Below are 57,671 nucleotides of genomic sequence, written 5' to 3' on the forward strand. Positions count from 1 at the left end.
CCAATGACGACTAAACGGCCTAAAGGGTCGATATAACCCATATCGCGTACCGTCGAGCCTAATTCGTCTTGGCTAAAGGCCTTGCCATCGTCGCCCCACAAATAGCCCGAACAGGCCTGCTCGCTGTGCAGATAAATAATGCCGGGAGAACCGTCGGGTAAAAGGTTGCCGTCTTCATCACGTATTGACCAGCTGACTTCGGGAAAGGGCAGGCCGACGGTGGTTAATTGCGACTCGACGTTTTGCGGATTGCTAAGATTTTGTCGATCGAAAGTCGAGACGGCAATAAAGCCAAGTTCCGACGCCCCGTAATATTCCTGAATACCCGCTTGCGGGAAAATAGCGCGCGCCTGACGATAATGGTTTAACTCAAGTTTGGCACCCGCCGAAAGTAGATGCGTTACACTATTCATTGCGTTTGTCGTGGTGGCGGCGGTTAACTTAGCGAAGGCGCTTAGCATGGTTGGCACCAGCACTACACGCTGAATTTTATGCTGGTTGAGCAGCTCGAGCGCGCGCGTCGCGTCCCATTGATGCAGGCAATAAAAGGTCGTGCCGGCATCCAGCGCCTCATTGAGACAGTAGAGGCCAATGCCGTGAAAAAGCGGCCCCGGAAAGAGCGTTGAGTCTATCGCGTCGAGGTCGAAAATTTTCCGGCCGTTTCTAAAACTGACGCGCCAGGAGTGACGCGAGCGGCTGAAAGCCTTGGGCGTACTGGTGGTTCCTGAGGTAAAGTTAATCAGAAACGGCGTTGACGCATCGACGTTTTTAACAAACGCCTGTTGAGTCTCAAGCTTAACGTCGTCGGCTGTTAGCGAAATATCATCGACAATTAGGGGCGGAATGCCTAATTTTTCAGCTAGCGCGATAAGCGATGACTGTGAGCGTTTTACCAGCAGCACGGCAGGCGCTAAACGACCTAAAACATCGAGCAAATGAGCTTGCGGAAGGTTAGGGTCAATAACCGCGCAGGTCAGCGTATTGGCCGTCGCGGCAAGCCACGCGGGGGAAAATTGCAGGTCATTGCCTAGCGCAACGGCAATCACAGTCTGGCCTGATGAATGAGTACGCCGCAAAAAATCTATCAGGGTCTGATATATCGACAGGGCGCGCTGCCAAAGCTGTTGCCAGCTAAGCGTTTGCCCTTCGATACTAATCGCCGTTTTTACACCCTGCGTTTCGGCATGGTTTTTTACTTTATCGTGAACCGGCATTAACTATTTCGCCTCGATAAAGGCAAATTTAGCCGTGAGCAGTTCTCGCGTCTCTTGTGGAATAGGGCGAGGCTTATTATCGTCAATGTTGACGCAGACCCAAACCAATTTACCTTCGGCACAAAATAACGGTTTGTCGTTAATTCCAGATTCACTCTTTAATTCTGATTGTTTATCTATTTCCAGCCGAATGGTAAACGTTAAACTGCTATTTCCGAGCTTTTCGATAAACACGTGGGGAATTACCACATCGTCAACCGTGAGAGGGTGCAGGAATATTGCCTCGCATTTTTTGACATGATAGGATACGCCCGAGGTTGCCGGTCGGAAATAGCCTATCATCTCATTGGCGCGTAATTGATTTACGACGGCATCTTCAAAATAATCCAGATATACCGAATTATGCACGTGACCATTGAGATCAATATCTCGCATTGACACTCGAAACGCGTCGATCCCATGATGATTATTCATCAAAACACATACCCCTTAGCGGTTTTCTCTGAAGAAAATGTTACATGAAAGATAAAGCGCTCACCAGAGCAATAGTCAGAGAGTTCGGCGCCATCAAAGAGGTGGTGCAGCTCGAACAGTTGCCGCTGCCAGAGCTTGCCGCCGGTGACGCTCGGGTAAAAATGGTTTATGCCACGATTAATCCGTCCGACATTATTACCATTTCCGGTGCCTATCGCTCGCGTATTTCGGTGCCTTTTGTGCCCGGATTTGAAGGGGTTGGCGTGATTGAACAAGCTCCCGACGGCGCGAATTTGCCCGTGGGTCAGCGCGTTTTGCCTATCGGCAGCATGGGAAACTGGCAGACGTTTAAAGACACTAAACCTGAGTGGTGCTTTACGCTGCCCGATTTTGTCAGCGATCGGCAGGCGGTGAACAGCTACGTTAACCCGATGACCGCGCTACTAATGTTAAGCGAAGCGCTGGACTCTACACCGGGGCAACGTATTCTGATTAACGCGGCCAACTCGGCTATCGGCAAGATGCTGATTCGTATAGCGAATACGTTGGGATTCACCCCAATCGCCGTGGTGCGCAAGGCCGAAAATCTCGAGCTGTTTAGTGATTATCAAGTTGAAAGCGTGCTGAACTCCAGCGACGCGCACTATCCGCAGGCGTTGGAACGTTTGAAGCGCAGCGGCGGCGTCGACGCGATTTTCGACTGCATCGGCGGTGAGGAATCGCTGATTTATGGCGACCTTTTAGTGCCAAACGGACAGTTTATTCACTACGGATTACTCTCTGGAAAGCCCGTGCCGCCTCTGTTTTGGCGTTCGCGCCCTGACATTCGTTTCATGAATTTCCATTTGCGCCAGTGGATCCACAGTCAGGAAAAGCCGGTAGTGCAGAAGAAAATCGATGAAGTCATGGCGTTAATTCGTGATGGCATTGTGCACACCGATATTGCGACGGCGTTCCGACTGGAAAATATTGCCGACGCGATTGATGCGGCGCTTTCAGGTGAACTGAAAGGCAAAGTGTTGATTGAAATGTAGCGGTCGAAACGCTGTAGCAATATAGCGTGTGAACGATAAAAAAAGCGGCGAAGAATATCTTGCCGCTTTTTTATTATCTTATCCGTGCGTTATTAATATGATCCAAATAAATTATTTTAGAACATTAATGCTTGCGAATTTCGAGCGTTGGATAAGCTTTACGAACGGGCCTGACAATTAATACTGTCAGGATCACTTTAATAATGTCGCCCGGAATAAAGCCCATTGCGCCAATTGCCGCCTGACTCAGGCTTATCTTGGCAAACGCGGCAATCCACGGAATACCGGAAGAGTAAATGATAACGATGCCGCCCAGCGTAATAAATAGCGCCTCTTTCACCACGGAAAGTGAACGGATATTTTTCTGGTAAAGATAACCAATCACCAGAGCTGCGATAGGCCAAGCCAAAATAAAGCCGCCGCTTGGCCCCATAAATATGCCTAAGCCGCCGCGTCCGCCAGCTAATAGCGGCAAACCGACCATCACTAATACGTCAAACAGCACCATCGCCAGCGCGCCACGTTTAGCTCCGGCAATCGCACCCGCCAACATTGGCCCCATCGATTGTGCAGTGATTGGCACGGCAATAATCGGTAAGGTAAAAGCTGGAAACAGCCCCATGGCGGCGGTGATAGCGGCAAATAAGGCAATATAAACAATATCTTTAGTCGACATCTGACATCTCATTTTTAGCGGATTTTTTACGGCGATAAGGCGATTGCGGGTCATAGGCACGCGCTTCAAGCGCGGCGGCAATGCTATCGGCCATTTTTAGCGTCCGTACAATAACCGGAATGGCGACCGCAATCACACTGTTATTTAAGCCCCGCGCCTTTTGCGCTTCGCGAACTTCTTGGGTGATCGCAGCAAGCACAGGAATAAAGCGCAGCGCCAGAGAGAGCGCCAGACTTATTTTGGCCGGATTAATACCGAGGTAATATAACCAGGTCAGCCTTCTTTCAAGCGCGTCAATCATATCTGAGCTTCGCGTGGTGAGCGTTATCAACGACGCCACCAGCATTAAGGCACATAAGCGCAGCACGACCAGTAATCCAGATTGCCATCCCACCATCAGCCACTGCACGGCAAATAACAGAACCAGAATGATAAATATAGGCTTGAGCTGCGCCAGCATCACTTTAAAGGAAATACGGGCGAGCGGATAAAGCACCACCACTACGGCTAAGGTTATGGCGGCAAAAATAGTATTCGGATAGACAAACAGCAGCGTGCCGAGTACGGCCATTATTACCAGCTTGAGTCCCGGGGGCGTTTTATGAATAAATGAGTGGCCCGGAATATATTCGCTCAGGGTCATGACATCATCCGTATATAAGCCGGAAGCGCCACGGATGGCACATCATCAATAGCGATTTTGCCCTGATCGAACACCAATACGCGTTCAAAATCGTGCAGGAATTCGAGGTCGTGAGATATCACAATCGTCTTTTGTTCCATCTCGTCGATGGCCTGCGCGATACGTTTTTTATTGCGTAAATCAAGCAGCGTGGTCGGCTCGTCAAAAACAATATAATCAGGCTGCATCACTAACACGCCCGAAATCGCCATCAGCTGTTTTTGTCCGCCGCTCAACAAATGCGAAGGGTGCTCTCTAAAAGATTCCATGTCATAACGCGCTAAGGTGGCGTCGATTCGTTCGCGAATCACCTCTTTTGGCAGCCGCAGGTTTTTCATGCCGAAAGCCAAATCTTCTTCCACAATCGGAAAGACGATTTGGTTATCGGGATTCTGAAACACGAAGCCGACTTTTCGCCGTACCGCTTTGCCATTATCTCGCGTGTTAAGGCCATCAACGATGACCTCGCCGCTGTCGGGGATCAGTAACCCATTGAGCAGGCGTGCAAAAGTACTTTTTCCGCAGCCGTTACTGCCTACAACACCGATGCGTTTCTCGTTGAGTTGCAGGCTTATATCTTTAAGAACCTGTCGCTCGCCAAAGGCATGCGAGACGTTTTTTAATTCCAACATTTACTCATTCTCATTAATTACATGCCAAACGGAAAGGCCGCTCAAAGCGTGCGAATAATATCGATATCGCCCGCGTTATAGCGCGTCACTTTGCCATTCTGGTCGGCGAGGCAAAGATGCCCCTCTGGCGTCACGGCCTTGCAAATACCCGTCGCCCACTGTTGGCGGTCGCGGTCGAGTGAAATTCGCAGCGGCTCGCCACGGCCAAACAGATGCTGATTATAACTGTCGCAAAGCGGCAAGAAACCGGCTTCTAACCAATGGTGCAGATAGCGACTCCAGCATTCCGTAATGGCTTGTGCCAAGGCTTCGAGCGAAATATCAACCTCATGGGCCAGCGAAAACGTTTCGTAGGGCACGTTTTCTGGACGGCTGACCAGATTAACACCAATGCCGATATAAAGAACTTTTCCGACCAGCTCGATAAGCGTTCCAGAAACTTTGTGACCATTAATCAGCAGGTCGTTGGGCCATTTAATTTTGGCGGTAGCGCGAGTTGCCAATAACGGCTGGATAACATCGTGCAGCGCGAGGCCGGTCATTAACGCGAGGGTAGGCAAATCGGGACGAGAGAGCGGGGCGGTAATGGCAAACGTCAGCGCCAAATTCCCCGTTGGCGTTTGCCAAACCCTATCGAATCGGCCGCGCCCGGCAGTTTGCCTTTCGGCCACCACGGCAAAACCCGGGGCTTTTCCGCCATCGACTAAACGTTTTGCTTCGCTATTGGTACTGTCGACTTCTTTGTAGAAACTGATTTCCATTTATTTTCTTACTCGTCCAATAGTGAGCTGTTCAACCATTGCTGCGGGTGATAATGAGGTGATGAATTCTATTGCGCGACATATATCTTCGGTAGCGATCATCTCGTGAGGAGCCAAGCCTGAGCCTTGGGCCATGTCGGTATCGACAACGTCGGGGCAGAGCACGGTGACGCGAATATTTTGCTTCGCCAGTTCGCGGCTTAACGACAGGCTGTAACCCACCAGCGCATGTTTGCTGGCAGCATATCCCGCAATGCCGCCAAACGGCTGTAAACCACTCACGGAGGAGAGGTTAAAAATACGGCCCGGCGCCGCGCGAGAAAGGGCCGGAATGCACAGTTGGCAAAGATGATGGATAGCCGTGACGTTGGTATCGAGCATGGCGGAAAAATCACTCAGCGTGGCGCGGCTGGAGCCAGGGCGAAAGATGCCGGCGGCGTTGACCAGCACGTCAAGCTGCGGGAGTGTGGCAAGTAGTGCGCTGACTTCGCTTTCAACCGCTTGCGCGTCGCAGAGGTCCACGGCGAGGGTTCTTACCTGCTGGTTATGCTTAACTATCAATGAATTAGCTAAGTCGTCCAGTTTGGTGGCGTCGCGCCCCAACAGGATTAAATCATAACCTTTTTGCGCAAAATGCTGCGCGAGCTGGCGGCCAATACCGCCGGTAGCGCCTGTAATCAGGGCGACAAAGTTGGTCAAAATAGGCATTTTGGGGATTTTTTGGAAAAATCGGGAAAATGATTTTAACAGAGATCGGGTTTTTAATTTCAAATGGTTTTTTTTAAGGTCTAGGTCAAGGTCTAGTTCAACTGCATGCGCTTCGCTTACTGCGCTTGTTGAGGCTTAACAGAGCCTTGGCGGTTTTTTAAATTCAACTGCATGCGCTTCGCTTACTGCGCGGCGGCGCAGACCGCCCAAAGAGGCGCAGTCGCTCGCCCCTTTGGAATCCCAAGCTTTTTTCCACAGCTGCAACTTGAGGACTAAAAAGGGAGATCGTTTCAGCCACATTGGTGAGTGGCGTTGGTCGCGCGGCTTCGCCATTCCTTCATTACGGATTTGAGCCAAACACGTCTCAAATCACTCCACTCAGCGCCGCCCTGATACCGCCAATCACAGCCTCAAAAGAAAAACGGATACTTTTAGGCGGTCAAAGGCCGATTACTCAAACAATAAATTCTAGGTTGAAGGATCGGCCTTTGACCGCAGCAAAGTATCCGCCCTTGCTTTAAATGCTGTAATTGGCGGTATCAGGGTGGCGCGGCGCGGAGTGAAGAAGACGTTTTTGGCTTCTGAGGGAAGTGACGGGAGCGCGAAGCGCCGCGACCTACGCCACGCGCTGTGGTCACTGGAAAGATCTACGGATTTAGTCCTCATGTTGCACCTATGGAAAAAAAGCGCGGGATTCTCAAGGGTGTTCGCTTAGGAACATCCTTGAGGCGGTCTGCGCCGCCGCGCAGTAAGCGAAGCGCATGCAGTTGAATTTAAAACCGCCCAGGCTCGGTTAAGCCTCAACAAGCGCATGCAGTTGAAGTTGAACTTGAAGTTGAACTTGAAGTTGAACTTGAAGCTGAACTTGAACTTGAAGTTAAAGTTAAAATTGAACTTAAAAATTTGCCTTTAGATTTGAAATCTAAAACCATCTCTGTTATTGATAATGCCAATTATTATCATTTAAAAAAACATACAAGGTTTATGATGAACCTAATCTCCCCTGCGCTTGGCGCCCTAAAAAGTGAGGCCGAAACCCTCGCTCCCCTAATTATGCTGCAAATCCTGCATCGGCTTGAAATCCCTCAGCAGGAAGTCTGGCAAATCGATCACGTCATGCAAACTCTGCGCATCGACAGGCGTTTTGCGCCGCTAATCGCCCGTTGGCACCACATCCTTCACGAAGAGGGACTGTTGGAACTCAATGACGACGACTGGCTGCTCAGCGACTGCGCCCCCAATGAAATGCAGCTCGAACAGCGGATTGATGACGGCAGACACCGTTTTCATCACTTTCTCAACGGCGGATTGGTGGGAGAAGCCTGTGTGGGAGAAGTGTTTGCCGACGGATTGTGGGTCACCAGCGAGGTTGTTAGCCAGGTGATTCAGATGCCGCAACAGGCGGAAACGCTGATTTTCTCAAGACTTACGCCAGCAAGTACATTATTGATTTTTGAGGCTGAACCCGAGCAGAATTTAACGTGGCTCACGGCGACCTGCCTGTTACAGCATGCCGTGAGTGAAGATCATGCAGACACGCCGAATTTGTCGTGGCAGACCCGTTTGCAGCAGGTTGGTTTAGAGATAGTTGAGGGCGGGGCGCAGAAGATGTCGTTAGAGCCGAGTAAAGAACCGCGGATTTACCTCGCTCGTCGACGAGCAATCTAACGTAGTTTGCTGCCAGTCTTGTGCTAAGCCAGTCTTTGGGCTGAACAAGAGCGCGGACAGGTGCAGGATAAAAGCCACAGATTTTTAGGAAGCTAGGTTTAAACGTTGGCAGGTTAAAACTTGAAAGACTGAAAGACTGAAATCTAGAAAACAAAAAGCCCGCGTCAGTTTCCTGATGCGGGCTTCTCTAATTTGGCTCCCCTGACTGGACTTGAACCAGTGACATACGGATTAACAGTCCGCCGTTCTACCGACTGAACTACAGAGGAATTGTCTGAACGGGGCGCATAATATCCAGAGGGGGCGGAGGTGTCAACGCTAAATTACGCACCAGCGTCTGACTGCTCGGTAACTGAACAAAAACGTTGAATTCTGACGTTTTTTAGCCAAAGTTTGCCCGTAAAAGCAAAATATTAACACGCCGGATGTTCACCCCGATGATGGCGCAATAAGGGGTCCTGACGATAAAAGCGGCTGAAATGTCCGTAAACTAAGGGGAAACGTTCCGACAAAAGCTCGGGCGCAGAGAAAAAGTATTCAGAAAGCACGGCGAAACACTCTGCCGGATCGGTGGCGGCATAGGCGTCCATGCTGGCGGCTTCTTCGCCGACCATGTCGATTTCATCTTGCAGATTGTCCATCGCGGCGTGCAAATCATGCTCCCACGCGGCCACTTCGCGCAACGGGATCGGCGGAATTCCGGTGGCTTCGCCGCCATTGCGCACATCTAGCTTGTGCGCAGCTTCATGAATAATCAGATTAAAACCGGAATTATCGAAAGAGTCCTGCACGTCGAGCCAGTTAAGGACGATCGGTCCCTGATCCCAGCTTTGCCCGGACTGCACCTGCGAGCCGGAATGCACCAGACCGTTATCGTCCTGCCACGGCGTATCGACAATAAAAGGCGTCGGATAAAGCAGGATTTCATGGAAACCGTCGAGCCAGTCAACGCCAAGCTCCATCACTGGCAGGGCAAAAATCAGCGCAATCCGCGCCTGCATGGTTTCATCGAGTTCAAGACCTTGAAGCAGCTGTAGGCGTTTGGCCTGCAAAAGTTGTCCGGCGACGTGAATTAAACGCTGCTGTTCGTGATCGTTAAGATTGGAAAAAAGCGGGACGGCCAGCGCCTGTTGCCAGACTGCGCTTTTATCGAAAATAAGTTGGTTGCTTTTCCACGGCCACTTGATCATCTTTTTGCTCGCAAGGTGAGAACATTCATGAAGTTATGAAATTCAGTCGCCTAAAATTCCGAGGTAGGGTATCAGTCTCAAAAGCTTTTGCTACAGATGTTGCCCCCATATCAAACGTAGCTCACGTTAATCTTTTATTCCTGACCTTAGGCAACAGCGTTGCTAAAAAATCTGACGCACTATGCGCCATGACTGCTTCAAGAATATACAAATTGTCACCGTTTTTGATACACAGGATTGAGCAAAGCTTTTACTATGCTTTTTTGCCATGGGCTTAATGCCATAAAGAGCTTTTTTGCCATAAATAGATGCTTTTAGCCGTTGTTAACTTTTCAAGACGTTAGTAACAGCCAGAAAGTCGGCGATTTTTTCGGGGATTATCGATGCGCTTTACAATTAAACAATGGTTTACCTCTTCCGCTTTGGCATTAATGCTAACGTCTGGTGCGGCGATGGCTGCCGATGCGCCTTCTTATGGTCCTCAGCTGCAAGGCTTTGATTATCCTTATCCGCTTCAGCATTTTGCCTTTAATTCTCAGGGCGTGGCGATGCAAATGGGTTACATCGACGTGCAACCACAGGGCAAAAAGAATAGCCAAACCGTGGTGCTGATGCACGGCAAAAACTTCTGCGCCGCGACGTGGGGCGACACCATAAAAGGGCTGTTGGGGCAGGGTTATCGCGTTGTTGCGCCGGATCAGATTGGCTTCTGTACTTCTACAAAACCTGAGCATTATCAATACACTTTCCAGCAGTTAGCCAGCAACACCAACGATTTACTTAAAAATCTTAAAATTGATAAGGCCGTTATTGTAGGGCACTCGACCGGCGGCATGCTGGCGACGCGTTACGCGCTGATGTATCCGCAGCAAGTGTCGAAACTGGTATTGGTTAACCCGATCGGGCTGGAAGACTGGAAGGCCAAAGGCGCGCCGTATCGTACCGTCGACCAATGGTATGACCGCGAGCTTAAACTTTCTGCCAAAAGCATTCACGATTACGAATTAAAAACCTATTACGTCGGGAAATGGAAACCGGAATACGATCGTTGGGTTGATATGCTGGCTGGATTAAACAACGGGCCGGGGCACAAGCTGGTGGCGTGGAACTCGGCGCTGATTTACGACATGATCTTCACTCAGCCGGTGTTTTACGAGTTGAAAGACCTGCGCGTGCCGACCACGCTGATGATTGGCACCTCTGATACTACGGCCATCGGCAGTGATATTGCGCCGCCTGCGGTCAAGGCGAAATTGGGGCATTACAATGTGTTGGGCAAACAGGCGGCGAAGCTTATTCCACACGCTAAGCTGATTGAATTCAAAGGGTTGGGCCATGCGCCACAGATGGAAGAGCCGGAGAAATTCAACCAGGCGCTGTTTAAAACCTTACGCTAAGGTCTGTAAATCTAAGGTCTATAAATCTATGGTTTATAAATATTAGGTCTATAAATGATGTTTAAAACCCCGCCGGTTGATTGCGGCGGGGCAAAATGGTTTTCATATGAAAACCCTGATAAACGAAACAAAAATCTTCTTTCAATGCGTTGGCGCGCAATACGTTAGCGCAAAAGACGTTAGCGTAAATTGTAGGGGAAATTACTCGGTAATTCGCTGGCGGCGCAGTTAATCACTTCTTCATTGTCTGCACCACAATCGCGAACAAAGGTAATGGTCGCGAACTCGTCAATCACTTCGGTAGGATAGGCCGGACCTGCATCGCGGTAGGCTTCCATCTGTGGAATGTGCTCGTTTTGGAAACAGACGGTTCTTTCTGGATGATTAATCACCCAACGCGGGAAGAAAATAGTGCCGTGGAAGACTTTATCGGCCAAATTGACAATCAGGCTGACGTCGGTGCCGGTGGGTTCGGTCCACGAAATTTTGTAGACCTCTTTCGCGACCCGCACAATATAGGCGTGCTGGCCTTTAACCCAGCGATTGCCAACGATGCCGCTATGAATGCGGTAATCGAGCGTGCTGGCATTTTTTACATAAATCTCGTAATTCCAGCCATTATCGTAGGTGTAAACCACGTGTTTACCCACAAAACCGCTTAAATCTTCTTTATCAAAGCTGCTCATAGACTCTCCTTTTGTCCTGAAATCCCGGATGTATTCAAAAATGTCGCGAATTTAAAAGTAGGACATTGAAGGGCAATGTGATGAGGTTATAGTGCGGAGAATCAGGGGCTTAAGTAACAATTTATGTCGAAAGCCCCGTCTGGTCAACTCGCTTTTCTGCAACTTTTAAAGATATCGAGCGTGGGGTCAATGGCCGAGGTTTTCACATCCATGGCATCCAGCACGGTGTGAAAAAGGTTGTCTTGTGAATAGTCATTTTTCGCAGCGGCGGCCTGCAAACAGCTGACGGAAATACCCTGCGCAGCAGCGTATTGCGGTGAAAGCCAGAACATCATCGGCACGTGAGTTTGCTGCGGAGGGGCGACGCGGTAAGGCGTGCCGTGCAAATAGAGCCCATCTTCGCCGAGCGATTCTCCGTGATCCGAGAGATAAATCATCACCACGTTATATTTATCTTCATACTGTTTCGCCTTGTCGACCACCTGACTCAGCACGTAATCGGTATAGCGCACGGTATTGTCATAGGTATTGACCAGCTGTTGATGGCTGCAATTTTCGATATCACTCCGTTCGCAGTCGGGTTTAAAGAAACGGAAACTTTCTGGATAACGACGATAATAGGCCGGCCCGTGACTGCCTATCAAATGAAACGCCAGCAGTTTGTTCTTGCCATCGTCGACTAACTTATCGTCGATATTTTGCAGCAGCGCCTCGTCATAGCAGGTGTCGCCATCGCAAAACTTGCCGTCTTTCTTGGCGCTAATCGTGACATTAGGCACGCGATCGCACACGCCTTTGCAGCCTTCGTCATTGTCTTTCCAATAAACCGATACGCCAGCGCGCTGTAATATATCGAGGAAGCTGTCGCTGCGGTGAGCACGTTCGTTATTAAAATCGACCCGTTTCATGTCCGAGAACATGCAGGGCACGGACACTGCCGTCGCCGTGCCGCACGAGGTCATATGATTAAAGAACACCATGCCCGGAATTTGCTGGGTAAAGCTGTTGGTCGGTTGTTCATAGCCATTAAACGATTGATTCTGAGCACGGCCCGTTTCGCCAATAACCAGCATCATTAACGTCGGTTTTTGGCCCGCTGCCGCGACTAATTTTGCATCGGTACCCACCTTTTCATAGGCCAAAGGCTTGGTGAAATAGGTGTGATTCAGAAACTGGAAACTGCTGTAAAGATAGTTGGTCGGCAAGATCTCGAGATTTAGCGTGCGATTATTACGGCCTACCGAGGCGTAATCCTTGTAATAAAGCGCGGCGACACCGCCAATCAGCGCGAGAGAAAGTATCATCGACAACAGCCGAACCCCCAGGCGTTTCATCGCCGAATGGTGATAAACCACCCGAATTTTCAAGAGCAGCAGCGCGGGTAAAAGACCGGTTATGACACACCACAGAATGACGGAAGCGTTTAAATAAGAGGACGCTTCGCTTTCCTGCGTTTCCGCAATGTTCTGAATCATTCCGCGATCGAAAATCACATGAAAGACCAATTGCGCGTAAGCGGCAATACAGCTCACCAGCAGTAAGATAAAGAACAGCGGTTTGAAAACCGGCTTGAAGGTAAAAGGCGTAAAAACAAAATTCAGCGCAGCGAAAAGCACCAGGGGAATAGAGAGCGCAAAGCCGATTTTAAACGCCGACAGGGCGTGCAGAATCTGATAAAAATGCAGCAAAATCGGCAGGTTAACCACGAAGGTGAAATAGAGACTCAACATTAAAGTGAGTTTGAAATAGCTTACATTGGGCAGGCTGAGTTTTTGAACAAGGGTACGCAAGGCAGGCTCCAGGATCCGGCGGGCAATAGGCCCAAACAACGCGGCCGCGCGCGTTGGCGTGCAGACGAATGCCGCTATCCTGAAGTCTGAAGATTAAAATAAGCTTAAGCCGCCGAAAACCTTTCAATAACAATCTTTAATAACACTCTTCAACAACAACAAGGACCATCCTGTGAGGGAATGGCCCTTGTTAACTGGCTGCATGACTTTATGTTTACGGCATGTTATTGCCGAGGGAAGCTCGCGACATCTTTGACCATGTCATCAATCGCGCCTTTTACATCCGCCGTGGTGATTGGCGCGCTGCTGTTGGCCACTCTTTTACCGGCGCCTTTTCTGACGACTTTAATCACTGGTTTGTTAGTCGCAACATCGATCACTTCTATTTCAAGGTACAGCACGGCGTTTTGGCTACGCTGTCCGGTTGCGGCCATCGCGCCGGCAATAACGGCGGTGACAGGAAGTACTTCATAAAATTGCATATCTTTATTGGCTGCGCTCACGGCGGTGATGGCCGTTTTGACCATTAATCCGTCGCGCTGTGGCTGGTTAGCTAAGCTCATCCGCTGACTTAATGCGGCCTTGAGGCGTTGCTCGGTATAAAGTCTGATTTGCTCAAGCGTGGCAGCACTTACGCGGCTGTCGGGCGTGGCGCGCGGATAGAAAACCACGGGCGCAAGATAGATGTTTTTGTAGCGGCTCTCATGAAAATCGGGCGAAATCCAGCGTAACGTCTGGCCGCCACTTGCCGTTTGCACCGACTGAAGATCGTTGTAGCCGTTTAAAAAACCGGAATACTGACTTTTGTCGGCGACTTTCGACGCGCAGGCAGTCAAAACGCCTACCAATAACACGACACTTAACTTTGAAAACGCATTGCGAGCACCCATGATATTGTTTCCTTAAGGTTATATTTATAATGATTACTCAATCAGTTAACCGTCCTATAAGGCACGCCGTTATTTCAACACCAGCAGGTGATACGCGCCGCCTTCATTTTCGATTCCGTGCGTATCGTGGGTAAAGCCGGGGAACGCGCTATCGAATTTTTCCAGCGCTTTGAGATAAGCCAAAAGTGGGCCATCGGCTTCACCAGTATTTTCGCCGGGCATTAATAAAGGAATGCCGGGCGGATAAGGGACGATACCGGTGGCGACGATGCGTCCGGCGGCTTCTGCCAACGGGATCCGTTCAACCTCGTTTCTCACCAACTTTTCGTACGCTTCAACCGGACTAAAAATGGCCTCGGGCAACATGCCAAACGCCTTGGCCATGATTGATGTCGTTTTATTAATTTTCATCGCATCGAAGATCTGTTCGGTCAGGTCTTTAAGACCCAAATCACCATAGCGCTGCGCGTTGGCCGCCACTAAATCGGGCAGGCACATTTCCAGCTCCAGATTGGCATCGAAATCGCGTTTGAAATCCAGCAATGCGTTGACCAGCGTGCCCCATTTTCCTTTGGTAATACCGATCGAAAACAGGAACAAAATCGTAAAATCGGTGGTTTTCTCTACCACAATGCCCTGCCTCCCGAGATAGGCGCTCAAGACGCAGGCTGGAATGCCGAACTCCAGCAGCTCGCCATCTTCGCCCATGCCCGGGGTTAAGACGGAAACTTTTATCGGATCAAGCATGCAGTAATCGTCTTCAATAGCACCAAAACCGTGCCAAACGGCATCGGGACGCAGCACCCAACAGGCAGGATCCGTTTTAAGTGTGAGCGGGTTAACGTCGTGGAAAGGGATATTGTGCTGATTAATATGAATAACAGGTGGCTGCCAGCAGGAAAAGAACCAGTCCCCTTTGGCTGACATATCGCTGTGCATCCGCGATATTACCTGACGGAAAGAGACGGCTTCTTCAATGGATTCTGTCGTCAGAATCTCGCCGCTGGGCGACTCCATCATCGCCGAACTGACATCGCACGAGGCCATAATCGCGTAGTTGGGCGACGTTGAGGCGTGCATCATAAAGGATTCGTTAAAACGATCGTGCGGAATAGGGTTTCGTCCGTCGCGCACGTGAATCATTGAGGCTTGGGAAAGCGCAGCCAGCAGCTTGTGCGTCGACTGCGTCGCAAAAACGGTCGGGCCGGTCGGATCATGATCTTTTGGATTACCGTGCATGGCAAAGCGGTCACGATAAATTGGATTAAACCGCGCATAGCCGTACCAGGCTTCATCGAAATGTAATCGGTCGACACTTTGGCCCAGCAACTCTTCCACGCGGGTCACATTATAGGTCAGGCCATCATAGGTGGAGTTGGTGATAATGGCGTGAATTGGCGTCGCGTCGATGCCAGCTTTTACCAGTGGATTATTGGCGATGGCGGCTTTTATGCTCTCTGGGCGCAGTGTTTCAGGAAGAATAGGGCCAATAATGCCGAAACGGTTACGCGTTGGCACCAGATAAGTCGGGATAGCACCGGAAAGCGTCATGGCGTGTTCAGCCGACTTGTGGCAGTTACGGTCGCAAAGCGCAATCTGATTTCGGGTTACGCTCGCCATCAAGATGACGCGGTTTGACGTCGACGAACCGTTGGTCACGTAATAGGTGCGATGCGCGCCGAAAACCTTGGCGGCGTAGCGTTCTCCCTGTCCGATAGGCCCGCTGTGATCCAGTAATGAACCGAGTTCGCCCACGGAAATCGAGAGATCTGAACGGAAAAGATTTTCGCCAAAGAAGGCGTAAAACGCTCTGCCCGCCGTGCTTTTTAAGAAAGCGGTTCCACCCGCGTGCCCCGGCGTGTGCCATGAATATTCATAGGAACGCGCAAATTTTAGCAGCGCGCCCAGCATCGGCGGCAGTACGGCCTGACGATAACGCTCGATGGCGGCGAGAATTCGCCCGCTGATAAAACGGCTGGTATCTTCCGGTAACCAGATAAAATCATCGGCATTTTGCATAACAATCAATGGAATAGTCGAAGCCGTGGCGCGATCGCTGATAAGAAAAACAGGCAGGCGCGTATTACGTTTTCTTAAATCGGTGAGCAGTTTGATGCACTCTTCGTGTTCTTCGCTGCTGTCTAACTCCCAGCTCAATAATACGCACTGAATAGCCGGATCGGCATGCAGAATAGACGACGCATCGCCTAACGTTTCGGCGATGGTCACGGTAATAAGGCGAGCTTCGATATCATCAATAAGCTGGGTTAAGCCGCGTCCTAGCACCGTATGTTTATCCGGCGAACTGCTAATAAGTAGCGCCAGCATGCCGAGCGGTTGTCTTGTCGCCGTCATATTAAGACCTCTTATTTTTAGTTGAACTGCTTAGTGGCTGAGAGTTTGTTGGTAAAGGTTTTTTTGGCAAAGGGTTTGGCAGAGAATTCACCGGGATTGGCGCTGCGGATAAGTGCTGGGCACTCATGGTCTGCACGGGCACGCTATTATTGTGTTCTTCGAGGCGAATAAGCCGATTATTCACAAAGCCGAAAAGGGTATAGCCAAATATAGTTGCGACCCCACCAAGCATTAGCGCCTGCTCGCCCGAACTGTACAGCGCCAAATAACTATAGGCTGCCGCAACCCAGGCAATAATATTGCTGATTAAAGCTTTAGTGGGCGGAACATGGGAGATCTTCTGTATCGTCATCAAAGCGGCCATCGACAGAATATAAGGCACCAAATTGGTGACGACGGCGAGATTGACCAAGGTATCGAACTGTTTACTGAGGTCTGGACTTATCGTTAACAGGCCAATAAGCGTTTGTCCGGCCAAAAGAACCAGCATGCCGACAATAGGCGTGCCTGACTTGTTGGTTTTGGCAAAAATAGGAACGAAATAGCCTGTGTCGGCGGAGCTTTTAAAGACTTGGGCGATAGTAAATTGCCAGCCTAATAGCGAGCCGACGCAGGCAATAATCATTAATGCCATAACACCATCGCCGACCAGTGGGGAAAACATCTTGGCGAAAACCAGACCAAAAGGCGCGGTTGAGGCGGCGAGCTCGGGATTAGCAACGATTCCGGCGATCACATTGGTTGAAACAATATAAATTACCGCCGCACCCAACGTGCCTCCGAGCACGGCGATAGGCACGTTTTTTTCTGGATTTTCAACAGCATCGGTATTGGCGCAGGCCGATTCTAACCCTAGAAATGCCCACAGCGTGATTGCGACCGACGCACCAGCGGCTTCCATCCATCCTTTGTTATGAGGATTCCACCCGGCGGCGTAAATGCTGCTGTCGAACCAAAACCAGCCAAGCGTCGAGACGATAACCACGGGCGCAATAACGCCCCAGACGGTTACGGCACCGATTTTTCCCGTGATACTTGCCCCGCCAAAATTGGCGAAGGTGGTTATCCATAATAGGGCAATCGTTGCCAAGCCTATTTGCAGCGAACTCAGGTGAATGTGAAACAGCTCTTCAATATAACCCACGGCGGTGATGCTGATAGCAACGTTGGCAATGAGCAATGAGATGCCATAGGTGTAATTGGTAATATAATTCCCACCCTTACCGAACGTATATTCGGCATAACCACCCATTCCGCCCGTTTTACGGCTGAGCATGCCGCAGCGGGCAAAAGCATACGCCAGCGCTAATGAACCGGTAGCGGTAATAAGCCACGATAAAATCGAAATTGCTCCAACCTCGGCAAGTTTTGTCGGCAATAAAACGATGCCCGACCCTAACATATTTACCGCTGTTAACATGGTCAGTTGCACCACAGTCATCTTTTTTGCAGTTGGCATAAGCTAAGTCCGAAAAAAATAATGAGGGTAAGAAAGATATAGCTTTATTCTTAATTTCCACAAGAGAAAAGTAATCTAATAAAACGAGATTTTATTATTTAATTAATCTCGCGCAAGATTAGTTTTCGTGCGAGATAAATTACGTTGCTCATTAAGTTTCGTTAACGCGCTGTAATAGTGAGGAATAGTTGAGTCAGTTAGGAGGCTATGGATTTAAAGATCGGCTAAGGTTATTTAAAGTTTTATTTTTGGATTTTTTATATTTTTACTTTCTAGCGCTGGCTAATAAATCCATATTGCGATGGAAGTTAAGATCTAAGTAATTAACTAATTTTATCTATCTGAATTTAAAGGATAATAAATCCATGAAACTTTCTGCTGGTGGATTTTTTGCCTAGTGAATGTGTTACCTAGAGAGTGTGGGGTTTTCACTGTGAAGATTATTGCTAGCGAAATCAATGGGTGAGAAGGGTAGGGAATTGTCGATACTAAAAATCCTAGCCTCATTAATTCATCAGTAAGGATTAATTGGCTGTTTTTCAATTTTTAAAACGAATTCATCACGTACGCTGCGTGCTGTTGAAATTTTTTATTTGATTCAATAATCCGTGAAACGTTAACAAAGCGTTAGAATTTATCGAGCGAGTGACATTCTGCTTTAAGGTTCAAAAAATATATAAATTAAATGCTGCTGGGTTGGAGCGCTTTTTTCTCTATCATCCTGCAAACGTGGATGGGCTTGATGATTCTTCCTGAATTACGGCCGCATCCGGAGATTTGGTTACGTGATCCACCCTTCAGCAGTTATTGCGAAAAACAGCATTATCGAGGCCGGTGTTAAAATCGGTGCCAATGTACAGATTGGTCCATTTTGTGTTATCGAAGGAAACGTCGAGATTGGCGAGGGCACAATTATTGTCTCTCACTCGGTAGTTAACGGCCACACGCGCATCGGACGCGACAATTACATCGACAGTTTCTGCTCGCTTGGCGAAGTTAATCAGGATCTCAAATACGCGGGCGAAGCGACACGACTTGAGATTGGGCAGGGCAATCGAATCGGCAAATACGCCACATTCCATCGTGGAACGGTTCAAGGCACGGGCGTGACGCGGATTGGCGATAACAATCGGTTTCTCGAAAACGTCCACATTGGCCATGACTGCGTGATTGGCAATTCCGTGCGAATCGACCATTGCGGCATAATTGCCGGGCACGTTGAGGTCGACGACGAGGTCAGACTCGGCGCGCAGGCGGCAATTCATCAGTTTTGTATTATCGGCCGAGGCGCCGACATTTTGCCGCAATCCTGCGTGGTGCAAGATATTCCGCCATTTTTTGCCGTGCAGGGTAATCGCTGCAAACCGGTGGGCATTAATGAACAGGCACTGTCAGGTTATGCCGACGAACAGGTGTTGCGCTCAATGATTCGGATGCTTTATCAGCGAATGTATCACTGCGGCGAGGCGCTGGAGGTGGTGAGGGAGGAGATTGCTCAACTGCAAAAAGAGTATCCGCTCTTTGAGTGTTTCGAACATTTTTTCGCACGATCGGTGCGCGGTGTGATTCGTTGATGCCGCCGCGCAAGCTCGGGAAATAGCCAGGCGGCGGCAAAGTTAGCGCTAAGCTTCGAGAGCCAGCAGGGCAAAAGTCGCCAGCCAGTGTTCGCCCGCATAGTCGCTGTCGAGATGGTCAAGCGCGCTGTGCAGATGTTTTTCCGCCGCCAGACGTAACAGTTTCACGCGTGCGTCATCGGCTGGCAGCGCGGCCGCGAGCGATCGTTGACACCAGGCGCGGCTTAAATTCAGGCCGTCAAGATGGCCGATTTTACCGTCCGTTCTGTCGGTTACAGTTGCGGGAGTAAACAGCGTTTCAGGTTTGCCTTCGGCCAGATAAGGAAGAAAACGCCCAAACCACTCGACAAACTCCGCCGACGGCAACACGCGGCGCATCAATTCCGCCTCCATTAATGAAGGCGACAGAAACTCGTCACCGCCCGGTTCCCACGCCTGACAGTGTGCATCATCCCAATGCCAGCGCCGCGCCGTCTCTTCAATTAAAGAAGCTAGTGGGGAATTTTTCGCGCTGCGGGCGTAATCCAGCGTAAGCGCCAAAGCAAACGACGTATTGAAATGGGTGCCGACCCGCAGTGGATAAGTCGCTTTCGGCAAAAACTCACCGAAACTGTCGACAAAGAATTTCGTCATCGGCGACAGCGTTTGCGCCCACTTTTTAGCCTGTGGCAAGTGCATGTTTTCTAGCTGTTGAGCTAGCGCCAAAAACCATGCCCAGCCATACGGACGTTCAAATCCGCCGTGCTGCTTTTGCTGTAAATAGTGCATCTCGCCGGCCACATTTTCGGCGGTAAAATGCTGGTCGACGACGGAAATAATCGCTTCAGCTTCAGGCAGTTGTGGGAATTTATCGAGCAGGCGCAGCAGCAGCCAATAGCCGTGGACGCAAGAGTGCCAATCATAGCTGCCGTAGAAAATCGGGTGCAGCGCACGCGGACTCTGCACGTCTTCTGGACCGGCCAGCGCGTGGGTCAATTTGTTCGGATACTCACGGGTCAAATGATTCAGCGCCAGTGAGGCAAAGCGTGACGCCATTTCTGGCGTCAATGATTGTTGTGCTAAAGATTGCTGTGACAGCGATGTGCTTGGCGAGGTCGACATATTTTCTCCAAAAGTGGCCGTTTATTAGAAACGGAACACAAAGAAATAAAGAAACGCGGTATTGACCAGCAACAGCAGAATGCCGGTCATCGCCTGCGCCTTGATAACGCCGTACTTGTCGTGCAACTCAAGCAACGCGGCGGGCACAATGTTGAAATTGGCGGCCATCGGCGTCATCAAGGTGCCACAGAAACCCGAAAGCATGCCGATTGCGCCCATTATTGCCGGATTTCCACCCAGCTGATGCACGATAAGCGGTAAACCAATACCGGCGGTCATGACGGGGAAAGCGGCAAAACCGTTACCCATAATCATAGTGAACAGCGCCATGCCAAAGGTGTAAGCAATCACTATTGCCAGCGGCGAACCCATCGGGATCACCTCTTTTACCAGATCGGCGACCACGGTTCCTACGCCTGAGAGGGCAAACAGTCCACCGAGTGCCGCCAGCATTTGGGGCAAAATCGCCGCCCAGCCGACGGTATCCATAGTGTGGCCACCCGCTTTAATGGCTTTTAACGGCGAGTCGCGCAGCATCAACAGCGCGACCACGAAAGCCACCAGCGTGCCGAGCACCAGTGAAATCAGCGTGACGTTTTTAGTTTCCACAAACGGGGTATATTTCAGCGTCAGCGTGCCGATGAGGGTCACCAGTGGAATAAGTAGCGCCGGAATAAACAGCTTGTTGCCAAAACGTTTAGCGTTGGCTTCGCGTTTCGCCCTGATTGCTGGCTGATTAACGTCGTGTTTACCTTTGCCCAGCTGGCCCGTTCCGGCAATTACTGCCAATAGAATCGCCATACAGCCCGTAACAAAATGCGGCAGTTGAGTCCCAATCAGGAAGGTCAGGGCGTAAATTCCCCAAAACAGCGAATTAACATAACGTTTTGGATTAGTTTTATCGCCAAGATTAAAAATGGCGAACGCGGCAAACAGAATGCCGGCAAGGATATAAACGGTATTTAAGGTAATCATTTCGCCACCTTCACAACGTGCGCGTCAAAACGTTTGGCAAGCGAACGGTCAAGCAACCACAGCCGAATAAAGTGAATAATCAGCGCCGCAATAGCGGTCGGTATGGCCCACACGGAGAGATGTAAAGGCTCGACGAAGACGCCGTTCTGGTCGAGGAAACCTTTGATTAACAAGATAGACTGTACGGCGATGAAAATATCTTCGCCGAAAAATACCGCCACGTTATCGACAGCGGCCGCGTTGGCGCGGATTTTGTGACGCACGTCGATCGGCAAGTCACCATATTTAGTCACTGCGGCGGCTTCGGCCATTGGCGCAATCAGCGGACGCACCATCTGCGCGTGGCCACCCAGCGAGGTCAGACCCAGCGCGGCGGTCATCTGGCGAATAAAGAAGTACAGCATCAACACGCGGCCGGTAGTGGCGGCGTGAATTTTCGAAATCAAATGCTGCGCCTGTTCACGCAGCCCGCTACGTTCCAAAATCGCGATGACAGGCAGCGTCAGCCAAATCAAGCCCATGTAACGGTTATCGGTAAAGGCTTTACCGAAAGCACTGACGATTTCTACCGTTTGCATGCCGCCAGCAAGACCGGTTGAGATCCCGGCGATAGTAACGACTAGTAGCGGATTGAAACGCAGTGCAAAGCCAAGCACCACGATCGGAATACCAATGAGCACCCACATATTATTACCCCTGTCATTCAATTAAATTAAATTCGATCACAAAGAATTGCTTTTAACCCACTGATACGTAGGTATATATTTTTTATTAATCGGTTTAGTACGAAAAGCATAAGAAATGCCAGATTCGGAAAGTAACAAGCGATGGCATGTTAAGCAAGAGCAAATGAAAGAGAATGTTTCGGAAAGGATAAAAAGGTGAGCAGGCGAAAAGGCAAACGATCAGCCTACCGATTAGCAGGCTGAAGAGGCAAAAAAATTAGGGTTGCGGCAGATTATTCGTCTTCATCGTCGCCATAATATTTGACGCCAAGTTTAATCAACGGACGGCCCTGCGCCTTGCGATGCAGGTTGCTGTCGCGAAGGGAATAGACGCAACCGCAATATTCCTGCTGGTAAAAATGCTCGCGTTTGCTTATCTCGACCATCCGCGCGGCGCCGCCTTTTTTACGCCAGTTGTAATCCCAATACACCATGCCCGGATAAGGCGCAGCGGCACGCAGACCACAGCCATTAATCTGCTGCATGTCTTTCCAGCGGGAGATACCCAGCGAGCTCGAAATGGCGGTGTAACCATTTTCGAATGCGTAAAGTGCGGTGCGTTCGAATCGCATATCGAAACACATCGTGCAGCGAATGCCGCGTTCAGGCTCTTTTTCCATGCCGCGTGCTCTTTCGAACCAATTATCGGTGTCGTAATCAGCATCGATAAAAGCGATGTTATGCTGCTCGGCAAAACGGATGTTTTCCTCTTTCCGTAACAGATACTCTTTTTGCGGGTGAATGTTCGGATTATAGAAAAATATCGCATACTCGATGCCTGAGGCCTGGATAGCTTCCATCACTTCCCCAGAGCACGGCGCGCAGCACGAGTGCAGTAACAGTTTATTGTGCCCGGCGGGAAGGGCCAACTTTTCACGGATTACGTTTTCGTGGATAAGCTTTTCGCGGACTTCTGCTCCTTGGGCTTCAGTATCGTGCGCCTCAATTCCGTGTGCTTCAGTTTCGCGGGTTTTTGCTTCGTAGAAGAGATCGTTCATTGTTTGGCCTATCGGTTTACATTGCTCTATTTATGATAGGGAACCAAACTCTCCTGTCAAAAAAAGTGCATTGCCTCATCTCCGCTATGCCGTTGATACTTCGGTGCTATGATGGAAGAAAGCCGATGCCTTACAAGCCGAACAAGATAAGACTCGTTTTGAAAAGACAGCGATCGCCACGTGGTTAGTAAAAGGAAGGATGCAGCAATGCAAATAATGAGACCGCATCAAATTCGTTGGTTCAGCCTGCTGATTGTCATCGGCGGACTTATTCTGGTACTGCCGCTTCACCTGCTCGGATGCTTTATTTCCGGCTTTGTGGTTTACGAGCTGGTTAACGGTCTGACGCCTTACTTCCAGAAAGTGATTCGCGGTGATCGCGCGCGTTGGCTGGTGGTGGCGCTGATCAGCACTATTGTGGTGGGCGGGCTGATTTTGGCCATCATGGGCATTGTCTCATTCCTGCTGCATGACATGCGCAATCCGGCGGCCTTCAATAATAAGGTAAGCCAGCTTTTAAGTGACGCGCAAAGCCGGCTTTCTCCCGTGATGCTGCATTATCTGCCCGAAAACTTTGAGGAGCTGCAGCGCGAGTTCATTCAGTGGATGCGCGAAAACGTGGTGATGATCCAGACCGCCGGTAAAAACGCGGCGCATACATTCTTGACCATGCTGATAGGGATGATTCTCGGGGCCATTATTTCGCTGCAAAAACAGCAGGGCGATGACCAGCACGCGCCGCTAAAAAATGATTTATTGCAAAGAATGCGCCTGTTGAGCCAGTCGTTCCGCAACGTGGTGTTTGCCCAATTCCAGATCTCGCTGATAAATACCGTGTTAACCAGCATCTTCTTATTTGGCGTGTTGCCGCTGTTTGGCATTCATTTGCCCTTATCGAAAACGCTGGTGGTTTTCACTTTCGTTTGCGGATTACTGCCGGTGGTCGGCAACCTCATTTCGAACACGGTTATCTGTATCGTCGGTCTGTCGCTTTCGTTATGGGTCGGCGCGATAGTTCTGGGTTATCTGATTATCATTCACAAGGTCGAATACTTCCTTAATGCGCGCATTGTTGGCACCAGTATCAATGCCAAGTCATGGGAAGTCTTGCTGGCGATGCTGGTTTTCGAATCTGCCTTCGGCCTGCCGGGCGTGGTGGCTGCACCTATCTACTATGCGTATCTCAAAAGCGAGCTTAAAGCCGCGCGACTGATTTGATTTTACCCGCCCGAATGAGACCCTCGCGCGAGAAATCGCCGTCTTAATCCTCCTCAGGTTACGCGTTGCCGTTGCGCAGCGCTTAACCAAAGTTCCAGAAAAAAACAGAATTAGGCAAGGACTAGGGAGGATCGTTATAACGATATTCCTCCTTTTGCCTGCATAATCTCTCGCGGTGGCAGTCTTATGACTGCTGCCCCGAATTCTTTCGTTAACCCTCAGGAGAAAACAGATGACACTTAACGTCCGAGGTTTTGCCGCACAGTCTGCAGAGACCGAGCTGGCACCCCATAATTTTGTTCGCCGCGACCCACGTGACACCGATGTTGTTATCGACATCAAATATTGCGGCGTTTGTCACTCAGACATTCACCAGGCGCGTAACGAATGGCATCAGAGCGTTTATCCGCTGGTTCCAGGCCACGAAATCATCGGTTACGTCACGCACGTAGGCGCTAAAGTTACCCAATTTAAAGTGGGCGACGCGGTTGGCGTGGGTTGCATGGTCGATTCCTGTCAGGAATGTTCGACCTGTAAAGCCGACCTCGAGCAGTATTGCGAAGCTGGCCCGACCATGACTTATAACAGTCTGGATCGTCACGACGGCATGATGACCTACGGCGGTTATTCCGAGCAGATCGTGGTTGCCGAGAAGTTTGTACTGCGCGTACCTGAAGCGCTGGACTTCAAGGCGGCGGCACCGCTGCTGTGCGCCGGTATCACTACTTATTCGCCACTGAAACATTGGGGCGTTAAACCGGGTGATAAGGTTGCTATCGTCGGTTTGGGCGGTCTTGGCCACATGGGTCTGAAATTTGCTCACGCAATGGGCGCAGACGTGACGTTGTTCACCCGTTCTGCCGGTAAAGAGCAGGAAGCTCGTCGTCTGGGCGCGAACCACGTCGTATTGTCTACCGATGAAAAACAGATGGCCGATGTTAAAAACCATTTCGACTTCATTCTCGACACCGTGCCGCATCAGCACGATTTGAACCCGTACCTGGACACGCTGAAAGTGAATGGCGTACACATTCTGGTCGGTTTGATTGAGCCGGTAGAACCTGCGGTTCACGCGGGTAAACTGATTGGCGGCCGTAAAAGCCTGGTCGGTTCACTGATTGGCGGTATCGCCGAGACTCAGGAAATGCTGGATTTCTGCGCTGAAAACAACATCGGTTGCGACGTCGAGATGATCAATATGGATCAGATCAACGAAGCCTACACCCGTATGTTGAATAGCGACGTGAAATACCGTTTCGTGATCGACATGGATTCATTGAAAAACGCTTAACCTTTAGTTTCGACTCAAGTTTACCGTTTACAGCGCCCGTCCACCTCAATGGACGGGCGCTTTGCGTTTAAATTTCACCTTTCCCCGCGTTGTTGGCTTCTCGCCATCTTGTCGCGGTGGTATTCTTCCTCTTTCGCCGAGCGAAGGAAAATCAGTGGCCAAGAATTTTGATGAACTAATCAGAGATATAGACCTGATTATCGAACATGTTGATAACCTGAAGAACCTGCCACCGCGTGAGAAGCAGAGCCCCGAGAAGCCACCGGCCGAAAAGCTGGCCTATGACTCCTTCTCTGAGATTTTCGCGCTCAAGGCCGTTATGCGGGCTTTTATCTCTTCCGTTGATACCATCGTAAAGGTACAGATTGCGCATAAGGTTGAGCAGGACATTGGTCATCTCGAAAATCGCGTGCGTTCCATCGGCGGTGACAGCGCGAAAGCCGAAGACTTAGCCCAAATTAGTGCCTATGTCAGACATGCCGTCTCCGAAATGATGGAGTAGGTGGGGGAAGGGACAAGGCAAATCACTGACGCTGAATGTTTTTTTATCGCCAAAACGCGAAAAAAATCGTTCAGCGTTTTTTTATTTCTCTTTTTACCCGCTTCGTTTAATAACAATTTTAGTAAAATCAGTGGCCTAATTGGCGATAAATCAAGCTAATCGCGCGATTGCTGAACATAATAGGGTGTTTGCAGCAAGTAAGCGTTAAAAAGAGTTGCTATTGAAGGGCAGTCATGAGTAAATAGCTCTCGGCCTGTGGTACAGACCTATTTATGCACGACATCCTGAGTAAAGTTGTTCCAATTTAATGAGTTATCTTTGATAACACTGATCTGACGAATTTCCTTCTTAGTGCCTCCATAAGTAACGACTGAAATCCGGCTATAACATGCCCATGGTGGCAAAATTTATATTTAAAAGGTAATTCGCATGTCTAATATGATGAAAGGTCAAGTTAAGTGGTTCAACGAGTCTAAAGGCTTTGGCTTCATCACTCCTGCAGACGGCAGCAAAGATGTATTCGTACATTTCTCTGCAATCCAGGATCAAGGTTTCAAGACCCTGGCTGAAGGCCAGAACGTATCTTTCTCTATCGAGAACGGTGCTAAAGGTCCGTCAGCGGCTAACGTTACCGCTATCTAATCTCACTTATCCGCTGTTTTGCAGCGTTTAAAGTAGATTACAAAAACCCGCTAAGGCGGGTTTTTTATTGCCTAAAATTCTTGGTATCTACTCAGGCTTCATGTAGATACACGGCTTTTTCTCATAAATTCCACGTTTCAACATACTCCACGTTCCAATGTTGCGCCGCGTCATCTCTTTTCCCAGCCAAACTAGAATACACTAAACAAAGACACCCTAAGCTCGGCTACGCGCCAGCACATCTCATTCTGGAGTACTCTGATGCAAGTTAACGATCTGGTAACGGTAAAGACTGACGGCGGTCCGCGTCGGGAGGGCACCGTGTTGGCAGTAGAGACGTTTTATGAAGGCGTGATGTACTTAGTGGCTTTGGAAGACTATCCGGCGGGCATTTGGTTTTTCAATGAAACGCAAAGTAAGGATGGAACCTTTGTCGTGCCGCGAGAGACTCTCTAACGGCACGTGAAGTAAACTGATAACTTAGCGTGCTAAACGGTTTTAAACGTCTGGTGATAGCTCCCAGCTCCACGATGACACCATTGGAGTTGGGAGCTTGTTGAGTTTTAGCTAACAAAGATACCCTCAGTCAGCGAATCGCTAAGTCGTACTACGTGGTAGATGATGTGTTTATTTTGCGTTTTGATTTTGCGCTTGATGCTGCCCTTGTAAGACGACACCGTTTTCACCTTGATCCTCAGTTTGTCTGATATCTGGATGGTTCCTTCTCCCGACATCCACATCTTGAGCATATTGGATTCGCTGCGACTCAAAACTACTGGTGTATTATCCAAGATATTACCTCCCATGCCGGCCAGGTTGTACTTGCAAATGTGATTGCTTAATAACTGGTTGAGTGAAGATGTTTTTATTGATTTTGAAGTAATAATCACGTTTTCACGCACGTGCACATACTCGTCAAAATGATTTCTGGTACTGGACATAAATATAATAAATAACGTCTTAGGATGTTCGATTATTAAGTCGCGAAGCTCCGAACTCTTGTTTGCTTGTGAAGACAAGCAGGCTTCATTGATAAAAACAATTCTCGGTAATTGCATTTGGCAATGTTGTTCAAGGTCTTCAATATCGCTGGCATAAATTATGTCTCGGTTATTTACCCCATTCAAAGAAAGGGAGTGAATTAAACCCAGGCGTGTAAAACGACACAAATCAAGAATTATCATTTGCATAATTGTGGTCCTTAGTGGACATCCGTGTGTGCTTATTTGTTTATTAGGTTAGAGGGCTGTGACAATCAAGAGGTGGTTAATCGTTAGCCACCCTTGCGGATCCTTTTTGCAATAAATTAAGGTAAATTACAAAGCTAATTTTTATGGGTAAACCCGTTTACAATTATCTTATCAATTTCCCTAATGGACGCTTAAAACTAACATTAGGTAGACTCGTGTATCCGAAGACCATGATCCCCAGCATTTGCAGGGACATAGCGAAAAAAATAAATTGTTTGAGACAATAATGAGAAGGGTGAATTATTAGTTTTGTAGCTAAACATCAAGTTGGTTATTAAAAATTATTCACGGATTAAAAAAGCTCTGTAACTCGCAGTAACGGGATGTTACCTACGGTTTTACAAGCAAAAATTAGGATTTTGCCGATTAGAAGTGACTCCAATGTTGTCCGGCTTATCAAAGAATTCTTCAAGATAGTTTAAGAACATCAATTTATTTGACCTATCCCACGCAGATTGGTCTTAAAATTTAATCAAGATGTCATGGAAAGGGAGGAGCATTTACCGCCATTAATTAGCTTAAAGCAGCGGTTTGCCCTAACTGAGGAGAAAATTGGGGTAAAGCATGACTCTTTGGCAAACGCTTTGCTGGCTGAATGCTTTCAATTTTTTGATACTCGTATTATGAATTTTACGTTAGCCTTGTGGTCGTAAAATTTAACACCGACTGCATCTATGCAACTGCATCTATGCTTATGTCACAGGCAACCTCGTCATCGAGCGTATTGCGGTCGGATTCATACACTTGCTGAGCCAAAGGAAACCTTTCCGGCATGGAACGTAGAGCATTTATTAAAGCTTCAATGGCATTTGCTGCTTACTGTGGTGTGCCAGCGATGGCATCCCTGTTCACCGGTTCAGCCGAGGCGGCACAGGGAGGCGTAGCTGACGGCGGCGCAACCTCGTTTGATTTCGGTACTTTGCAGAAGATGGCCGCCTCTCTCGCGAAACAGCCTTACGGCGGCGCACCTGAGCCACTGCCAGACACGCTGGCGAACCTCACGCCGCAGGCTTACAACAGCATTCAATACGATCACGCCCACTCTTTATGGCATGACATCCCAAATCGCCAGCTCGACGTAGAACTCTTTCACGTCGGCATGGGTTTCAAACGTCGCGTGAAAATGTTTGCTCTCGATGGAGACAAGCATCAGGCGCGCGAAATACATTTCCGTCCGGAACTGTTTAATTATCATGATGCTGGCGTTGATACCAAGCAGCTAGAGGGTAAATCCAACCTCGGATTTGCCGGCTTTAAAGTGAATAAAGCCCCTGAGCTCACCCAGCGCGACGTCGTTTCATTCCTCGGCGCCAGCTATTTCCGCGCGGTTGATGATACCTATCAATACGGCCTTTCTGCACGCGGCGTGGCGGTAGATACCTTTACCGATCAGCCTGAAGAGTTCCCTGATTTTGTCGCTTTCTGGTTCGAAACGCCGAAAGCCGATTCAACCACTTTTGTCGTTTACGCGCTGCTCGACGGCCCAAGCGTGACCGGCGCCTATCGCTTTACCATTCACTGCGAGCCAACGCGCGTGGTAATGGAAATCGACAAACACCTGCACGCGCGCAAAGATGTTAAGCAGCTGGGTATCTCGCCAATGACCAGCATGTACAGCTGCGGCACCAGCGAGCGCGGCCGTTGCGACACGATTCACCCGCAAATTCACGACTCCGATCGTCTGGCAATGTGGCGCGGTAATGGCGAATGGGTATGTCGTCCGTTGAATAATCCGCAAAAATTACAGTTCAACGCCTTTGCCGATGAAAATCCAAAAGGTTTTGGATTGCTGCAACTCGATCATGATTTCGATGATTATCAAGATGTTATCGGTTGGTACAATAAGCGTCCAAGCCTGTGGGTCGAGCCGAAAGGTAACTGGGGTAAGGGTTCAATCAATCTGATGGAAATCCCTACAACGGGTGAAACGCTGGATAACGTAGTTTGTTTCTGGCAGCCGGAGAAGGCTATTAAGGCAGGGGATTCGATAGATTTCAGCTACAAACTTTACTGGAGCAACGAGCCGCCTATTCGCAGTCCGATGGCAAAAGTTCTGGCAACGCGCACCGGCATGGGCGGTTTCCCGGAAGGTTGGGCCCCTGGCGAGCATTATCCGACCGTGTGGCAGCGCCGTTTCGCGGTAGATTTCATTGGCGGCGAATTAAAAGCCTATGCTGATAAAGGCATCGAGCCGGTTATCAACGTATCCTCCGGCAAGATAAGCAACATTGAAATTCTCTACGTGCAACCTTTTGATGGTTATAGAATTTTATTTGACTGGGCACCAACCAGCGACGCCGTTGACCCTGTCGAGTTGCGGATGTTCCTGCGTTCGCATGACCACGCACTGAGTGAAACCTGGCTTTATCAGTATTTTCCACCGGCACCGGATAAGCGTAAATACATCGATGACAGGGAGATGAAATAATCTCTGGGTATTTTTAGATTTGGAATCTAAAGGCAACTTGTTTTAGGGTCAAAAGCTTTTAAGGTCAAAAGCTTTAGGAGCAAAAACTTTTACGTCAAAATCATATAAATCAAGCCTTTAGATGCTAATTCTAAAGGCTTTTTACTTTCAAATTCAAATGCATTCGCTACGCTCAATGGGCGGCGGCCCATACCGCCTCAAGGATGTTCCTAAGCGAACACCCTTAAGAATCCCGCGCTTTTTTTCCACAGCTGTAACTTGAGAACTGAAAAGGTTAGATCTTTCCAGTTGCCTCTGCGTGTGGCGTTGGCCGCGGCGCTTCGCGCTTCCCTCGCTACGTTCACAAGCCAAAAACGTCTTGCTCAACTTCGCTCAGCGCCGCCCTGATCCCGCCAATTACAGCACCTAAAGCAAGGGCGGATACTCTTAGGCGGTCAAGGACCGATCTTTTAACCTAAAAATTATTGTTTGAGGGATCGGCTTTTGACCGCCTAAGAGTTATCGGTTTTTTATTTTTAGCTATTATTGGCGGTATCGGGACGGCGCTGAATGGAGTGATTTGAGACGTGTTTGGCTCAAATTCGTAATGAAGGGACGGCGAAGCCGCGCGACCTACGCCACACGCGGGACTTTCTGCAAAGATGTAACTTTTTCAGCTCTCAAGTTACAGCTGTGGAAAAAAAGCGCGGGATTCTTAAGGGTGTTCGCTTAGGAACATCCTTGAGGCGGTCTGCGCCGCCGCGCAGTAAGCGAAGCGCATGCAGTTGAACTTGAAGTTAGAAGTTTGCTTTAGATTTCAAATCTAATATCCACTGCGACCCTTTGAGCGGGATGGGCCGCAACCTATTGAGCGAAGCGCATGCAGTTGAATTTAAAACCGTAAAGGCTCGGTCAAGCCTCAGCATCGCGCAGTAAGCGGAGCGCATGCAGTTGAAGTTGAAGTTGAATTCAAAAGTGAATTTGAATCTAAAAGCCTTTGAACTTAAAAAAGTTTGCCCAAGATTTCTCCAAATCTCAAAAAACTTTACTTGTTACTAACTTAGACGTCCCATGCTTCAACAGGCTTTCGAACTGTCCTTCGACCTTCTTAAGTTCAGCCAGAAACTGTTCTGGCGAAAAACTATGCGTTTTCCCGCTCATATACGCTAAAGCTAACTCTTTTGAATGATAACGTTGAAAGTTATACATAATATTCTTGATTCCCCATAAATAATAATAAGATAGCTTACAACGTGCAAAAATTGGCAACTGACTATCCGTCATTTAATAGCACTATTCTTATGGATCATCTGGCTCAGGTAAACGCGTTTTTATTTATAGATTTGATAGCTAAAGTCATAGAAGGATTAATGTGCGGCGTGTTTATAGCGAGGAGTTATTTGTGTGATAGGTGAAATTAATGATGAGAATAAAATTTTCTAATAGTTTTCATCATAATTTGTTATGTATTTTCTGTGCAGAATAATAACTTTTACCACTGACATTATCTTTACAAAAGTCCGAAAGAAATATTATTTGAGTTAAAATTATCGTTCCACCTGGTTCAATAAAAGAAGGGTTGGATAAGTCGGAAACGTTATTAAAAGTCTCTATTGAAAGTTATCGATTCATTCCTGAAAAGAAAATATCCATAATTTGTGTAAAACGCCTGAGAAATAGATCGGATTTTTCTCAGGCGCTGGTTTGAAGTTAAAACGGAGTTTTAAATAAAGCGATCCCATAACGAGGAGATAACGGGCGGAAGTTGGGAGATTAAATATAGAATCAGACCGATGCCTGCACCGACCAGCGTGCCGTTGATACGAATGAACTGTAGATCTTTACCTATATTCAACTCTATCTGCCGCGACATATCTTTTTCATCCCAGCCTTTTACCGTATCACTAATATGACGCGTTAAAAACTGTGCAAAATCGGGAGCCAATTTTTCAGCCAGAATCTCCATCTGCTGGTTCATCGACTTGCGCAGGGCAGGGTCTTTACTCAACATGTTACCCAACCACAAACCCGCTTCCGTTACTCGAGCATGTAGCATCGAGTCAGGTCGCTCTAAATCATCCTTAATCCACTGACGAAGATCACCCCACAGCCCGATGATGTATTCATTGAGTTTTGGGTCATTCTTGAGATAGCCCTTAATCTCTTCGGCCTTGGCGGCCATTTTCGGGTCATTTTGCAAACGAAGGATGAACCGGGCGATAACACGATCAAAACTTTGTCGGAAAGCGTGGCCCTGATCGTGACCAATATCATCCAATAATGAGTTAACGGCATTCGAAACCATCTGCGCGCCATTATCGCCTAACCATTCTGTAGGCAGCATTTTCGATTTGATAGGGTGTTCACGTTTTACCCATCGAACGATTTGGTCAGAAATGAAATCGCGGCTCGTAGGCTGTTCAAGCAAAGTCACCAGCTTTTGCATCACTTGGTCCAGCAACGCCTGATGACGGCCATCCTTGGTTAAACTTTCAAGCAGCGTCGCCACGGATTTGGAAAGGTCAACTTTATCAATGGCGGCGTACAGCGCTTCCTTAACCAGTTTCTGAATCCGCGTGTCGTCGGTAATATCTAAAAAATTACGCATAATGCTGACAAGATAGCCGCCAAATTGACTGGCATTTTCTTTGGCTGTCAGCCAGTTACCCATCGCCTGCGCGGGATCATGCTGGCGGATAAGCCGAACCAGCGAACCCGGATCGAGAAATTTTTCCTGCACGAAAATGGCCAGATTGTCGGCAATCTTGTGTTTGTTTTTCGGAATGATGGCCGTATGAGCAGAAACAAAGGGAATAGGCACCTTTTTAAACAACGCCACGACGGCAAACCAGTCAGCCAATGCGCCAACCATCGCCGCCTCGCTGATCGCCTTCAGGCCGTTGACCCAAAAGTTTGGCGAGAGAAAAAGGGTGATGACAAACAGCGCGGCGGCGACCAATAGCAGCAGCAGCGCGTTACGTTTACTTCTTTTGAGATCATTTTCTTTGTTCATTACATGAGTTTAGGACGAGGAGGGCAGGATTGTCAGTTTTTTGACGACAAAAGCCCGTCGATAAAGTGAGAATTAGACTTGATATCATTCAAGTGCTCATTAAACTGCGTCCAGTTCAAATTAAAAGAGAATTAACCTCCATGGAGCTTTTGCGCGTCGTTTTTAAACAATATCGCTGGCAATTTATCGGTGTCATTGCTCTGAGCTTGGCGAGCGCGGCCCTAGGTATCGGCTTAATCGCCTTTATCAATGTAAAGCTTATCGAAACTACCCATGCCTCCATGGCGGTATTGCCGCAGTTTCTGGGCTTTTTACTGCTGCTAATGGTCGTTACTCTCGGTTCACAGTTAGCATTGACGACCTTGGGGCACCATTTCGTTTATCAGCTGCGCGGAGCGTTTATCAAACGCATTATGGACACCGATATAGAAAGGATTGAGCAAATCGGCAACGCGCAGCTTCTCGCCAGCCTGAGCAGTGATATTCGCAATATCACGTTGGCGTTTGTCCGTCTGCCGGAGCTGTTGCAGGGCATTATCTTGTCGGTCGGATGCGCGGCTTATCTTGGCTGGCTGTCGCCAAAAATGTTGTTGGTGACCGTGCTGTGGCTGATTGTCACTATCGTAGTGAGTTTCAAATTAGTGGGCCGAGTGTATCGACATCTCAATCACGTACGCGAAGCCGAAGACAAGTTACAGAAAGATTATGAAAAGGTGATTGAAGGACGTAAAGAGTTGGCGCTGAATCGCCAGCGCGCTCAGCAGATTTATCAGGATGAATATCAGGCCGATGCGGCACACTACAGAACGCATGTTATTGGCGCCGATACTTTCCATCTCAGCGCGGTTAACTGGTCTAATATCATGATGTTAGGCGCTATCGGCATGGTGTTCTATATGGCGAATTCATTGGGCTGGTCGAATAATGCCGTCGCGGCCACCTTCTCGCTGACACTGCTTTTTCTGCGTACGCCCCTGCTTCAGGCCGTCGGCGCGCTGCCTACGCTGCTGAGTGCTCAGGTCGCATTCAGAAAGCTGAAACTTTTGCGCCTTGCCGAATACCAGCCTGATTTCGCGCCCGTTAAGCCGCACGCTCATTGGCAGCAGCTTGAACTGCGTGACCTATATTTTGACTACGAAGGGCAGGGATTTGGCATCGGACCTATCAATCTCACCTTGGAACGTGGCGAAACGGTGTTTCTGATTGGCGGGAATGGCAGTGGAAAATCGACGCTCGCCATGTTACTCACTGGACTCTATGTCCCGAAGTCAGGGCAAATTTTACTCGACGGGGTGCCCATTGATGCGCAAAACGTCGCGGATTATCGTCAGTTATTCTCTGCGGTGTTTACCGATTTCCATTTATTCGGAAAAATTATCGGCAAAGATGGCCAAACGCCCGATCCCGCTGTCGTGACTGACTGGTTACAGCAGCTCAAAATGGCCGAGAAACTGACAATAAACGAAAATCTCATCGAAAACCTTCAGCTGTCGAAAGGCCAGCAAAAGCGGGTAGCATTATTACTGGCCGCTGCCGAAGGGCGTGATTTCTTGCTGCTGGACGAATGGGCCGCCGATCAGGACCCGCAATTCCGCCGTACTTTTTATCGCGACTTGCTGCCGCGTTTGGCGGCGATGGGCAAAACCGTGCTGGCTATTAGTCACGACGACCATTACTTCCAGCACGCCGACCGCCTGCTCGAAATGCGTCAGGGCCAACTGCGTGAACTGACGGGTGACGATCGTCAGGTCGCCTCGCGCGATGCTGTCGCCGCTATTCATTAATAGCTAATCATTAATAGCTAATCATTAATGTCTATTCATTAATGGCTAATCATTAATGGCGAAAAACAGGCGGCAATCTTTTTGTCCGTCTGTTTAACCAACCTTTTCGATTTTTAAGAGTTCCCTGACATGGCGTCGCGCGCCTTAACAGTTTAAGATTTATAAAACCACGAAACCTCTCTCCGAAAATTTTACGCGTTTTCGAAACATGAAACTTTGGGTAATCCATTCTATGCAGAAGCTTTTTCGGGCACCGTTTTACGTCGCTCTGTTATTGGCGTTGTTGTTTTCCCCTCTGCTTGCCAGCGCCGCGCCTGATGATGAGGCGGCTCAGGATCAGACCGCTGAAACGGTCAAGCCCGTCGATGCACCGGCTACGCTTTCTGCTTTGCAGAAACGTTTGGATAATATCAAGCAGCAGGTTTCGACCTCAAAAAATAACAATACCCTCGATGATCTCAACGATGCGGCGCAAAAGCTGACCAGCGATGCCGATGCGCTCGCCGTCGCCTTGCAGCCGCTGCGTCAGCAGGTTCAGGCAAGTTTGGACGTTTTGGGTCCCGCGCCTGCCGCCGGTGCTTTGCCTGAAACGCCGCAGGTGATTAAACAGCGCAAAGATTTAAACACCAGCAAAACCACGCTGGATAACCAGATTGCGCAGGCTGGAACGATTAAAACCAGCGCCGCCAATCTGTCCGCGCAAATTGTGGGTCTGCGCCGTGAAGCATTGAAAACGCAAATCGCCCTTAATACCGGCAGTATTCTCGGCAAAAACTTCTGGTCGCCGCTCATTCATCCTAGCGATGACGACGCCGAGTTATTCACCGATTATCGCGCGCAGCTTACCGAAGCCTGGCATATGGCGTGGCAACCGTCTTATCGCATTGGCACGGCGCTGTTGCTGATTGCTTCGCTGTTACTTGGTTTCTTTGGCGGCAGAGTGCTCGACACGCCGCTGGCCTGGCTGACCCCGCGCTGGCTGCCTGTCGGACGTCTGCGTCGCAGCTTCTTTGCGTTCGCGACCACCATGATTAGCGTATTGACGCTCGGCGGCTGTGCCGAACTGTTTTCGCTTGCTTTCACTCGCATGCCAGACATTAGCGATTGGGTGCAGGAAACAGGCGACCTGATTATCAAGTTGTCAATCTTCTCTGCCCTGATTGTCGGATTAGGTCGCGCGTTACTGTCAACGCTTCACCCAAGCTGGCGTTTGCCGGCTATTGCCGATTCCGTAGCGAAAACCCTCGTTAGCTTCCCGCGAATGCTGTCGATTTTCATTTTGATTTTCGGTTTGATAGAAGGGATCAATAATCTTGTCGGCACTAGCGTGCCTGTTACGCTATTCGGTAACGGTATGTCTGCGCTGTTGGTCGCGATAAGCGCAAGCATCGCGCCAATCCGCGTCAATCGTCTGCGCCGTAAAATCATGGCGAGTGGCGAACAGCCTGAAGCGCGTTCGACACTGGCCGGGCTGTTGCACCTCGGCGTTAGCGTGATGGCATTTGCGATTTTCGTGACGTTATTGATTGGCTACATTCCGCTGGCGCGCTTCCTGACCTATGAACTGTTGTGGGTCGGCATCGTTATTGCCTGTCTTTATATCCTGATTCATCTTGCTGTCGACCTGTGCGAAAGCCTGTTTTCGCCGAATACTGCCAGCGGCAAGTTGCTTAAGCACTCATTAAGCGTTGGCGATCGCCATCTGTCATTGGCCGCCACGCTGTTTGCCGCGCTGGCTAAAACCGTACTGCTGGTGTTTGCCGTAACGTTGCTGCTTGGCGGTAACTTTGGCACCACCACGCCGCTGGAGCTGTTCAGCAAGGTGCTGGATTTGTGGGGTGGCAAGGGTCTGGAGCACATGAATATTGTGCCTGCCCATGCTGTTAACGCCATTATCTTCATGATTGTTGGCTGGTACGTTTTGCGTTCCGCCAAGCGCTGGCTGGATATTGATTTTCTTCCGAAAACCAATATGGACCCCGGAATGCGCGCCTCGCTGGTGACGCTATTTGCCAATGTCGGTTTGGTGCTGGTCGTCCTGGTTACGCTTTCGGTGTTGGGTATCGAATGGAACCGTCTTGCCTGGATTGTGAGTGCGTTATCGGTCGGTATCGGTTTTGGTTTACAGGAAATCGTTAAGAACTTTATCTCTGGTGTGATCCTGTTGACTGAACGTCCGGTAAAAGTCGGCGATTTGGTGAGTATTGGTGGAGTGGAAGGGGACATTCGCCGCATTAACGTTCGCGCGACAGAGTTGCAGTTAGGCGATCGTTCGACGGTTATCGTCCCTAACTCGCAGTTTATCTCGCAGAATGTGCGTAACGCCACGATGGGGAACGCCCAGGGCGTGGCGACTATTGCTCTGACATTCCCGCTGGATATAGACCCCGAGGAAGTACGCAACATTCTGCTCGAGGCCTATGAAGCACATGAATCCGTGATGGATACCCCGCCTCCGTCGGTGACTTTCAGCCAGTTAGGGCCAGATGGGATTGTGCTCAGCGTGACCGGATACGTTAATAGCCCGCGAGTGGTATCGAAAACCAAGAGTGATTTGTTGTACGACATCCTGAAGAAGCTGCGAGATGCAGGGGTATCTTTGAGTCGTACTCAAACAATGACGCTTATTAATCCACCGGAAAAGGTGTGAGGTTTTTTTAGATTTGGGAAATCTAAAGGCAAATTTTAAGTTCAAGTTTAAGTTCAAGTTCAAGTTCAAGTTCAAATTGAAATTCATGCGCTCCGCTTACTGCGCGGCGGCGCAGACCGCCACAAGGGTCGCAGTCGCTCGCCCCTTGTGAATCCCAAGCTTTTTTTCCACAGCTGCAACGTGATAACTGGAAAGGGAGATCTTTCCAGTTATCACAGCGTGTGGCGTAGGTCGCGCGGCTTCGCCGTCCCTTCATTATGGATTTGAGCCAAATACGTCTCAAATCACTCCACTCTGCGCCGCCCCGATACCGCCAATTACAGCTCAAAAAGAAAAACCGGATACTTTTAAGAGGTCAAGGTCCGATCCCTCAATCAATTACAGTCTAAAAGAAAAACCGGATACCTTTAAGCGGTCAAGGTCCGATCTCTTAACCACAATTAATCTGTTAAAAGGATCCGCTCTTGACCGCCTAAGAGTTTCCGCCCTTGCTTTAAGGCTGTGATTGGCGGGATCAGGGCGGCGCTGAGCGAAGATGAACAAGACGTTTTTGGCTTGTGAACGCAGCGAAGGAAGCGCGAAGCGCCGCGACCAACGCCACATACGGAGGCTTCTGGAAAGATCTCCCTTTCTAGTCCTCATGTTGCAACTATGGAAGAAAAACGCGGGAGTGCAGAGGGTGCTCGTTAAAGCACCTTCTGCCTGGTCTGGGCCAGCGCCCAGTAAGCGGAGCGCATGCAGTTGAAGTTGCACTTGAAATTGAAATTGAAATTGAATTTGAAGTTAAAAGTTTGCCTTTAGATTTTCAAATCGAAAACCAAAGCTTTTGACTTCAGCTCGTGCGCAGCACAAAAAGGGGGCTTATTAAAGCCAACCGGATTTCTTGAGCTTTATGTAAAGCGCCACACACGCCACAACTGTAATCCCAAGCGTCAGCGGATAACCCCAGCTGTCGTTCAACTCCGGCATGTCTTTGAAATTCATCCCGTAAAGGCTGAAAATTACCGTCGGGATAGCCAGTATCGCGCCCCAGCCTGCAAGCCGTTGTACCACCTCGTTCTGATGCACCGACACCAGCGCCAGATTAACGTGCATGGCGTTTGCCAGCATCTCGCGCGTGTCGTCAGTGGTTGTCACAACCTGATTTGCATGATCATGCACATCTCGCAGATAAGCACGCAGCGCGTCGGGGATGATCGCCTCATGATGCTGCATCAACTGATTGCAAATATCACCCATCGGCAACGCGGCGTTATGCAACGATAACAGCTCGCGGCGAAGACGATAAACCTGATGAACAGCGCTTTGGTTAAACTCCGATTTAAACATCTGCTGTTCAATATGCTGAAAACGCTCGGTATATTTATGCAAAATCGCCAGATAATTATCGACAATCATGTCGAGGATGGCATACAGCGCGTAGCCGGAACCCATCGCCAGTAAATCTGGACACTCTTCGGCCTTTTTACGCACGTCGGCATAGCTGGCCGAGGCGCCGTGGCGTACGGTAATTAAAAAGTTCTTACCGACAAACAGATGCGTCTCACCATACTTAATGACATCGCCTTTCAGCTCGGCAGTTTTCACGACGATAAACAACGATTCACCGTATTGCTCGATCTTAGGTCGCTGATGTGCCGTTAACGCATCTTCAATCGCCAAATCGTGTAGCCCGAACTCCTGCTGAATACGGCGCATGTAATCGTTATCGGGCTGAACCAGTCCAAGCCAGATGAAAGTATCCGGCTCTTTTATCACTTCGCTGATATCGTCGAGCGTGACTTTTTTAACCGTTTTGCCCTTGCGATAGGCAACGCTACAAATTTCAGAATCTGAAAGAGGATTTTTTTGTTCGGTGATGTCGTTCATTAGGTAACCAGAATGAGAGTCATGCCTGAGAAAAGTGAACAGGCCGAAGAGAGTCTTCGGCCTGGCTAATAAGTTTTACTGATCGTTAACGGTGGCTGCCGGCCCGAAGACAGAATAGTGCGGCAGATTAATATTTTGATACGGCTCCCAACCGCCGCCGAGCGATTTATACAGCATCACTAAATCGGTGCTGGTCTGCACCTTGGCTTCGGCACTTTGCTGACGCGCCTGAGCCAGCTGACGTTGGGTGTCCAGCACGGTAATAAAGGAGGTGAGACCTTTACGGTAACCATCGCTGGCGAGATCAAAACTGGTTTGCAGCGCGTTGGCGGAATCTTCCAACCCGTTTACCCGGTCCTGATCGGTGCGATAATTGACCAGCGCATTGTCCACATCTTGCAGCGCGGTCAGCACCGTTTGACGATAATTCAGCGCCGCGCTGGCCTGCTGCGCGCGGGCCAGTCTTACGCTGGAAACCAGTCGTCCGCCCTGGAAAATAGGCAGCGAAACCTGTGGGCCGAAGGAGTAGAAATGGCTGCTCCAGTCGGTCAGATAACCTGAATCAGAGTTGCGCATGCCGAACTGGCCGGTGAGCGAAATGCTCGGGAACAGCTGGGCAACAGAAACGCCAATGTTGGCCGTTTCGGCGTGCAAATCGGCTTCGGCCTTGCGCACATCAGGGCGACGGCGGGCCAGCTCAGACGGAATACCCACCGCGACCACGGCTGGAATCGCAGGCATCGGTTTTGGCTGCATCAATTCGGCGTCGAGCGAACCCGGAATTTTGCCTAACAAAACGGCCAAACCGTTCATCGCCTGACGCTGCTGTGCCTGATACTGCGGCAGCTGGGCGCGCAGTGAACCAAGCTGGGCACGTGAATTCTCGACGTCGGTTTGCGGCGCGAGACCATGCTGGGCCTGACTCTGCGTCAGCTCCAGCGTTTGCTGCGCAACGTCGATTTGCGTTTGAATGGAAGCGAGTACGGTTTGCGCGCCACGCAGTTGCAAATAGCTGCGCGCAACCTCGGCTTGCAGCGAGACAAGGGCATCGTTTCGACTTTCGATCGAAGATTGATTCTGCGCCCGTGCGGCTTCAACCGAACGACGCGTACCGCCGAACAGGTCCAGCTCCCAACTCGCATCGAAACTGCCCTGATAAATATTAACCGGATCGGTCGCCGTATCAATCGCGCTGGCCGCTTCCGGACTCACATCCTCAAGACGACTTTGAATGCCATTGGACTCCAGCTCGCCGCGCAGCCCAAGCTGGGTGCGGGTCGCCTTGGCGCTGGCATTGACCGACGGCAGCCACGCGCCTTTGGCCTGAGTAATCTGCTCGCGGGCACCGGCAATACGCAGCACCGCCTGCTGTAGCGACAGGTTACCCGCAATTGCGCGATCGATAAGGCTATCGAGTTGAGGGTCCTTAAACGATTTCCACCACTGCGGACTCGGCTGCGAGGCGAGGGCTATCGAATCGGACGGATTGTTTTTGGGTTGATTGATGTTGTTAAACGCACTCGGCGTTTTGGCGCGCGGGGCCTGATAGTCAGGACCCACGGTACAGCCAGCCAATGCCAGCGCCAGCGCGGAAACAGTTAAACGTGATACTAAGGCCGACATATTAATGGGCTCCGGCACTGCCTTCGCTCTTAACTGGCGAAAGCAGGAAACAAAGGGGAACTAAAACACAGGCGATAATGGCGCAATAGCTGAAGACATCTATATAGGCGAGTATTTTCGCCTGCGAAACCATCTCCTGATACATACGGCTGGTCGCCAAGGTCATGGGGTCACCCACAATCGAGGTGTAATCTCTAATCGCTGCCGCACCTTTTTCAACCGCCAGATTAAACTGCTCGTTTAACGGCGTCATATTGTGCACCATGTGTGCGCTCTGCGCCTGCGATCGTTCCGTAATTCCGGCTGTCGAAAGCGAAATACCAATCGAACCGGCAACGTTACGGAACATGGTAAACAGCGCCGCCGCATCGGCATTAAGCCGTTGGGGCAGGGTGATAAAGGCTATCGTGGTTAGCGGAACGAAAAGGAAACCTAAGCCTAATGACTGCGCGCTGCGATACATGACCAACGTTTCGAAATCGACATTGGGCACTAACGTCATCGAATAGAGGAACGCCACCGTCATTATCGAAAATCCGAAAGCGATCAGATAGCGCGTCTGCACGATAGGCATCAGTTTAAGCACTAACGGAATACTGAGAACGATCAGTATTGCACCGGGCGACATCACCAGCCCCGAAAGGGTCGCGGTGTAGCCCAGCTGTTGCTGCGCCAGCTGCGGAATCGCCACCGAGCTGCCGTAAAGAATCATCGCCATGCCGGCCATCAACAGGCTGGAAACCGCAAAGTTTTTGTCTTTCAGGCAGCGCAAATCGACGACAGGCTTCTTCTTTTTGGTATAAAGCAGCCAGTAAACCGCGCCGACAATACCGATGACGGCCAAAATGGCGAAGGTAACGATAAAGCTGGACTGGAACCAGTCATCGTCTTCGCCGCGGTCCATCATCACCTGCAAACAGCCAAGGCCGAGGGTGATTAACCCGATGCCGATATAGTCGATGCTGAGCTTGTCCTTGGTTTTCTTCTCCCAAGGCGGATCTTCGAGCAGTTGATAGATAGCGATTAGCGCAATCACGCCAATAGGGATGTTAATCAGGAACACCCAGCGCCAGCTGTAGCTGTCGGTGATTAGGCCGCCAAGGGTTGGACCAAGAATAGGCGCGACGATAATGGCGATGGAAGAGAGGCCAAACGCCTTGCCGCGATCTTCTTTTTTGAAGTAGTCCAGCAGCACCGATTGCTGTACCGGCTGCAAACCGCCGCCAAAAAATCCCTGAAGCAGGCGGAAGAGGATCATCTGCCACAGCTCGGTGGCAATCCCGCACAGGAGGGAGCAGACGGTAAACATCAAAATACAGATCATGAAGTAGTTTTTGCGCCCGAACGTGCGACTCAAAAACGCGGAGACGGGCAGAACAATACCGTTTGCCACCAGATACGAGGTCAGTACCCAGGTGGATTCATCATAGCTTGAAGAGAGCGACCCCGCGATGTGGGGCAGCGCCACGTTCACAATGGTGGTGTCGAGGATCTCCATAAACACCGCGATGGTGACCACAATGGCCACCGCCCACGGATTGCTTTTGGGAACCCAACTGCTCTGTTCGGCACTCATTCAACGGTAACCGACGGGTCGACGGAGAGGCCAAGCGGCAGAGGTTTGTTTGGATCCAAACCGCTATCGATAACGATTTTCACCGGTACGCGCTGCACGATTTTCACATAGTTACCGGTCGCATTTTCGGATGGAAACGCAGAGAAGCGAGAACCGGTACCCTGCTGAATACTGTCGACATGACCGTGCAATTCGATTTTCGAATAGGCATCGATTTTAACCACAACTTTGTCGCCCGGATTCATGCGCTCAAGCTGGGATTCCTTGAAGTTGGCGGTGATCCAGATATCAGGCGAAACCAGCGAGAATAATGCGGTTCCGGCCTGCACCAATGTACCGAGCTGTACGTTTCGCTTGGTGACGAAACCATCAAACGGCGCGCGCACGTCGGCATAGGACAGGTTAAGATTAGCCGTTTCCAGCTGAGCCTTGGCCTGCTCGACCTGCTGCTGGCGCGCCTCGACATTGGTCTGGGCATTGCGAATTTGCAGCTGAACCTGCGCGGCAACCTGCACCTGCGCCTTGGCGTTTTCAACTTCTGCACTGGCGGAACGCAGCTGGGCATTGGAAGAGTCAATGTTTTGCTGTGAGGTCGCGCGAGGGTCAACGCCGCGCTGACGACGATAATCGGCAGTCGCATTCTGCAAATTCGCTTCGGCACGCGCCTGTTGTGCCTTGGCCTGCGCGAGCTGCGCTGGATATTGCACTTTCGCTAAATCGAATTGAACCTGCGCCTGATGCAGCTGCGATTCTGCCAGACCCAACTGGGCGCTCGCCTGATCGCGCTGCGCGGTGGCGTCGCGCGGATCAATCTGCACCACCAACTGACCTTTCTTGACGAACTGGTTATCTTTCACTGCCAGATTCACTACGTAACCCGAGATTTTTGGCGCAACGGTGACGGTGTTACCTTCGGTGAAGGCATCGTCAGTGGTTTCGAGATTACGATTCATGAACCAGAAGATTGCGGCCACGATCACAATGATAATCACGACAATACCCAAAATAATCAGCGGCTTTTTGCCCGGACCTTTGCCTTTTTCGCCGTCTTTATTGTCGCCATCTTTTTGCTGATCATCTTTGTTATCATCATGGCTGCTGTGGCCTTCGCCGGATTTAACATGAGATGAATTGATATCAGAATTGCTGTTCTCGGTTGCATCACTGCCGTGCTGGGTCGATTCTTTTTTGTTGTCAGTCATAAAGTTATGATCGCTGGTTATGTTGCTCATCGAAAAGTCGGCATTTGGGATGCCTGGACGAGGATTTAGAAGAAGCTCGTTTTACCCTAGAAGATATTGATGTAAAAGCAAGTAAATTTAGGTCAGTACGTTTACCTTTTAGACAAACACTTAAGGTTTGTTTAACCCTATTTGAAAAATTCTTTTAGGCAAGCGCAAAAAGTGGCAAAGTGACCGCCTAATCCACAGGCAACTCATCATAATTAAACCGATAACATCAGGAAAAGCGTGTGGCAAATTCAGAGACTTCTCCCGTGAGTCAACCTATCCCGCCCAGAAAACTAACTCGTATAGCCTCGATGATTTCGCTGGCCGTGGCGTTAGTGCTGGTGGGGATCAAAGTGTGGGCGTGGGCGGCTACCGGCTCGATTGCCCTGCTGACCTCGGCGGCCGACGGACTGGTTGACGTGTTGGCCTCGTTAGTGACGCTGGTCGGCGTGCGCTATGCCGGACGTCCGGCAGACAAAGGTCATCGTTATGGACATGGCAAAGCCGAAGCCGTGGCGGCGTTTGTGCAGGCGCTATTATTAGGTGGCGCAGGGCTGGTGCTGGGCGGTGAATCAATCGGGCGCATCATTAATCCGCAGCCTCTGGCGGCGCTTGGTCTCGGGATCTGGGTGATTATTTTCAGCTCGCTGGCCGCGACGGGGCTGGTGTTGATGCAGAGTTTTGTGGTGAAGCGCACTGGCTCAACCGCCATTGCCGCCGATCGCGCGCACTATATTACTGATGTCGCCGTCAATATTGCCGTGCTGGTGGCGCTGGTGCTGGAGCATTATCTCGACTGGACGCGTTCTGACTCGGTCGGCGCGTTGCTTATCTCTTTCTATATGCTGTGGAATGCCAAAGGCATGGCGGCCAATGCGCTAAAACAGTTGCTGGACAGAGAGCTGGACGTTGAAGATCGCAAACGCGTTCGCGCGGCGGTACTAGGCTGTGAAGGCGTTAAGGGCGTACACGATATTCGAACGCGCAACGGCGGCGATCGAGTATTTGTCGAGTTTCATGTGGAAGTCGACGGCAAGCTGTCGGTCGATGTCGGCCATGATATTGGCGATGCCGCCGAAGCTGCCGTCCGTTTATTGTTCACGGCTGCCGACGTCACTGCGCATCTAGAGCCGGCGGGCATCGACGACGATCGGTTAGATAATCTTTTTAAATGATCGCTTCGACAATCATCGAACATTGAACTGCGTTAACGCTGGCTATCCGCGCCAAATTCCTTCACACAGCAGGCGCGCACAGCCAAGGCTGAGTTCCTGACGGGTATCGGCATCGCCAGGAATCCGCGCCATTTGATCCAGCATGCCGACGTAACACTGACCCAGCTGCACGGCGCTGATATCACTGCGAAACAGCCCGCTTTGCTGCTCTTTCGCCAGATTTTGAGTTATCCAGCTGGACAGACCTGCCTTGGTTTCGGTACAGCCTGGCGGCTGAAAGAAGCCAATCTGCGTCAGTTGGGGATCCTCTGCCAAAAAATCGAGAAACTTTCGAAAGCTCAGGGCCACGCGCTCAACCACCTGATCGGCGGGGATTTCGCCCTCAATCAGCAGAGTGAGAGTCAGTGCTTCAAGCCGACCGCGAAACTCATCGATCAGATTGTCATAACACATCTCTTTGCTTTCGAAGTAACAATAGAAAGAGGGCTGCGAAACCCCCGTTGCTTTCACGATGTCGCTGACCTTGGTGTTGTGGAATCCCAAACGGGCAAACTCCGCCGCCGCGTGACGGCGAAGTTTGGCATGGGTTCTCTCACCTTTGGTTTTTGCTGTCCCTTCATCAGGGCAAGGCTTGCTTTTCATTCGATGCTTTTCATTGGCTGACGTTTTTATCGACTAACGTTTTTGCATGATAAAAGTAAAAACGGAATCAGGCGTTTTCGGTGACCAGTTCACGATTGCCACCACGGCTGACAACCACCAGAATCAGGCCGAGCAGGGCAAGAATCGCGCCGGCTGGCGGGATCCACGCGAAGGTTAAACCAGAGCTTAACACGCCGCCGCCCAGTGCCGCACCCAGCGCGTTACCCAGGTTGAAAGCACCGATATTCACTGACGATGCCATGCCTGGCGCTTCGTGAGCCGCGTCCATGACACGCATTTGCAGCGGCGAAATCAGACCAAACGACATCATTCCCCACAGTACCATCGACACGGCCGCGCCAAGATGCGTGGTCGCCGTAAACGGCAGCACAAACATCGATACCGCCAGCAGCGAGAAGAACAGCATTAAGGTGCCATCAACCGAACGGTCAACCAGCTTGCCGCTAATATAGTTGCCCAGCGTAAAGCCTACGCCGATCAGCATCAGCATGAGGGTAACAAACTCACCGGAGGCGTTGGCCAGCAGCTCCAGAATCGGCGTGATATAAGTGTAAAGCGTAAACATCGCGCCCGCGCCGAGCACGGTGGTGAATAACGAACGAAGCACCACCGGACGCACCAGCACCGCCAGCTCTTTCTTCACGTCCGGCATTTTTCCGGCTTCACCCTGCGGCAACGAACGGGCAAGGGCAATCATTGTGACGACGCCAAGCAAGGCCGTGACGGCAAACGTAGTGCGCCAGCCGATGGTTTGACCAATCCAGGTGGCGACCGGCACGCCGCCAATGTTGGCGATGGTCAGGCCCATAAACATGATGGCAACTGCGCTACCGCGTTTGTGAACCGGCACCAGGCTGGTGGCGACCAGCGCGCCCAAACCAAAGAAAGCGCCGTGAGACAGGCTGGTTACTACGCGTGACAGCAGCAGCAGGGTGTAATTTGGCGCGACGGCTGAAAGCAGATTTCCGATAACGAAAATGCTCATCAGTATCATCAGTGCGCTTTTGCGGCGATAACGGCTCATAAACAGCGTCATTAACGGCGCACCGACCATGACACCGATAGCGTACGCGCTTACCAGTAGACCGGCAGTCGGAATAGAAACTTCCACGCCATTTGCGATGGTTGGCAGCAGCCCCATTGGCGCAAACTCGGTAGTCCCGATGCCAAAAGAACCTAAAGCCAACGCCAGAAGTGGCCATTTGGATGACATAATTTAACCCTTATCGTATTTAATTCATTGAGTTATGAATCTTTATTAATCGAAAATCGCTGTGTGTAGTCTTTATGTTCAATAGTGGATGATCGCCCAAAAGATGATCCTGATCACACTAAGGCAAAGGTTACTCAGCAATAAACTTACTTGCAAGTAAGTTTTCAGGTTATAGAGAGGCGATATGTGCTAAAAATGGTGTATTGTCGTGACGTTGTCACTTATTAAGCGAGGTTTATGATTGTTGTGAAGAGACGATCTCTTCATTGACCCAATGCAAAAGCTGTTTAACGGCTTTCGATAACGTTTGATTCTGGCGCAATATGTACCCCAGCCGCGTGGCCGGAAAATGAGGCAGCGGTGTAACGCGCGTCGTGAGGTTGGCTTTACTGCTTAACGAAAACTCGGGAACAATCGCAACGCCAAATCCGGCCTCGGCCCAATCAATCTGCGCATCTACGCTGCCCACTTCCATCACTCGGTAAGGCGGAAGATGCAATAAAGGAAGGGCCTGATCCAGCAAATCGCGGGTTCGGGTATCATGACCTAGCAGAATCAGCGTTGGCTGATCGGCATGGGTAGCCTGTTCGGCAGGCAGTTGCTGTTGCCACGCCTGCAAGTTATTGCCCAGCGCGCACCATTTAATTTGTTGCAATTCAGTGAAGTAGAGCGGCTGACTCTCTTTTTGCTCAATCACGAAACCCAAATCCGCCTTGGCACTCTTCACTAATTCCGAAGCTTGCGATGAGGTGGTATTGAGCAGGGTAAAATCGATGCCCGGAAAAGCTTTCTTAAACAGCTGAAAAGGCTTTATCAGCAACAGGCGCGAAATAATGTCGCTGGCGGCGATAGTTAGCGTGCCCCGACTCTGATCGTTTATCGCATTCAGATCGGCCTGACAAACCTGTAACTCCATTAATGTGCGCTGGCTGGTTTCCAGCAAACGAAAACCGGCCTGCGTGAGGCGAAACGGATTTCGTTCAATCAATTTCACTCGTGTAGTTTGTTCCAACTGCTTGAGGTGCAGGCTGACATTGGGCTGGGTCATGTGCAGCGCCGCGGCGGCTTTGCCAAAATGCTCCAACTCTGCCAGTGTGACGAAGGTTTTTAACCAGTTGATATCAAGCATGTTTAATGGCCTGTTTTTAAAGAAAGCGAAAGATAAAAAGTGATCTCAGCGCGAATTTGTTTGCTGGATTCATATGGAATCCTTATCAAGATGATAATTATAATTAATTTCTCATATTTTGAATAGCACCGTAGCATGACCCCTTAATCAATGAGGAGAGTTGAGTATGCCGTCGATTGTGGTTGTAGGTGCAAACTGGGGCGATGAAGGCAAAGGCCGCATCGTAGATTTACTGGCAGCCGATGCCGCTGCAAGTATCCGTTTTCAGGGCGGTAACAACGCGGGTCATACCGTTGTTAACGACTTTGGCACGTTTAAGCTGCACCAGTTACCTAGCGGCATCTTCAACAAAGGCTGCGTCGCCGTTCTCGGCCCTGGCATGGTTATCAGCCCGGCTGCACTGACTCAGGAAATCGCTGAAGTTAAAGCCGCAGGTGTGGATGTTAAACTGTGCATCTCCGACCGCGCTACCCTGTGCCTGCCGCTGCACGCCTTGGAAGATACTCTTGAAGAACAACGTCTTGGCGACGCCGCTTACGGCTCGACTCGTCAGGGCATCGCGCCAGCCTACGGCGACCGCGTCATGAAAAAAGGCATTCTGATAGGTTGGTTGAATCAGCCAGAAGTTCTGCAGGAACGTATTCAGTTCATGCTGGACTGGAAATTGCCACAGCTGAAAGCGCTGTACCCAACGTTTGATTTCACCCAGAGCGCTGCCGAAATGACCGCCTGGTTGCTGGAAGTCACCGCGCCGTGGCGTGAATTCATCTGCAACGTGACCGAGCCGCTGAAGGCGCTGCAGAAACAAGACGCTAACCTGCTGTTCGAAGCTCAGCTGGGTGCAGGTCGTGACCTGGTTTACGGCGAATATCCGTGGACTACTTCTTCAAACGTGACCGCCGCTTACGCCGGTATCGGCAGTGGTTTGCCAGCTCTGCGCCCTGAGCGCGTGATTGCCGTGGCAAAAGCGTTCAGTTCTTCTGTAGGTACTGGCACGCTGGTGACTGCGATGGAAGAGCAGGATAACTTCCGCGAAAACGCCAATGAATTCGGCGCAACGACCGGTCGTCCGCGTGACATGGGTTATTTCGATGCTGTTGCTACTCGTAACGGCGTCGAATTGCAGGCAGCGACTGAAATCGCACTGACCAAAATCGACTGTCTGTCTGGTTTGGCTGACCTGAAAATCTGTGTGGCCTATAAAGGCGAACACACCGAAAACCCAATCTGGCCACAAACTGCTGCCCTGACCGCCGTTTACGAGCAGATGGAATCGTGGAGCGAAGACATCACCGGTTGCCGCACCTTCGAAAGCCTGCCGGTTGCTGCCCAGCGTTACGTTGAGCGCATCGAAGAACTGATGGGCGTGCGTGTCAGCATGGTTTCAGTGGGTCCAGAACGTGACCAGATGATCAACCGTTAATAGCGCAATACGCTATTGATGAGGGGCTGAGTTAGAGTTGTTATTGAACGAAAGCCCTTATTGATCGAAAGCCCTTATTGATCGAAAGCCTTTACTGATCGAAAGTCCTTACTGATCAAAAAAAGCCCTGTCCGCATAACGCGAGCAGGGCTTTTTTGTGTGCTAAACAGTCAAATAAGACTATCAGTTGTCAGCTATCAGGCATGCATCTGGCACTGACAGTTTTCACAGTGCGTTGGGGCAGGACCGCCGAGCACGCGTTTCAAGAAATCCTGCGTGCGCGACTCTTGCGGATTCCCCAGCACGCTTTCTGCCGGACCTTGCTCGACAATGGTGCCGCTGTGTAAAAAACAGACGCGATCGGCGACTTCACGGGCGAACTGCATTTCGTGCGTCACCACGACCATAGTCATGCCTTCGTTCGCCAGCGTGCGCATCACCTGCAACACTTCGCCGACTAATTCGGGGTCGAGGGCCGAGGTGGGTTCATCAAATAAAATTGCCTGCGGTTGCAGCGCCAATGTGCGGGCGATTGCCACGCGCTGCTGCTGTCCACCTGAAAGCTGTGCCGGCCAGGCGTTGATTTTATCTGCGAGTCCAACCAGCGCCAGCAGCTCTTTCGCCCGCTTTTCGGCCACGGCGCGTGATTCGCCGTTAACGTGAATCGGGCCTTCCATCACGTTTTCCAGCACGGAACGATGGGGGAAAAGGTTAAAGCGCTGAAACACCATGCCAATCTGACGGCGCAGGTCGTTGATGCTTTTGTCGCGATTGTTGACCTTTTTGTCCAGCACCAGAATCTCGCCGCCTTCATAGGTTTCAAGTCCGTTGATGCAGCGTAAAATCGTCGATTTTCCAGAGCCGGAAGGGCCAATCAGGCAGACAACTTCCCCTTTGCTCACCTTGAAACTTACGCCTTTCAACACTTCGACGTTGCCAAAGCGTTTATGCACTTCGTTGATTTCAATCATCTCAGGCTCCTTTCAGCCGACGGTTTTCCAGTCGTTTGGTCAACGCCATCAAAGGCAGACACAGCACCAGATAAAGGATAGCGACCAAGGTATAAACCGTCGTGTTATCAAAGGTTGAAGCCGCAATCAGCTGGCCTTGTCGCGTCATTTCGGTCACCGCAATCGTGGAGGCCAGCGCGGAATCTTTTAGCATCATCACCAGCGTGTTGCTGTACGGCGGCAGGGCAACGTGAAACGCCTGCGGCAACACCACGCGGCGCATCGCCTTGCTAAAACTCATGCCCATCGAGCGTGCTGCTTCAAACTGCCCGCGATCGACCGATTCGATGCCTGCACGAAATATTTCAGCAATATAAGTGGAGAAACAGAACGCAATCCCGATGACGCTGGCCTGCAACGAGGTCAGGGTAATGCCGATATCCGGGAACACAAAATAGATATAAAACAACACCACAATCATAGGCAGGCCGCGAGTGACGTTGATAATCACCGACACGGGCCACGAGATGAATTTCCAGGGGCACATCTTGCCAGCGACCCACAGCAGGCCTAGCGGCGTACTGATCACCAGCGAAATAAGCGTGATGTAAATAGTGGTTTCCGCCCCTTTTAACAGGAAGGGGACATACGTTCCTACGCTACTCCAATCCATTCTACATTCTCCTTTTCAGAGCTTTTGGGGAGACTCAATCGTGCGTTTCTTCATTCTATTGAATATCCAGAGGAGCGCGTCAGCTGTCAATACGTTTTATACGTTCCTCGTCATAGGGCTTTCTTATGACAGGTTTTGCCACAAAATAACGGGTTAATTTATTGATTTAATGGTGTTAATTATTTGTTTGCACATTTATCTCAAATTTAAATTTATTTACTTGACAGCGATGGGTGTAAATTCATTATATTGAACAGCGGTCATTTCCTGACCCGCCTAATTTTTACTTCCCCAGGAGACAGTCATGCAGAAATCAAAGGTTTCATTCGCTAATGTCAGCCGTGGTATGGCCATCGCCATGTTGATGGCCTCAAGCTTTGCCTCACACGCCGCGATGTTGACGGCTGGTTCTCCGCCTTCGAGCGCGCCGACCACCTTCATGGATACCAAAACCGGTAAGATTGAAGGTTTCATGCCGGATGTGGCACGCGAAGTGGCGAGTCGTGAAAAGTTGGAAGTTAATTTCTCTGCGGTGCCTTTTCCTACGCTGATTCAATCGGTTATCTCCGGTAAAATCGATATGATCGTGGCTGGGATGACGCCAACGCCGGCCCGTGAAAAATTCATTTCCTACTCACAGGAAGTGACGGCCTTTGGCGATGGTTTAATCGTTCGAGATGACAACAAAAACAAATATGTCGACTTAAATGATTTCAAAGGTCAGGTTATTGGCAGCCCGTCAGGCACCGATTATTCACAAAAGCTGATCAACAGCGGCATTGCCAAAGAAGTTAAGCTGTATGACAGTCCGGCCGATATGACCCGTGACCTTCAGCTTGGCCGTATTGCGGGCGGGTTGAGCGATTATCCAATCCTGAAGGCGCAGGAAAAGGCGGGCAAACTTGCCGGTCTGCACGTGGTTGAAGGTTACAAGCCGATGGCCGTGTCGCCAATGGCGTTTGGCGTCAAGAAAGGTAACGACGCGCTGCTGGCTAAAATCAATGATGCGCTGACGTCGATGAAAGCTGACGGTACACTTGCCAAATTGAAAGACAAGTGGAATATGCCACAGTAAATCATCACAGGATGAACCGAATGACCCAAAGTAACCTCAAGACCGCTGAGCCCGATGTCAGTTCACTGGAGGCAGATATTGGCCTGCGCTTAAAGAAAATGCGCAAGGCTCGTAATCTGACCATCAGCGAGTTGGCGGCGCTGGCTGGCGTTTCTGCCGGGACTATCAGTCAGATTGAACGTAACCTCACCAATCCGACCATTCGGATGCTAGAACAGCTGCGGCAGGTTTTTAACGTGCCGCTCACCTTCTTCCTCGAGGGCGAAGAGGTCCAGACGCCGGGCATCGAGCACTATATTCGTCGTGAAAACGATCGCCCGCATTTTCACGTCGGCAAGGGCAAAATCGCGAAATCGCTGCTCTCGCCGCCGGGTGATTATGATATTAAATTCATGATAATCGACGTGCCGGCCGGAACGCGTTCCGAGCAGATGCTGATAGGCGACGGTGAAAAAGCCGGATTACTACTCAACGGCGAATTGACTCTCGAGATTGAAGACGATCACGCCGTGCTGTATCCCGGCGACAGCTTTCAGTTTAAAAGCAATCTGTTGCATAACGTTTTTAATCATACTTTGTTGGAATCTCGAGTCTTGTGGATCATGCTGGTTCAGCCTGATAAACATCTCTAATTTTTGTGGTTTGGCACTCTGCTGCCGACAGCAATAAGGTTGTCTTATGCGCGTAAAAATCGATGCGGTGCCTAATAGCCCGACTTTTCCTACTGCCGTCGACGTGGTTGTCATCGGTGGAGGAATTATTGGTACGGCGACCGCCTATGAATTAGCCAAGCGCGGCGTCTCTGTCGCGCTATTGGAAAAAGGCGTCATTGCCGGCGAACAGTCGAGCCGAAACTGGGGTTGGGTTCGCCAACAAAATCGCGACCTCTACGAATTACCAATGGCGATCAACAGTTTGCAACGCTGGAGTGAACTGGGCGACGAAATTGGCATCGACCTGGGCTTTCGTCGTTCGGGCATTTTGTACTGCACCAGCCGCGAAACCGACATGGCAAAATGGGAAGCGTGGGGCAAAAAGGCGCAGGTTATCGGCTTTAACAGCCAGTTATTGACCGGCAAAGAGGCGGCAGATCGCAGCGGCAGCGCATCATCTTGGGTCGGCGGCATTTGGTCGCCTACCGACGGCCGTGCCGAACCGTCAAAAGCCGTGCCGGGTATTGCATTGGGCGCGCAGCGTTTGGGGGCGAATATCCAGCAACAGTGCGCCGTTCGCGGATTAGATATCAGCGGCGGACGCGTTACCGGCGTGTGGACCGAACACGGTTTAATCAAAGCCAATAAGGTTATCTGCGCGGGTGGGGCATGGAGCTCGCGTTTCTGTCATCGCCACGGCATCGAATTGCCAAGCGCCAATATTCTGGGCACGGCGTTTAAAACGACTGTCGCGCCAGAGGTCATTGCAGGCTGCTTTAGTACGCCGAGCCTCTGTATGCGCCGTCGCATTGACGGCAGTTATACCGTCGCGGTGCCGGGATTGGGCCAGATGGATCTTGCGCCGCAAAACTTGCGCAACGTTGCCAAATTCCTGCCGATGTATCGCAGTAAAGTGGCTAAAAAGCTTAAATTCCGCCTCAACGGATCGTTCTTTAACGGCCCTGAAGCGGCGGGAAGCTGGGCATTTGATAAAGTGTCACCTTTCGAAAAGATCCGTACGCTGGATCCCGCGGCCGACCAAGCCATTCTGCGTCAGGCGATTGCTGAAATCGAAAGGGAGTTTCCTGTGTTAAAAGGCATTGGCATCGACCACGCGTGGGGCGGCTGGATCGATACCATGCCAGATCTGGTACCGGTAATCGACGAAAGCGAAAAAATTCCGGGCTTTATTATTGCCTCGGGCTTTAGCGGCCACGGTTTTGGTATCGGGCCGGGCGCGGCGCGGCTTATCAGCCAGCAGGTTATGAATGAGCGTCCATACACCGATATGTCGGCCTATCGCCTGAATCGCTTTAGTGACGGCAGCGCCATTCGCCAACCGCAAATGATGTAATTTCCCGCGACTTTCGAATGAAAACGGGCGACAAAGCCGGCTGCTGATTTCAGCCAGCAAAGCGATGTCGCCGCGTTTACTCAGCTAGTAAAGCGTGTTCGATCCCCCCGCTTAAAGCCAAACAGTGTTTCCGGATTTTCGACCAGCAATTGCTGTTTCATCTTGGCCGTAGGCGCCCATTCTTCAATAAGGTTAAACAGATTCATATCATCCGGTAAAGGCGTCTCGCCAGCCTGTGCGGCAGGATGCGGCCAGTTAGATCCCCAAACAACTCGTTCTGGCGCCGCGCTGATATAGCTGCGAGCGATCGCGGAGGTATCAGGATAATGTGGCGGGCCCATTTTGGTATCCATATAAGCACCCGAAAGTTTCACCCAGCCGTTACCATTATCGAGAATACGCCGTACGGCTTTGTAGGCTTCCGAGTTTTGACCCGCAGGTTCTGCAATATGCCCCATATGATCGATAACCACCGGCACGGGGAGTTTTATCATTCGATCGGCCAGAGAGGCGAGCTGCGCAGCAGGCATATAAAACTGCATCTGCCAGCCAAATTCTTTGATTCGTTGGGCTAAGGGCTCGATTTCATCAGGTTGCACCGGATTGGTTCTACCAAACAGCACTCTTATTCCGCGCACACCGGCGGCGTGCAATTGCTCCAGCTCACGATCGCGAGTCTGAGAATTAATTACCGCAATGCCTCGCGCGTTGTTACCCATTTGCGATAAGGCATCCAGCAGGCAACGATTATCCGTGCCATAGGCCGAAGGCGTGACGATAACATTGCGCGTGGTGCCTAAACGATGTTGCAGCCTTTGATAATCTTTAACCGTGGCGGGGGGCGGCGTCAGTTTTGCCCCGGCAATTGTCGGAAAACGTGGATCGTAGATGTGATGATGACAGTCGCAGGCACCCGCTGGTGGGGAAAATTGTCTTTGAGTGAGTGATGCAGGGGAAGCGGCGAAAGCGCGGCGATCAATAATAGATAAAACACCAAGTGCTGCGGTTCCTAATAGCAAGGAACGCCGACTAGGGGCGAATGGCCCTATATTTTTCATTATTTTCTCCATAATTAACTTTTTTTAGGCATGGCATTCCGCGTGTAGGGTAGAAGCCAATCCAAGTATTGTTATGAAGAACGATAACTTCCATCATCAAAAAATAATCAATTCATTCTTGATGGGAATGGTACGTGCAGGTCATTGATAGCCTCCAAAATCTTGCCTTTCGGCGGGTAAGAGGCTAACCTGTTGTTGTTCAGACATCAGATGGGCCTCGAGTTGATGAAAATTAATTCGGGGCTTTTCTCTTTCTGGGGGCGAGTATTAAAAAGAATTTAAAACGGGCGCTCAAGGATCTCTGTCTGACCCAAAGCAGGCGGGAGAAAACTCCCGCCTAGGGTTTGCACTTACCTGTTAAGACTTGCAGTCCAACAAGGCCATGACCTTGATGTCTACTCCGGTTATGTGAAGTTCGCAGAGCCGGTCTTGCGTTATCAGTACAAATGCCAGAAGTGCGACACTGATAATCGCCAGCGTGTAAACAAAGGGTTTATATGACATTGATAGCCTCCAAAATCTTGCCTTTCGGCGGGTAAGAGGCTAACCTGTTGTTGCTTGGACATCAGATGGGCCTCGAGTTGATGAAAATTAATTCGGGGCTTTTCTCTTTCTGCCTGAAGCACAAAATCTACAAGTATCTTTCCTTTATGCTCAGGACAAAAAGATCCAGAGCACCCGCGCAAACCATACGCTTATCCACTCCCCTCGAGAAGCTTTTTCGTCGATAAATCATACATTTAATAAATCTAAACTGTTAATAACTAAACGTATTAATTAAAGGGTTAATTGCAGTTTGGTCGCGGAGAATTTTATAATTACAGCTTGAAGCTGCTAGCGGCTGAATTAAATATCGGGGATATTGGCAAATATTTAAATTAATACGGCGCGTTTTTATAACTGCAGATAATGTAAAGCAAAGAGGTCATAAAACGGGCGCTCAAGGATCTCTGTCTGACCCAAAACAGGCGGGAGAAAACTCCCGCCTAGGGTTTGCACTTACCTGTTAAGACTTGCAGTCCAACAAGGCCATGACCTTGATGTCTACCCCGGTTATGTGAAGTTCGCAGAGCCGGTCTTGCGTTATCAGTACAAATGCCAGAAGTGCGACACTGATAATCGCCAGCGTGTAAACAAAGGGTTTATATGACATTGATAGCCTCCAAAATCTTGCCTTTCGGCGGGTAAGAGGCTAACCTGATGTTTGTGGACATACAGATGGGCCTCGAGTTGATGAAAATTAATTCGGGGCTTTTCTCTTTCTGCCTGAAACACAAAATCTACAAGTATCTTTCCTTTATGCTCAGGACAAAAAGATCCAGAGCACCCGCGCAAACCATACGCTTATACATTCTCTACGAGAAGCTTTTTCGTTGATAAATCAGACGTTTAATAAATCTAAACTGTTAATGCTTGAACGCATTAATTGAATGATTAATTGCAGTTTGGTCACGGAGAATTTAATAATTACAGCTTGAAGCTGCTAGCGGCTGAATTAAATATCGGGGATATTGGCAAATATTTAAATTAATACGGCGCGTTTTTATAGCTGCAGATAATGTAAAGCAAAGAGGTCATAAAACGGGCGCTCAAGGATCTCTGTCTGACCCAAAACAGGCGGGAGAAAACTCCCGCCTAGGGTTTGCACTTACCTGTTAAGACTTGCAGTCCAACAAGGCCATGACCTTGATGTCTACTCCGGTTATGTGAAGTTCGCAGAGCCGGTCTTGCGTTATCAGTACAAATGCCAGAAGTGCGACACTGATAATCGCCAGCGTGTAAACAAAGGGTTTATATGACATTGATAGCCTCCAAAATCTTGCCTTTCGGCGGGTAAGAGGCTAACCTGTTGTTGTTGAGACATCAGATGGGCCTCGAGTTGATGAAAATTAATTCGGGGCTTTTCTCTTTCTGCCTGAAACACAAAATCTACAAGTATCTTTCCTTTATGCTCAGGACAAAAAGATCCAGAGCACCCGCGCAAACCATACGCTTATACATTGTCTACGAGAAGCTTTTTCGTTGATAAATCAGACGTTTAATAAATCTAAACTGTTAATGCTTGAACGCATTAATTGAATAGTTAAGCCGTGAATCTTATATTCGAGAAGGATTTAAACAGTTTTATTGGCGAGGGAAATAATAGAGGAAAATACCAGTAAGCTGTGCAACTTAATAAGCTGCACCAGCATATAAACAGTATTTTGTTTCAGGTTTTATGCTTAATTCAATAAGCCTAAATGCTGGACAAGAATCGACGTG

The 57,671-nt window shown here is 49.9% G+C and carries 50 protein-coding genes and 1 tRNA gene (2 of these 51 running past the window's edge); 17 read left to right on the forward strand and 34 right to left on the reverse strand.

The genetic code is table 11. The features are described from left to right. Together SC206_RS20080 and SC206_RS20085 are read right to left on the reverse strand one after the other, a co-directional pair. A protein-coding gene (locus SC206_RS20080) for a class I adenylate-forming enzyme family protein (RefSeq protein ID WP_332740126.1) crosses the window boundary here: on the reverse strand, positions 1 to 1,214 show its 5' portion. 319 nt of this gene lie to the left of the window's left edge; only the first 1,214 of its 1,533 coding nucleotides appear in the window; its start codon is at positions 1,212 to 1,214; the stop codon falls past the left edge of the window. A gap of 3 nt (positions 1,215 to 1,217) precedes the next feature. Then, positions 1,218 to 1,688 carry an acyl-CoA thioesterase gene (locus tag SC206_RS20085; protein ID WP_332740352.1) on the reverse strand — a complete coding sequence of 157 codons (471 nt, stop codon included), beginning with the start codon at positions 1,686 to 1,688 and terminating at the stop codon, positions 1,218 to 1,220. 44 nt (positions 1,689 to 1,732) lie between these two features. On the opposite strand from SC206_RS20085, the gene SC206_RS20090 reads away from it, so the two are divergent. Next, complete coding sequence (locus SC206_RS20090; RefSeq protein ID WP_332740128.1) at positions 1,733 to 2,722, forward strand: zinc-dependent alcohol dehydrogenase family protein; 990 nt, start codon at positions 1,733 to 1,735, stop codon at positions 2,720 to 2,722. 124 nt (positions 2,723 to 2,846) lie between these two features. Here the strand turns inward: SC206_RS20090 and SC206_RS20095 are convergent, their stop codons facing one another. The 5 genes from SC206_RS20095 to SC206_RS20115 are packed head-to-tail and all read right to left on the reverse strand — an operon-like array spanning position 2,847 to position 6,181. Next, positions 2,847 to 3,398, reverse strand: a complete 552-nt coding sequence (locus tag SC206_RS20095) for a biotin transporter BioY (RefSeq protein WP_332740130.1) — start codon at positions 3,396 to 3,398, stop codon at positions 2,847 to 2,849. Then, entirely contained in the window at positions 3,388 to 4,041 is a 654-nt protein-coding gene (locus tag SC206_RS20100) for an energy-coupling factor transporter transmembrane component T family protein (RefSeq protein ID WP_332740132.1), read from the reverse strand. Before SC206_RS20100 ends, SC206_RS20095 begins: the two co-directional genes overlap by 11 nt. Then, positions 4,038 to 4,712, reverse strand: a complete 675-nt coding sequence (locus SC206_RS20105; RefSeq protein ID WP_332740134.1) for an energy-coupling factor ABC transporter ATP-binding protein — start codon at positions 4,710 to 4,712, stop codon at positions 4,038 to 4,040. The genes SC206_RS20100 and SC206_RS20105 overlap by 4 nt, the downstream gene beginning before the upstream one ends. Before the next feature lie 41 nt (positions 4,713 to 4,753). Beyond that, positions 4,754 to 5,473: a biotin--[acetyl-CoA-carboxylase] ligase gene (locus tag SC206_RS20110; protein ID WP_332740136.1), complete on the reverse strand. Its 720-nt coding sequence runs from the start codon at positions 5,471 to 5,473 to the stop codon at positions 4,754 to 4,756. Continuing rightward, positions 5,474 to 6,181 (reverse strand): SDR family NAD(P)-dependent oxidoreductase, encoded by a 708-nt coding sequence (locus tag SC206_RS20115; protein WP_332740138.1) that lies wholly within the window; start codon positions 6,179 to 6,181, stop codon positions 5,474 to 5,476. It lies immediately after the preceding gene. Between the two features lie 984 nt (positions 6,182 to 7,165). Between SC206_RS20115 and SC206_RS20120 the strand changes: the two genes are divergently transcribed. Beyond that, positions 7,166 to 7,849: a hypothetical protein gene (locus SC206_RS20120; protein WP_332740140.1), complete on the forward strand. Its 684-nt coding sequence runs from the start codon at positions 7,166 to 7,168 to the stop codon at positions 7,847 to 7,849. A gap of 193 nt (positions 7,850 to 8,042) precedes the next feature. Here SC206_RS20120 and SC206_RS20125 read toward each other — a convergent pair. Beyond that, a tRNA-Asn gene (locus SC206_RS20125) sits at positions 8,043 to 8,118 on the reverse strand. Positions 8,119 to 8,262: 144 nt separating this feature from the next. Continuing rightward, a complete protein-coding gene (mtfA, locus tag SC206_RS20130) occupies positions 8,263 to 9,039 on the reverse strand; it encodes a DgsA anti-repressor MtfA (protein ID WP_332740142.1) in 777 nt (258 codons plus the stop codon). A gap of 383 nt (positions 9,040 to 9,422) precedes the next feature. On the opposite strand from mtfA, the gene SC206_RS20135 reads away from it, so the two are divergent. Beyond that, positions 9,423 to 10,436, forward strand: coding sequence for an alpha/beta fold hydrolase (locus tag SC206_RS20135; protein ID WP_332740144.1), 1,014 nt, complete (start codon positions 9,423 to 9,425; stop codon positions 10,434 to 10,436). A gap of 179 nt (positions 10,437 to 10,615) precedes the next feature. Here SC206_RS20135 and SC206_RS20140 read toward each other — a convergent pair whose 3' ends face one another. From SC206_RS20140 to potE, 5 genes are all read right to left on the reverse strand, one after another. Further along, the gene (locus SC206_RS20140; protein WP_332740146.1) at positions 10,616 to 11,122 is read right to left on the reverse strand and encodes a phenolic acid decarboxylase; all 507 of its coding nucleotides are present in this window, start codon (positions 11,120 to 11,122) and stop codon (positions 10,616 to 10,618) included. Between the two features lie 143 nt (positions 11,123 to 11,265). Beyond that, the gene (locus SC206_RS20145; protein ID WP_332740148.1) at positions 11,266 to 12,912 is read right to left on the reverse strand and encodes a phosphoethanolamine transferase; all 1,647 of its coding nucleotides are present in this window, start codon (positions 12,910 to 12,912) and stop codon (positions 11,266 to 11,268) included. 224 nt (positions 12,913 to 13,136) lie between these two features. After that, entirely contained in the window at positions 13,137 to 13,802 is a 666-nt protein-coding gene (locus SC206_RS20150; protein WP_332740150.1) for a DUF3313 domain-containing protein, read from the reverse strand. A gap of 69 nt (positions 13,803 to 13,871) precedes the next feature. Beyond that, the gene (locus SC206_RS20155; RefSeq protein WP_332740152.1) at positions 13,872 to 16,157 is read right to left on the reverse strand and encodes an Orn/Lys/Arg decarboxylase N-terminal domain-containing protein; all 2,286 of its coding nucleotides are present in this window, start codon (positions 16,155 to 16,157) and stop codon (positions 13,872 to 13,874) included. Position 16,158: 1 nt separating this feature from the next. After that, positions 16,159 to 17,616, reverse strand: a complete 1,458-nt coding sequence (gene potE, locus SC206_RS20160; RefSeq protein ID WP_332740154.1) for a putrescine-ornithine antiporter — start codon at positions 17,614 to 17,616, stop codon at positions 16,159 to 16,161. 785 nt (positions 17,617 to 18,401) lie between these two features. Here potE and lpxA point away from each other — a divergent pair. Beyond that, positions 18,402 to 19,190 carry an acyl-ACP--UDP-N-acetylglucosamine O-acyltransferase gene (gene lpxA, locus SC206_RS20165; protein WP_332740156.1) on the forward strand — a complete coding sequence of 263 codons (789 nt, stop codon included), beginning with the start codon at positions 18,402 to 18,404 and terminating at the stop codon, positions 19,188 to 19,190. Between the two features lie 48 nt (positions 19,191 to 19,238). On the opposite strand, the gene SC206_RS20170 is transcribed toward lpxA, so the two are convergent. From SC206_RS20170 to SC206_RS20185, 4 genes are all read right to left on the reverse strand, one after another. Further along, complete coding sequence (locus SC206_RS20170) at positions 19,239 to 20,291, reverse strand: DUF2891 domain-containing protein (RefSeq protein ID WP_442976144.1); 1,053 nt, start codon at positions 20,289 to 20,291, stop codon at positions 19,239 to 19,241. A 24-nt stretch (positions 20,292 to 20,315) separates the two neighbouring features. Next, positions 20,316 to 21,266: a DUF979 domain-containing protein gene (locus SC206_RS20175; protein ID WP_332740158.1), complete on the reverse strand. Its 951-nt coding sequence runs from the start codon at positions 21,264 to 21,266 to the stop codon at positions 20,316 to 20,318. Next, complete coding sequence (locus SC206_RS20180) at positions 21,263 to 21,952, reverse strand: DUF969 domain-containing protein (protein ID WP_332740160.1); 690 nt, start codon at positions 21,950 to 21,952, stop codon at positions 21,263 to 21,265. The genes SC206_RS20175 and SC206_RS20180 overlap by 4 nt, the downstream gene beginning before the upstream one ends. 272 nt (positions 21,953 to 22,224) lie before the next feature. After that, complete coding sequence (locus SC206_RS20185; protein ID WP_332740162.1) at positions 22,225 to 22,989, reverse strand: epoxyqueuosine reductase QueH; 765 nt, start codon at positions 22,987 to 22,989, stop codon at positions 22,225 to 22,227. 207 nt (positions 22,990 to 23,196) lie between these two features. On the opposite strand from SC206_RS20185, the gene SC206_RS20190 reads away from it, so the two are divergent. The 5 genes from SC206_RS20190 to dsrB all read left to right on the forward strand — a co-directional run bounded on the left by SC206_RS20190 (position 23,197) and on the right by dsrB (position 27,098). After that, complete coding sequence (locus SC206_RS20190) at positions 23,197 to 24,207, forward strand: AI-2E family transporter (RefSeq protein ID WP_332740164.1); 1,011 nt, start codon at positions 23,197 to 23,199, stop codon at positions 24,205 to 24,207. A gap of 232 nt (positions 24,208 to 24,439) precedes the next feature. Then, on the forward strand, positions 24,440 to 25,498 hold the full coding sequence (locus SC206_RS20195) for an NAD(P)-dependent alcohol dehydrogenase (RefSeq protein ID WP_332740166.1): 1,059 nt from the start codon (positions 24,440 to 24,442) through the stop codon (positions 25,496 to 25,498). 154 nt (positions 25,499 to 25,652) lie between these two features. Continuing rightward, entirely contained in the window at positions 25,653 to 26,000 is a 348-nt protein-coding gene (locus SC206_RS20200; RefSeq protein ID WP_332740167.1) for a hypothetical protein, read from the forward strand. A 429-nt stretch (positions 26,001 to 26,429) separates the two neighbouring features. Continuing rightward, positions 26,430 to 26,642 carry a transcription antiterminator/RNA stability regulator CspE gene (cspE, locus tag SC206_RS20205; protein ID WP_045046760.1) on the forward strand — a complete coding sequence of 71 codons (213 nt, stop codon included), beginning with the start codon at positions 26,430 to 26,432 and terminating at the stop codon, positions 26,640 to 26,642. Positions 26,643 to 26,903: 261 nt separating this feature from the next. Then, entirely contained in the window at positions 26,904 to 27,098 is a 195-nt protein-coding gene (dsrB, locus tag SC206_RS20210) for a protein DsrB (protein WP_332740169.1), read from the forward strand. Between the two features lie 107 nt (positions 27,099 to 27,205). Here the strand turns inward: dsrB and rcsA are convergent, their stop codons facing one another. Continuing rightward, positions 27,206 to 27,832, reverse strand: a complete 627-nt coding sequence (gene rcsA / locus SC206_RS20215; protein ID WP_332740171.1) for a transcriptional regulator RcsA — start codon at positions 27,830 to 27,832, stop codon at positions 27,206 to 27,208. An 832-nt stretch (positions 27,833 to 28,664) separates the two neighbouring features. On the opposite strand from rcsA, the gene SC206_RS20220 reads away from it, so the two are divergent. Continuing rightward, a complete protein-coding gene (locus tag SC206_RS20220) occupies positions 28,665 to 30,320 on the forward strand; it encodes a glucan biosynthesis protein D (protein WP_332740174.1) in 1,656 nt (551 codons plus the stop codon). 1,702 nt (positions 30,321 to 32,022) lie between these two features. Here the strand turns inward: SC206_RS20220 and SC206_RS20225 are convergent. Continuing rightward, positions 32,023 to 33,312 carry a DUF445 domain-containing protein gene (locus tag SC206_RS20225; protein WP_332740176.1) on the reverse strand — a complete coding sequence of 430 codons (1,290 nt, stop codon included), beginning with the start codon at positions 33,310 to 33,312 and terminating at the stop codon, positions 32,023 to 32,025. Positions 33,313 to 33,452: 140 nt separating this feature from the next. Here SC206_RS20225 and SC206_RS20230 point away from each other — a divergent pair, with 140 nt between their 5' ends. After that, complete coding sequence (locus SC206_RS20230) at positions 33,453 to 35,096, forward strand: multidrug ABC transporter permease/ATP-binding protein (RefSeq protein WP_332740178.1); 1,644 nt, start codon at positions 33,453 to 33,455, stop codon at positions 35,094 to 35,096. 232 nt (positions 35,097 to 35,328) lie between these two features. Beyond that, positions 35,329 to 37,746, forward strand: a complete 2,418-nt coding sequence (locus SC206_RS20235) for a DUF3772 domain-containing protein (RefSeq protein ID WP_332740181.1) — start codon at positions 35,329 to 35,331, stop codon at positions 37,744 to 37,746. Positions 37,747 to 38,610: 864 nt separating this feature from the next. On the opposite strand, the gene corA is transcribed toward SC206_RS20235, so the two are convergent. The 4 genes from corA to SC206_RS20255 form a co-directional block, all read right to left on the reverse strand. Continuing rightward, positions 38,611 to 39,615, reverse strand: coding sequence for a magnesium/cobalt transporter CorA (gene corA / locus SC206_RS20240; RefSeq protein WP_332740183.1), 1,005 nt, complete (start codon positions 39,613 to 39,615; stop codon positions 38,611 to 38,613). Between the two features lie 75 nt (positions 39,616 to 39,690). Further along, positions 39,691 to 41,238: an efflux transporter outer membrane subunit gene (locus tag SC206_RS20245; protein WP_332740185.1), complete on the reverse strand. Its 1,548-nt coding sequence runs from the start codon at positions 41,236 to 41,238 to the stop codon at positions 39,691 to 39,693. A 1-nt stretch (position 41,239) separates the two neighbouring features. Next, positions 41,240 to 42,814 carry a DHA2 family efflux MFS transporter permease subunit gene (locus SC206_RS20250; protein WP_332740187.1) on the reverse strand — a complete coding sequence of 525 codons (1,575 nt, stop codon included), beginning with the start codon at positions 42,812 to 42,814 and terminating at the stop codon, positions 41,240 to 41,242. Continuing rightward, entirely contained in the window at positions 42,811 to 44,016 is a 1,206-nt protein-coding gene (locus SC206_RS20255) for an HlyD family secretion protein (protein ID WP_332740190.1), read from the reverse strand. Before SC206_RS20255 ends, SC206_RS20250 begins: the two co-directional genes overlap by 4 nt. A 269-nt stretch (positions 44,017 to 44,285) precedes the next feature. Here SC206_RS20255 and SC206_RS20260 point away from each other — a divergent pair, with 269 nt between their 5' ends. Further along, positions 44,286 to 45,218, forward strand: a complete 933-nt coding sequence (locus tag SC206_RS20260; protein ID WP_442976145.1) for a cation diffusion facilitator family transporter — start codon at positions 44,286 to 44,288, stop codon at positions 45,216 to 45,218. A 42-nt stretch (positions 45,219 to 45,260) separates the two neighbouring features. Here the strand turns inward: SC206_RS20260 and SC206_RS20265 are convergent, their stop codons facing one another. From SC206_RS20265 to SC206_RS20275, 3 genes are all read right to left on the reverse strand, one after another. Next, positions 45,261 to 45,860 (reverse strand): TetR/AcrR family transcriptional regulator, encoded by a 600-nt coding sequence (locus tag SC206_RS20265; RefSeq protein WP_332740192.1) that lies wholly within the window; start codon positions 45,858 to 45,860, stop codon positions 45,261 to 45,263. A 67-nt stretch (positions 45,861 to 45,927) separates the two neighbouring features. Further along, entirely contained in the window at positions 45,928 to 47,094 is a 1,167-nt protein-coding gene (locus SC206_RS20270; protein WP_332740195.1) for an MFS transporter, read from the reverse strand. A 235-nt stretch (positions 47,095 to 47,329) separates the two neighbouring features. Beyond that, positions 47,330 to 48,223, reverse strand: coding sequence for a LysR family transcriptional regulator (locus SC206_RS20275; protein ID WP_332740197.1), 894 nt, complete (start codon positions 48,221 to 48,223; stop codon positions 47,330 to 47,332). Positions 48,224 to 48,389: 166 nt separating this feature from the next. Between SC206_RS20275 and SC206_RS20280 the strand changes: the two genes are divergently transcribed. Continuing rightward, on the forward strand, positions 48,390 to 49,646 hold the full coding sequence (locus tag SC206_RS20280) for an adenylosuccinate synthase (RefSeq protein WP_332740199.1): 1,257 nt from the start codon (positions 48,390 to 48,392) through the stop codon (positions 49,644 to 49,646). A 197-nt stretch (positions 49,647 to 49,843) separates the two neighbouring features. Here SC206_RS20280 and SC206_RS20285 read toward each other — a convergent pair whose 3' ends face one another. Together SC206_RS20285 and SC206_RS20290 are read right to left on the reverse strand one after the other, a co-directional pair. Beyond that, the gene (locus SC206_RS20285; RefSeq protein WP_332740201.1) at positions 49,844 to 50,617 is read right to left on the reverse strand and encodes an amino acid ABC transporter ATP-binding protein; all 774 of its coding nucleotides are present in this window, start codon (positions 50,615 to 50,617) and stop codon (positions 49,844 to 49,846) included. A 1-nt stretch (position 50,618) separates the two neighbouring features. Then, positions 50,619 to 51,269 carry an amino acid ABC transporter permease gene (locus tag SC206_RS20290; RefSeq protein ID WP_332740203.1) on the reverse strand — a complete coding sequence of 217 codons (651 nt, stop codon included), beginning with the start codon at positions 51,267 to 51,269 and terminating at the stop codon, positions 50,619 to 50,621. Positions 51,270 to 51,573: 304 nt separating this feature from the next. Between SC206_RS20290 and SC206_RS20295 the strand changes: the two genes are divergently transcribed. From SC206_RS20295 to SC206_RS20305, 3 genes are read left to right on the forward strand one after another with little or no spacing between them, the layout of a single operon-like run. Then, the gene (locus SC206_RS20295; protein WP_332740205.1) at positions 51,574 to 52,344 is read left to right on the forward strand and encodes a substrate-binding periplasmic protein; all 771 of its coding nucleotides are present in this window, start codon (positions 51,574 to 51,576) and stop codon (positions 52,342 to 52,344) included. A gap of 20 nt (positions 52,345 to 52,364) precedes the next feature. After that, entirely contained in the window at positions 52,365 to 52,976 is a 612-nt protein-coding gene (locus SC206_RS20300; protein ID WP_332740207.1) for a helix-turn-helix domain-containing protein, read from the forward strand. A 46-nt stretch (positions 52,977 to 53,022) separates the two neighbouring features. Then, complete coding sequence (locus SC206_RS20305; protein WP_332740209.1) at positions 53,023 to 54,351, forward strand: NAD(P)/FAD-dependent oxidoreductase; 1,329 nt, start codon at positions 53,023 to 53,025, stop codon at positions 54,349 to 54,351. A gap of 80 nt (positions 54,352 to 54,431) precedes the next feature. Here the strand turns inward: SC206_RS20305 and SC206_RS20310 are convergent, their stop codons facing one another. The 5 genes from SC206_RS20310 to mntP all read right to left on the reverse strand — a co-directional run. Further along, positions 54,432 to 55,409 (reverse strand): amidohydrolase family protein, encoded by a 978-nt coding sequence (locus SC206_RS20310; protein ID WP_332740211.1) that lies wholly within the window; start codon positions 55,407 to 55,409, stop codon positions 54,432 to 54,434. A gap of 357 nt (positions 55,410 to 55,766) precedes the next feature. Beyond that, entirely contained in the window at positions 55,767 to 55,913 is a 147-nt protein-coding gene (locus tag SC206_RS22125; RefSeq protein WP_442976146.1) for a Hok/Gef family protein, read from the reverse strand. 502 nt (positions 55,914 to 56,415) lie between these two features. Continuing rightward, positions 56,416 to 56,562 (reverse strand): Hok/Gef family protein, encoded by a 147-nt coding sequence (locus SC206_RS22130; protein ID WP_442976146.1) that lies wholly within the window; start codon positions 56,560 to 56,562, stop codon positions 56,416 to 56,418. A 502-nt stretch (positions 56,563 to 57,064) separates the two neighbouring features. After that, positions 57,065 to 57,211: a Hok/Gef family protein gene (locus tag SC206_RS22135; protein ID WP_442976146.1), complete on the reverse strand. Its 147-nt coding sequence runs from the start codon at positions 57,209 to 57,211 to the stop codon at positions 57,065 to 57,067. Positions 57,212 to 57,631: 420 nt separating this feature from the next. After that, on the reverse strand, positions 57,632 to 57,671 hold the 3' end of the coding sequence (gene mntP, locus SC206_RS20315; protein ID WP_332740213.1) for a manganese efflux pump MntP. 533 nt of this gene lie beyond the right edge of the window; only the last 40 of its 573 coding nucleotides appear in the window; its start codon lies off the right edge, out of view; it ends in the stop codon at positions 57,632 to 57,634.

The organism is Rouxiella sp. T17, from assembly GCF_036663475.1.
Classification (GTDB): Bacteria; Pseudomonadota; Gammaproteobacteria; order Enterobacterales; family Enterobacteriaceae; genus Rouxiella.

Excerpts from the sequence above, each read along its gene's own strand:
- SC206_RS20180 (WP_332740160.1), bottom strand. The coding sequence starts at position 21,952 with ATGTGGGTGCTCATTGGTATTCCGATCGTGGTGCTTGGCTTTGCACTG.
- SC206_RS20110 (WP_332740136.1), bottom strand. The coding sequence starts at position 5,473 with ATGGAAATCAGTTTCTACAAAGAAGTCGACAGTACCAATAGCGAAGCA.
- mtfA (WP_332740142.1), bottom strand. The coding sequence starts at position 9,039 with ATGATCAAGTGGCCGTGGAAAAGCAACCAACTTATTTTCGATAAAAGC.
- SC206_RS22125 (WP_442976146.1), bottom strand. The coding sequence starts at position 55,913 with ATGTCATATAAACCCTTTGTTTACACGCTGGCGATTATCAGTGTCGCA.
- rcsA (WP_332740171.1), bottom strand. The coding sequence starts at position 27,832 with ATGCAAATGATAATTCTTGATTTGTGTCGTTTTACACGCCTGGGTTTA.
- corA (WP_332740183.1), bottom strand. The coding sequence starts at position 39,615 with ATGAACGACATCACCGAACAAAAAAATCCTCTTTCAGATTCTGAAATT.
- SC206_RS20100 (WP_332740132.1), bottom strand. The coding sequence starts at position 4,041 with ATGACCCTGAGCGAATATATTCCGGGCCACTCATTTATTCATAAAACG.
- cspE (WP_045046760.1), top strand. The coding sequence starts at position 26,430 with ATGTCTAATATGATGAAAGGTCAAGTTAAGTGGTTCAACGAGTCTAAA.
- SC206_RS20150 (WP_332740150.1), bottom strand. The coding sequence starts at position 13,802 with ATGGGTGCTCGCAATGCGTTTTCAAAGTTAAGTGTCGTGTTATTGGTA.
- SC206_RS20280 (WP_332740199.1), top strand. The coding sequence starts at position 48,390 with ATGCCGTCGATTGTGGTTGTAGGTGCAAACTGGGGCGATGAAGGCAAA.
- SC206_RS20155 (WP_332740152.1), bottom strand. The coding sequence starts at position 16,157 with ATGACGGCGACAAGACAACCGCTCGGCATGCTGGCGCTACTTATTAGC.
- SC206_RS20115 (WP_332740138.1), bottom strand. The coding sequence starts at position 6,181 with ATGCCTATTTTGACCAACTTTGTCGCCCTGATTACAGGCGCTACCGGC.
- SC206_RS20275 (WP_332740197.1), bottom strand. The coding sequence starts at position 48,223 with ATGCTTGATATCAACTGGTTAAAAACCTTCGTCACACTGGCAGAGTTG.
- SC206_RS20225 (WP_332740176.1), bottom strand. The coding sequence starts at position 33,312 with ATGAACAAAGAAAATGATCTCAAAAGAAGTAAACGTAACGCGCTGCTG.
- SC206_RS20310 (WP_332740211.1), bottom strand. The coding sequence starts at position 55,409 with ATGAAAAATATAGGGCCATTCGCCCCTAGTCGGCGTTCCTTGCTATTA.
- SC206_RS20105 (WP_332740134.1), bottom strand. The coding sequence starts at position 4,712 with ATGTTGGAATTAAAAAACGTCTCGCATGCCTTTGGCGAGCGACAGGTT.
- dsrB (WP_332740169.1), top strand. The coding sequence starts at position 26,904 with ATGCAAGTTAACGATCTGGTAACGGTAAAGACTGACGGCGGTCCGCGT.
- SC206_RS20245 (WP_332740185.1), bottom strand. The coding sequence starts at position 41,238 with ATGTCGGCCTTAGTATCACGTTTAACTGTTTCCGCGCTGGCGCTGGCA.
- SC206_RS20285 (WP_332740201.1), bottom strand. The coding sequence starts at position 50,617 with ATGATTGAAATCAACGAAGTGCATAAACGCTTTGGCAACGTCGAAGTG.
- SC206_RS20270 (WP_332740195.1), bottom strand. The coding sequence starts at position 47,094 with ATGTCATCCAAATGGCCACTTCTGGCGTTGGCTTTAGGTTCTTTTGGC.
- SC206_RS20235 (WP_332740181.1), top strand. The coding sequence starts at position 35,329 with ATGCAGAAGCTTTTTCGGGCACCGTTTTACGTCGCTCTGTTATTGGCG.
- SC206_RS20175 (WP_332740158.1), bottom strand. The coding sequence starts at position 21,266 with ATGATTACCTTAAATACCGTTTATATCCTTGCCGGCATTCTGTTTGCC.
- SC206_RS20250 (WP_332740187.1), bottom strand. The coding sequence starts at position 42,814 with ATGAGTGCCGAACAGAGCAGTTGGGTTCCCAAAAGCAATCCGTGGGCG.
- SC206_RS20255 (WP_332740190.1), bottom strand. The coding sequence starts at position 44,016 with ATGACTGACAACAAAAAAGAATCGACCCAGCACGGCAGTGATGCAACC.
- SC206_RS20185 (WP_332740162.1), bottom strand. The coding sequence starts at position 22,989 with ATGAACGATCTCTTCTACGAAGCAAAAACCCGCGAAACTGAAGCACAC.
- SC206_RS20290 (WP_332740203.1), bottom strand. The coding sequence starts at position 51,269 with ATGGATTGGAGTAGCGTAGGAACGTATGTCCCCTTCCTGTTAAAAGGG.
- SC206_RS20230 (WP_332740178.1), top strand. The coding sequence starts at position 33,453 with ATGGAGCTTTTGCGCGTCGTTTTTAAACAATATCGCTGGCAATTTATC.
- SC206_RS20305 (WP_332740209.1), top strand. The coding sequence starts at position 53,023 with ATGCGCGTAAAAATCGATGCGGTGCCTAATAGCCCGACTTTTCCTACT.
- SC206_RS20190 (WP_332740164.1), top strand. The coding sequence starts at position 23,197 with ATGCAAATAATGAGACCGCATCAAATTCGTTGGTTCAGCCTGCTGATT.
- SC206_RS20140 (WP_332740146.1), bottom strand. The coding sequence starts at position 11,122 with ATGAGCAGCTTTGATAAAGAAGATTTAAGCGGTTTTGTGGGTAAACAC.
- SC206_RS20170 (WP_442976144.1), bottom strand. The coding sequence starts at position 20,291 with ATGTCGACCTCGCCAAGCACATCGCTGTCACAGCAATCTTTAGCACAA.
- potE (WP_332740154.1), bottom strand. The coding sequence starts at position 17,616 with ATGCCAACTGCAAAAAAGATGACTGTGGTGCAACTGACCATGTTAACA.
- SC206_RS20120 (WP_332740140.1), top strand. The coding sequence starts at position 7,166 with ATGATGAACCTAATCTCCCCTGCGCTTGGCGCCCTAAAAAGTGAGGCC.
- SC206_RS20265 (WP_332740192.1), bottom strand. The coding sequence starts at position 45,860 with ATGAAAAGCAAGCCTTGCCCTGATGAAGGGACAGCAAAAACCAAAGGT.
- SC206_RS20300 (WP_332740207.1), top strand. The coding sequence starts at position 52,365 with ATGACCCAAAGTAACCTCAAGACCGCTGAGCCCGATGTCAGTTCACTG.
- SC206_RS20095 (WP_332740130.1), bottom strand. The coding sequence starts at position 3,398 with ATGTCGACTAAAGATATTGTTTATATTGCCTTATTTGCCGCTATCACC.
- SC206_RS20085 (WP_332740352.1), bottom strand. The coding sequence starts at position 1,688 with ATGAATAATCATCATGGGATCGACGCGTTTCGAGTGTCAATGCGAGAT.
- SC206_RS20135 (WP_332740144.1), top strand. The coding sequence starts at position 9,423 with ATGCGCTTTACAATTAAACAATGGTTTACCTCTTCCGCTTTGGCATTA.
- SC206_RS20295 (WP_332740205.1), top strand. The coding sequence starts at position 51,574 with ATGCAGAAATCAAAGGTTTCATTCGCTAATGTCAGCCGTGGTATGGCC.
- SC206_RS20195 (WP_332740166.1), top strand. The coding sequence starts at position 24,440 with ATGACACTTAACGTCCGAGGTTTTGCCGCACAGTCTGCAGAGACCGAG.
- SC206_RS20090 (WP_332740128.1), top strand. The coding sequence starts at position 1,733 with ATGAAAGATAAAGCGCTCACCAGAGCAATAGTCAGAGAGTTCGGCGCC.
- SC206_RS22130 (WP_442976146.1), bottom strand. The coding sequence starts at position 56,562 with ATGTCATATAAACCCTTTGTTTACACGCTGGCGATTATCAGTGTCGCA.
- SC206_RS20220 (WP_332740174.1), top strand. The coding sequence starts at position 28,665 with ATGGAACGTAGAGCATTTATTAAAGCTTCAATGGCATTTGCTGCTTAC.
- SC206_RS22135 (WP_442976146.1), bottom strand. The coding sequence starts at position 57,211 with ATGTCATATAAACCCTTTGTTTACACGCTGGCGATTATCAGTGTCGCA.